Genomic DNA, 54,795 nt, shown 5'->3' on the forward strand with positions numbered 1-54,795 from the left:
GAGGAATAGGTTGAGAGCGTATATAGTTAGCAAAGGTAATGACTCATGCTAACGAACCAAGCCAAGAGCGACGCCGCGAACCTGCGCAGCGACGCCGGCCTGGCGTCCGCGCTCCGCGTGTCGCTGGCCCGGTTGAATCGCCGGTTGCGGCGGCAGGCCACCGTAAACTCACTGACCCCCAGCCAGTTCGCGGCCCTGGCGGCCATCGAGTACCACTCCGGGATAACCCCCGGCGAACTCGCCGAACTGGAGAAGATGCAGCCGCCCTCAATGACACGGGTGATCGCCGCGCTGGACGAGCGCGGCCTGGTCGTCCGAACCGCGCACCCGACCGACCGGCGTCAGGTCACGGTGAACGTGACCGAGGCCGGATCGGCGTTGCTGAAGGAGGAACGCCGCCGCAAGGAGGCGTGGCTGACCCAGCGCCTGAAAGAACTGACCGCGGAGGAGCGGTCGGTGCTGCGGGCGGCGGCGCCGATTCTGGAGAAGCTCAGCAGGATCTGACCTCCTCCGGTGCCGTTGCGGACTCCGCCTCGGGCACCGTGGACTCCGCCGAGCCGGCGGAGGACGAACCGGAGGAACCCGGCGCGGCGGCATCCGTGCGCGAGGCCGCCGCGGGCAAGGCACGTCGCTGGTCGCGCCGGAGGGCGGTGGCGAAGCAAGCCGCCAAGGAAGCCGCCGCGCGTGAGGTGCAGGCGATCGAGTCGGGCACGGCGCAGGCCGTACCGGCCGCCAAGAGCCGCAACGGCGGGATGTTCCGCTCGCTGCGCGGCCACAACTTCCGCCTGTACGCGTCCGGCGGCATCGTCTCCAACGTCGGCACCTGGATGCAGCGCACCGCCCAGGACTGGCTGGTACTCGAACTCACCAACGGCAGCGCGGCGGCCCTCGGCGTCGCCACGGCCCTCCAGTTCGCCCCGCAACTGGTGCTGGGCATGTGGGGCGGCATGCTCGCCGACCGCTACGCCAAGCGGCCGATCCTGATCACCGCGCAGTCCCTGATGGGTCTGCTCGCGCTGACCCTCGGCCTGCTCACCGTCACCGGCACCGCCCAGGTCTGGCACGTCTACACGATGGCCCTGCTGGTCGGCGTGATCTCCTGCCTGGACATCCCGACCCGGCAGGCGTTCGTCGCCGAGATGGTCGGCAGGGACAACCTGGCCAACGCGCTCGCGCTGAACAGCTCGATCTTCAACCTGGCCCGCGTGGTGGGCCCGGCGCTGGCCGGTCTGCTGATCTACGCGCTCGGCGGCACCGGACCGATCTTCCTGCTCAACTCCCTGACGTTCGCCGGAGTGATCGCCAGCCTGCTGCTGATGCGCCGCGCCGAACTGCGCACCGCCGAACCGGTGCCGCGCGCCAAGGGCCAGTTGCGCGCCGGGCTGCGCTACGTGCTCGACCGCAGGGAACTGCTGACGCCCATTCTGCTGATCGCGTTCCTGTCGATGTTCGCGCAGAGTTTCATGATGTCCATCGCGCTGATGGCCAAGGAGGTCTACCACGCGGGCGCGTCGTCGTTCGGCCTGGCCTCCAGCGGCTTCGCGGTGGGCGCGCTGGGCGGCGCGCTGCTCGCCGCCCGCCGCGTACGCCCTGGCCGGCGCCTGCTCATCGGCGGCGCCCTGGCCTTCGGGGTGACCCAGATCGTGGCCGGGCTCGCCCCCTGGTACACCTCCTACGTCGTCCTGCTGGTGCCCGCCGGGATCGCCCTGATCACCGTCAACACCGCCGCGAACGCCATCGTCCAGCTCGGCACCTCCAGCGAGATGCGCGGCCGGGTCATGGGCATCTACTTCCTGGTGTTCACCGGCGGCGCCCCGATCGGCGCGCCGCTGATCGGCTGGGTCTCCGAGCTGGGCGGTCCGCGCATCGGCGTGGTCATCGGTGGCATCATGACCCTGGTCGGCACCGGGCTCGCCGTGCTGCTGGCCAACGCGATCATGCGCCGGAGGGGTTCGCATGCGGTTGTTCGCGGCGCTGCTGCCACCGCCGGAAGCACTCGATGAGCTGGCCGGCGCCCTCGCCCCGCACCGGGACGACTGGCCCGAGCTGCGCTGGCTGGCCAGGGACAACTGGCACCTCACCCTGTCCTTCTTCGGTGAGGTGCCGGACCGCGCGCTGCCTGACCTCTCGGTACGGCTGGCCCGCGCCGCCTCGCGCCACCCGCCGGTGACGCTGTCGTTCACCGGGGCGGGCGCGTTCCCGTCCGCCAGGCGCGGGCGGGTGCTCTGGTACGGCCTGAGCGGGCCGGTCGCACGGCTCACCAAGCTGGCCGCCTCGCTCGCCGCCGGGGCCCGCAGGGCGGGCGCGACGCAGGTGGACGAGAAGCCGTTCCGCCCGCACCTGAGCGTGGCCAGGGCACGGGCGGAGGTCGACGTACGTCCTCTGGTCAGCGCGCTCGCGGCGTTCGAGGGCATGCGCTGGGACGCGCCGGACGTCCACCTGGTGCGCAGCCACCTGGGCGCGCGGGTGCGGTACGAGACCGTGGAGTCGTGGCCACTTGGCGGGACCACCCGGGGCGGGGGCTAGGCTCACGTAACGTGGATCGTCCCAGAAGGTGGTTGTTGCCCACGGTGCTCGCCGTGCTGGTGCTCATCGTGGTGCTCGGCGCGCTGCTGACCTGACCGCGTGCGGCCTGCCTACCAGGCCCAGTCCTCCGGTGCCGTCCGGTAGCCGGGGAAGATCTCGTCGAGGCGGGCGAGCGCCTTGTCGTTCAGCTCGACGGAGAGGGCCTTGACCGAGTCGGTCAGCTGCTCCTCGGTGCGCGGCCCGACGATCGGCCCCGTCACGGCGGGCTGCTTGAGCAGCCAGGCCAGCGCGACGTGCGCGGGCTCGTGGCCGATCTCATCACAGAACGCCTCATAGCGCTCGATCTTCTCGCGGTGCTTGTCCAGCTCCGTGGTGACCCGCTCGTTGGCCGTGCGGCCCTTGTCGGTCTTCCGCAGTACGCCGCTGAGCAGGCCGCCCGCGAGCGGGCTCCACGGGATGACGCCGAGCCCGTAGTCCTCACAGACCGGCAGCACCTCAAGCTCGGCCTTGCGGTGCACGAGGTTGTAGTGCGTCTGCTCGGACACCAGCCCGAAGAAGCCCCGCCGCTCGGCCCGCTCCTGGGCCTTGGCGATGTGCCAGCCCGCGAAGTTCGAGGACGCGGCGTACAGGATCTTGCCCTGCTGCCGCAGCACCTCCATGGCCTCCCAGAACTCCTCGAACGGGGTGTCCCGGTCGATGTGGTGGGCCTGGTAGATGTCGATGTGGTCGGTCTGCAACCGCTTCAGCGAGGCGTCACAGGCCAGCCGGATGCGCCGCGCCGACAGTCTGCCGTCGTTGGGCCACTCGCTCTCCGGCTGGTACACCTTGGTCGCCACCACCGTCTTCTCCCGGCGGCCACCGCCCTGCGCGAACCAGTCACCGATGATCTCCTCGGTGCGGCCCCAGCCGGCCTGCCAGCCGTAGGTGTCGGCGGTGTCGAAGAAGTTGATGCCCAGGTCGTGGGCGCGGTCCATGATGGCGAAGGACGCGGCCTCCTCCGTCACCGGGCCGAAGTTCATCGTGCCGAGGCAGAGCCTGCTGACGGAAAGACCGCTGCGGCCGAGATTCACATATTGCATGAGGCAAGCCTAGGGACCTGGAGTGCACTCCAGGCGATGGGCTCCGGCCACGTCACGAGCGGAGCGGGGTTGTGCGGGGCATGATGGGCGGCATGGGGGTATTGATCCGCGTGGCCCGGGCCGCGCTCGCAGTGCTCTTCGTGGTGCTGGGCGTGTCGGCGCCGGGGCTCGCCTGGGCCGCCGACGATGACGACCGGGAACGGCTGATGTTCCGCATCAAGGACCCGCGGATCACCGAGTCCAGCGGGCTGGCCACCTCGCCGACCCACCGCGGCATCGTCTACACCCACAACGACAGCGACGCGGGCCCCGTCTTCTACGCCATCGGCCCGCGCGGCACCACGCGCGCGACGTTCCGGCTGAGCGGCGCGGAGGCCCGCGACTGGGAGGGCATGGCCGCCACCGTCGATCCGGAGAGCGGGCGCGGGGTGCTGTGGTTCGCCGACATCGGCGACAACATGGACGGCGCCTGGTCCGACATATCCGTCTATCGCGTCCTCGAACCCACCCGGATGCGCAACGCCACCCTCCCCGCCACCCGCTACCGCTTCCGGTACAAGGACGGCGCGCGCAACGCCGAAGGCGTGATGGTCAACCCGCGTACGGGCCGCCTCTACATCGTCAGCAAGGAGTTCGGCGGGTCGGTGTACGCGGCGCCGCGCCGGCTCAGCACCACCAAGCCCAACGTCCTGCGCCGGATCGGCACCGCGCCACTGATGGCCACGGACGCGGCCTACGCCCCTGACGGGTCCGGCTACGTCATCCGCACCTACTTCTCGGCGAACCTCTACGACGCGTCGGGCAACTCCCTCGGCAGGCTCACCATGCCGGCGGCGGACCAGGCGGAGTCCATCACGTACACGCGCGACGGCACCGCCGTACTGACCGGCTCCGAGGGCCCCAACAGCCCGGTCCACCGCGTCCCCCTCCCCGCCCACCTCCGCCCCACCCCGACCCCCACCCCGGCCCCGGCCCGCCGCTCCACCCCCTCGACCTCCCCGGCAGCGGCGGCATCCCCCGCGGAAGGCATCTCCCCAGCCCAGCTCACCCTGGGCGTCGTCCTCACCCTCGGCGCCATCGCCATCATCACCTTCATAGCCCGCCAAGCCCGCTGACCCGATCCCCCACCCCCAGCAGGGCCACACGCTTCGCGCGCTCAATCGCCTTCGCTTCGCGCGCCCAATGGCCTTCGCTTCGCTCAGCCGTGCTCCCTTGTCGGGCTCCGCCCGACGCTCGCGCCACCGGCTTGATCAAGGAACCCGGTGCACGGTCACCAAAGCACCACGGATGACATCCAGGACTTCACTTCCAGGTCGGCTCCTGAGCGGCAATCCGAGCCCGCCGTGCTCGCTCCCACCAGGTCGGAAAGCTCATGCCGCCGATGCCGCCGATGCCGCCGATGCCGCCGCAGGGGTGGTGCTGAGTTGAACGTTCGCCACACGGCCGGCGGGCGGGATATGACTTCGTTGATCATCACTACTCGCGAGAACAAGCCCAGGAAGGCAGACCATCCTCAGGATCCCGCCAGCGCTAGACCGCACAAGCTCCTGGTGAGCGGCCCTCCACGATCAGCGTGCCGACGTGATCCGCATCCGGTGCCGGTTCGACCCGGGCGTGTACGTCCTCGTACCCTTCGTCCTCCAGCATGCGGGCCCATACCTCCGGCTCGTACGCCCAGCGGTACACCCACACCCGCCGCCCCGTGAACCCCGCTCCGTACATCCCCTGAAGGCCGTAGCTGCCAGGTACCGGAGGGGCATGCGAGAACACCACCTTGCCGCCAGGCGTGAGCCGTAGCCGTACCAGCGGCAGCCATTGCGCCGGTTCGATGAACCACAGGCCACCGAAGATCGAGTAGATCGCGTCCCAACGGCGAGTCGTCGCGGCCAGGAAGGCGAGGGCGTCCCCTTCCTCGAAACGCGCGCCAGGCAGATGCCCCCACCGCTCCTTCGCCGACACGACCTGCCGTGGCGACATGTCCACCCCCGTCGCCTCCACGCCTTTGACGGCCAGCGCGGCCACCGCATTCCCCCGGCCGAACCCGATCTCCAGAGCGGAGGCCGGATCGCCGAGCAGTTCGCCGCCAGGTCCATGCTCGGGGTATTGAGTCCACCCAAAGGCGTCTTTCAACGCATCCTGCGGCATCTCGCGACGCATGCCGGCGGCGTAGTGATCCCAGTATGCGACGCGGTCGGTGATGACGGGCTTGTCGGGCATCGTGGACGGCCTCGGGAGCGTGGCGGGACATGACGCGCGCCACCGTATCGACCCCGGCTGCCCGGCCGCCGGATAACGATGACGAGCAGCATGCCGAAAGGCCGGGCACGTCAGATGCCCGGCCCTATCGCGCGATGCCGATCAATGGCATTCGGTACCCGGCGCGCACGGCGTGCACTTCGCGTAGTCCGCCTCCCACAGCGGCCAGTCCACCTCGAAGCCGTTGTCGGCGATCACCTGCGCGGTTCGTGCGACCGACCCGTCGTACTTGAACTCGATCTCCGGAATGTGCTCCAGGAATCGTCCACCGAAGTGCTCGCGACAGAACTCCCGGTAGTTGCGGGTGTCGAGGATGAAGCCGTGGACGCCTCGGTCCACGAGTGGGCCGCAGCCGATCTCCAGATGGCGGCCGTGCTTCTCCATGGCAGTGATCAGATACGCGACGGCCTGCCCGAACACCCGGGTCGCCATGACTGTGTCCCACGGCCAGTCACGGACCAGGAGCGCGATCTGACGCTCCCACACCTTCGGTCTGACGAAGGACTTCGGGTCGCGCCACCCGCTGGCCGGGGGGCGGACGGGGGCGATGGCGGTGGTCATTGAGGCTCCCTCCCTCGAAGCGGTCATCTCGCCTCTAGGGAATGTCGCTGAGCAGGCACGGAACAATGCCGCCGGCTGCCCCCAACATTGCCACCGCGGCGATGTTCAGGGCGTGATCGCGGCTGTACGCTGCGACGAGCGCTCCCGGGAGGTGGTGCGCCAATGGCAAGGATCACTCGAGCCCGACGCGCCGAATTGCTCCGCCAAGCCAACCACATCCGCCAGGCCCGGCAACGTGCGGGTGACGATGTACCGCATATCGCCGACGCCATCAACGGCGCGCTCCCGGACGTGCGGCCACTGGAAGCGTGGCGGCTGGCCTACGGTTGGTCGCGCAGCCAGGCCATCGCCGTCATCGCGACGATCTACATCGAGGACCGGCTCGCCCCTCCGCCGCTCACAAGCAGCATGCTGTGCCGCTGGGAGCATGGGACCGTTGAGGTCGGCCTGGAGTACGGCTACGCGCTGTGCCGTGCCTACCAGGCCAGCCCGGCGCAACTCGGGGTCCGCGGTATCCCGCAAAACCCGGCCGTCACAAGATTCACCGGGTACGGTCACCCGAGGACCCCACCGCCGACGAACGGGTATCGCATGGCCTTCGCCAACCCCGACAGCACGATCCTGGCGGCGCTGCGTCAGTCGATCGAGCTGGCTCTTGAGACGGAAGGGCCGACCGGAGGCCCGCTCACTCGTGAGCACCTGGCGTCGGCCGTGGATTATTACGCGTTGCGCTACAGCAGGTTCCCGCCTGCGCTCCTGGCCACCGAAGTGCACCAGACGCGAAGCCTCGTGGCGGCGATGCTGCGCCGACACCAGTCCGATATCGTCCGTGGGGAACTACGCTTGGCCGCTGGCTGGCTTTCCGCGCTGGTCGGGAACCTGGCCTTCCATCTCGCCGACCACGAAGCGGCTTTGATCCACTTCGCCACAGCCGCCCGGCTGGGGACCGCCGTCGGTCATCCGGCTTTGATCTGCTGGACGCTGGGTGCGCAGGCGATGACCGCCTACACCCGTGGACACCCTCGCGAGGCGGTGGAATTGGCGCAGCAGGCCCTGGAGTACGCCGACACCCCGCTACGGCGTGCGCAGATCTTGGCCTGGGGCGAGCTGCGGGCCACCGCCGCCCTGGGGCCCGCGTACCGTGCGGAGGCGGCACGCCTGGCCGGTGACGCACAGGACGCGATGGCCGCCGACTCAGACGGCGACCGGCCGGGCCGGTTCGGTTTCGATGCCGCGGAACTGTTCCTGCATCTGGCCGAGGCGAGCCTGTTGCTCGGAGATCACGCCGAGGCCGCCGCCCATGCGGCAGCATCGCAGGAGTACGTCGAGAACGGCCGCCCTGGCTGGGGCGCGGCGGTTCTCGTTCACGCGCGCGCCGAGGCGTCGGGCGGACGGCCGACGGACGCAGCGGAACTGGGCCACCACGTCCTCGACACGATCCCCCCAGAACGTCTGCGCGGAACGCTTCGGATACGGCTGGGGGCCTTGGACGCCGACCTGCAAACGGCCGGGGCCTCATCAACGGACACCTCCGGCCTCCGGGACCGCCTCCGTGCGTTGCCGGCACTGGAGGCGACGGGCAGCAGTCCGGAGCCCAATGGCAGGTGAGCCCTCCTGCGATCAAAGACAGACCGGACTCGTCGAAACGATCCTTGCTCGCGTCCTCGGGAAGCGTCCGGCGAGCTGGTGCGAATTCCTCAATGGCTTGGCGTCGGCACTTTGCGCGGCCGAACGGCCTTGGAGTTCCTTATTGCCTGGTAGGAGGACCTGCCGAGAGTGGATGACGGCCGGCACGCGCGAGGGTTCGCGACCGCCTCATTATGTGCTGCTCCGATGGCGATCACAATTGATCTGTCTGGGATAGGACACGCTGCCGCATCCCTGTTTTCGCGGCCACTTTCTTGGAATGTTGCGTAGGTTGGGGCCATGTTCTTCGAACCCGAACCCGCAACGCGAGAAGAAGCGGATTATCCGCCCCGGCCGGGGTGGCCAGGATGGTTCGCGCCGCCCAAAGAAGAGATGGGCGCGGTGTTGGTCAGCGATGTGGCTCTGGCCCGCTCTCCGAATGTCGTGATCACCGTGCCGACGATCCGGGCCTTCAGCACCGGGTGCCTGATCGAGGCGAATGTCGTCATGAGGCAGCACACATTGTCGGCGGAAGATTACGAGGCCCTTGGGATGTCGGTGTACCCGCACATGATCCCCAAAGCGGAGGCCGGTCAATTACCTGAGCGGTTATTGCGCTTCGGGGTGCGGTTCGGCGACGGTACGAAGGCGACCACGGTCGGGCAGCGTTTCGACGGTGTGCGGCTCCGGCAGGATCCGCCGTCTCCGCCGCGGCTTTCGCTACTGTTCGGCGGGGTGTCGATGCGCAGCGGTGGCGAAGACGCGGCTGTCTCTCTGGTGGGGCTGTGGCTCTGGCCATTGCCTCCGGCCGAGACATTCGAACTCGCCGCGGAATGGCCGGCAGGGGGAGTGGAGTTGAGCATCGTGAGTGTGGACGGCGCGGCGATCGTGGCGGCGGCCCGCCGGTCGGTTCCGTACTGGCCGGAGGACGCGGAAAGCGGATGACCGGGGCACGCCGTTCAAAGCAATGTGGACGCGACCTGAGGAGAAGGCGTGAGTGACCAAAGGGCGATCATCAATCTCGACCCGATGGACCCTGTGGTCCTGGCCGGCGGCAAGAGGCGGACGGTGATCCTGGGCCTCAAGGACCCCGGCGAGGCCGTCAGGGCAGTGCCCAGCCTGCTGGCCGATGGGGTCGGGTCGATTGAGTTGTGCGGTGGTTTCGGGCCGCTGGCCGCCGCTCCGGTGGTGGAGGCGGTCGCGGGCCGGGTGCCGGTCGGGCTGGCGATGTTCGGTATGGAGTCGCTGACCAGCGTGGCCGCGTACAAGGCCCGGGCGGAGGCGGGGGAGGCGATGACGGCCGCGTTCATCGTCATCGTGCCCGGGACCGACCCGCGGACCGACCGTGTGGTGCGCGAGCACGAGGGCGGGCGAGCGCTTTTTGTGGCCGTGCCGGAGGAGTCGGCCGCCCCTGAGGTCGCCGCCGACCTGCTGGCCTCCGAAGGCGTCGAGCTCATCGAGCTGTACGGGGGCTTCAGCCCCACCGGGGCGGCCCGGGTGATCGAGGCCGTGGACGCCGCGATCCCGATCGGCCTCGCCGCCAGGGCCTGATCATCCGCCGACCGGGCGGGGCCGTTCGGCGCCGAACATGGCCAGGCACGGATCCAGGCCGGCGATCGTGATCTGCGGACGGTCGGTGGCCTCCCACTGGGCGCGGGACATCCGGAAGCGCTGCGACGGCCGGGCGTGGCCGTCCACGGCGTAACGGGTGATGCCGTCCGTGCGGTAGCCGAGTTTGCGGGAGATCGCCAGCGCGGCCGGGTTGTCGGCGAAGGTCTCGGAGAGCGCGTACGCGGCTCCGAGGCCCGCGAAGGCCAGGTGGAGTACGGCGGAGCGCATCTCGGTACCGATGCCGCGCCCCTGGAACTCCCGCCCCAGCCACGACCCGGTCAGTACCTCGCCCAGCACCGCGAACTCCTTGCCGTGCATGTGCTGCATGCCCACCGGCCGGCCGGACTCGAAGACGGCCAGGCCGAGCGCCCAGTCGGACGGGCTCCAGGCCCCCAGGTGCCGCCAGTGGCGGCGCAGGATCTCCTGGGCCCGCTCGGCGGGGGGCCGGTCGGCCCAGGAACTGAGGAACGGGTTGCGGCCCGGCTCATGGATGCCCCGGGCGGCCACGTCGGCCACCATGGCCAGGTCGTTCTCGGTGGGCGGGCGCAGCTCAAGACGCGGGGTGCGGACGCGCAGCCCCAGCAGTGGCCAGTGGTCGGAGAGCATGCACCATTCTCCGACCTGCCCAGGCCACGCCGCACCCGCTTTTCCCGCGACCTGGGAGCGCGGGACAGTATGGGAGGTATGAGCATCCGCAGAGCCGTGCCCGACATCACCACCGAGACGATGGACGAGAGCCGCGAGTTCTACCGCCGGCTGGGGTTCACCGAGGTGATGAACCTGGGCTGGGTGGTGACCCTCGCCTCCCCGGACAACCCCACGGCTCAGGTGATCCTCATGACCCGTGACGAGAGCGCGCCCGTGTCGCCGGACATGAGCGTCGAGGTCGATGACGTGGACGCCGTCTACGCGGACGTGCTCGCGTCCGGCGCGGAGATCGTCCACTCGCTGCGGGACGAGCCCTGGGGGGTGCGCCGGTTCTTCGTCCGTGACCCGAACGGCCGCGTCGTCAATGTCGTCGGCCACCGCTGAACCACAGGGTCGTCAGTTCACCGTCGAGTCCCGCAGCTCGTGGCTCACGTCGTTGGCGAGCTTGACCAGCAGCCGCTGTAGCTCGGCCCGGTCGGATTCGGGCCACCCGGCGACCGCCGCGCCGATCCATTTGGCGGTGAACCGCCGGCACTCTTCGGCGGTGTGCCTGCCGTCCGAGGTCAGGTTGATGCGCCAGGCCCGGCCGTCGTCGGGGTCGCGGACGCGTTCCAGCAGGCCACGCCGTTCCATGGCGCAGACGTGCCGGGTGACGTGGGGGCTTTCCACTCGGAGGGCGTCCGCGATGGCGCCGATCCTACGGGGTTCGGCCACTTCGAGCAGGTGAACGAGGATCTCCACGTCCGGGCGGTCGATCCGGGCCCCGCTGGCATCGGACAACTGCTCGGTCTTGGCGCGCTTGAGCATGGTCACCAGGCGACGGAAGGCCGCCACGGTGGTGAACAGATCGTAGCCCACTATTGCTTACCTAACTTAGGTATGTATCATCGTCGCTTGTTACTTACCTAAGTTACCTAAAAGGAGCCTTCGTGGCGACACTCACCGTGCCCGAGCGCCGCGCCACGACCAGCGGCAACCCATGGGCCGCCATGGTCACCCTGGCCTTCGCGACGTCCATCATCGCGGTGCAGAGCACCGCGATCCTGCCTCTCCTGCCGGTGCTGCAACGTGAACTCCACACCAGCCTGCCCGCCGTCACCTGGACGCTCACCCTTGGCCTGCTGGTCAGCGCGGTCGCCATGCCGCTGCTGTCCAAGCTCGGCGACATGTACGGCAGGCGCAGGATCATCCTGGGCGCGCTCACCCTTTTGGTGATCGGTTCGGTGGTGGCCGCGCTGGCCACGTCCCTGCCCTGGCTGCTCGCGGGGCGGATGCTCCAGGGTTTCGTCTCCCCGCTGTTGCCACTGTCGATCGGGCTGGCGAGGTCCCTGCTGCCGCGCCACCAACTGGCCACCGGCATCGGCGTACTGAGCGCCACCATGGGATTCGGCAGCGGCGGCGGGATGATCCTCGCCGGCCTGGTCTCCGGCGACTACCAGACGCTGTTCTGGATCGTCGGCGCCAGCGGGGCCGTCGCCGGGGTCCTGGTCGTGTTCCTGGTCAAGGACACCGCCCCGGCGCGCCGCGGCCGTCCCGACCTGCCCGGCGCGCTGGTACTGACCATCGCGCTGGTGACGCTGCTGCTGGCGATCAGCCAGGGCGCCTCCTGGGGCTGGACCTCGCCCGGCGTGCTCGGGCTGTTCGCGGTCGCCGTGGTGGCCGCGGTGGTCTGGGTGGCCATCGAACGCCGCGTCGCCGAACCCCTGGTCGAACTCGCGATGCTGACCCACCGCGGCACGGTCGGCGCGACGGTGGCCTCGCTCCTGCTCGGCTTCTCCTTCTTCATGGTCGTGACCGGGGTCTCCAACTTCACCCAGGCCCCCGCCGCCACCGGCTACGGCTTCGGCGCCACCACCCTCGAAGTCGGCTTCTTCCTGCTGCCGAGCACGCTGTTCATGCTGGTCATCTCGCTGTTCTCGGGGCGGCTGATGCGCCGCTTCGCGGCGTCCATGATGGTCGGCGTCGGGTCGGTGATCGTCGCGGTGGGCGCGCTGTGGCTGGCGCTCTCGCACGGCAGCGGCACCGACTTCTACGTGGCCTCCTCGCTGCTCGGCATCGGCCTCGGCATCGGGTACGCGGCCCTCGGCACGATGGCGGTCGAGCACGTGGACCCGGCCAGTACGGCGCTCGCCGCGGGCGTCAACGCGCTGGTCCGCCTGATGGGCGGCAGCATGGCGGGCGCGGCCATCGCGGCGATCCTCGCCGCGCTGCCGGGCGAGCCGGGCTTCCAGTGGGTGTTCGGGGTCGCGGTGATCGGCGCGGTGGTCGCCGCGGTGTTCGCGTTCGTGTTCGGACTGCTCAACCGCAACCTGGTCCCGGCCGCCTGAACCCGGATTATTTGATCCCTCCCGCAGGCCCGGTGTTGACGGCATGATCGGGGCATGGCGGGCGTGGAAGCGGTCGTGGCGAGCGCGGGCAAAGCGGTGGCGGAGCGGGCGGTCCGGGAGTGGCTGGCGGTGCGGGCCGGGCGTACCGAACGCGAATCCGACCTCACCGAACTCGTCCAGGTCACCTTCCGGGACCGGATGCTGCGGCGGAAGTTCGACAACCAGGTCCAGGGCATCGCCCTGGCGGTGGAGGACCGGCTGCGGCCGTTGATCGAGCAGGAGTACCGGGGGCTGGACGAGGGCACGCGTGCCGCCGTACTGGCCGAGGTCACCGACGCCCTGCGCGCCGCCGATCTGTCCGACGCGGCGCTGCTCGCCGCCGACGGCGACGCCGTCAGGCTGGCCGAACGCGTGGCCGAAACCCTTCCCGCGCCGAATCTGGGCGAGGCCGAGGACCGCCTGTTCGCGGTGCTGCTGGTCGAGTCGCTGGAGTGCGTGGTGCGGATGGTCCAGCAGTTGCCGCAGTACCTCCCGCGGGTGGCCACCGAGTCGCTGGGCCGGCTGGGCGGCCTGGCCGAGCAGATGGAACGCCTGCTCGCCCGCATGCCGGCGCGCTCGCTGGACGCCCCCGAGGGCCGCCAGGACGACGCGGCCTTCGAACGCCGCTACCTGGACCACGTCAGCCGGGTGCTGGACGAGGTGGAGCTGTTCGGGGTGCGGGTGGAGACCTACCGCCCGCGTACCTCGCTCAGCGTCGCCTACATCAGCCTGAGCGTGTCGTCCGGCGACCCGGTACGCCGGGCGCCGCTGGACCGGATGCCGATCGCGTCGCTGCGTGAGAACGGCGAGCGGGAGCCGGGCAATGTGCGCATCGAGGAGGCTTTGCGGCGTTCCCGGCTGACCTTGCTGCGGGGGGAGGCGGGCTCGGGCAAGAGCACGCTGCTGCGCTGGCTCGCGGTGACGGCGGCACGCGGCGGCTTCACCGGCGACCTGGGGGAGTGGAACGGCTGCGTGCCCTTCATGATCAAGCTGCGCAGCCATGCCGGCGGGCGGTTCCCGGCCCCGGAGAGCTTCCTGGACGACGTGGCGCGGGAGGTCGCGGGGCGGATGCCACGCGGGTGGGTGCAGAGGGTGCTCGAACTCGGGCGGGGTCTGTTGCTCGTGGACGGCGTTGACGAGCTGGTACTGAAGCACCGGCCCGCCGTACGGCAGTGGCTCGGTGGACTGCTGGCCGCCTACCCGGGGCTCCGCATCGTGGTCACCTCCCGCCCGGCCGCCGCCGAGTCCAGGTGGCTGGCCGACGACGGCTTCTCCAGCGCGCTGCTCGAACCGATGACGCCTGAGGATTTGCGCGAGCTGATCCGTCAATGGCACATCGCCATCCGCGACTCCCCGAGCCTGCCGTGCGCCCCGGACGAGCTGGAGGCCCATGAAGGGCGGTTGCTGTCCCGGCTGGAGAGCAACCCGCATCTGCGGTTGCTGGCGGCGACTCCGTTGCTCGCCGCCATGCTCTGTGCGTTGAACCTGGACCGCCGGGGGCAACTGCCGCACCGCCGGATGGCGCTGTATGAGGCGGTACTGGCGATGCTGCTGGAACGGCGGGACGCGGAGCGGGGGATCGATGATGTCGTCTCGCTGGACCAAGGGCAGAAGGAATGGGTTCTGCGGCAACTGGCTTGGCGGCTGGTGTCCATGGGGCGGTCGGAGCTGTCGAAGGCGACGGCGTTGAAGCTGGTGGGGCAGAAGCTCGCGGCGATGACCCGGATGCCGTACTCGGCGCATGAGGTGCTGGATCACCTGTTGCGCAGGAGCGGCGTGATCCGGGAGCCGGTACCGGGGCGGATCGACTTCGTACACAAGACCGTGCAGGAATACTTGGCGGCGAAGCAGGTCGTCGAGGACGAGGACATCGAGGCAGTCGTCGAAAAGGCACACCTGGACCAGTGGCGCGAGGTCGTCATCATGACGGCGGGCCACGCCACCGGCCGCCTGCGCCGCGACCTGCTCGCCGGACTCTTGGACCGTCCCGACGCGGAGCCAGGGCACACGCGGCGGCTCAGGCTGGTGGTCACCGGATGCCTGGAGACGATCCAGGAGTACCCGATGGACCTGCGCGAGCGGATCGACGCGTGCGTCGCGGCGGTGATCCCTCCGAAGAGCGAGGAGGAAGCGGCGCTGCTGGCGGTCGTGGGGGAGGAGGTGCTGCGGCGGCTGCCCGACGATCTTTCCGGGCTGTCGGCGAAGAAGGCGGCACTGGTGGTGCGCACGGCGTGGTTGATCAATGGCGAAGGAGGGATGGAAAAGCTGGCGGGCTATGCCACGGATGGCCGCGTCCAAGAAGAACTGGTGGCCGGATGGGACTACTTCGACTCTGCGGCATATGCAAAGAGGGTGCTGGTAAAGGCGCCGCTGAAAGAGCGGTTCATCGTCCGGGAGCAGCGGCATTGCCGCAACCTCCGCCATCTGCGCCACCTCACGACCGTCAACGTAAGAGAGTGCGCTGATCTGGGCTTTCTCGCCGAGCTGCCATGGCTGCGGGCGCTGGGCCTGTACGGTCTCCGGACCGAGGACATCGGCCCGATCGGTGGCCTCAGGGAGCTGGAGAGGCTGTCGATCGGCTATCTGGAATCACCTGCGATCGACATCGCGCCATTGGCTTCGCTGGCCCGGCTCAGACAGCTCGACGCCCTGTACTTCAAGATCCGCGACCTTACGGCTCTGGACCGGCTCCCGCGACTGGAATTGCTCGGCCTCAGCCTGCGGCACGGCCAGGACATCGGGCCACTTGCCCGGCAGGTCGAACTGCAGACACTGATCCTTGACGGCGGCCATACACGGGTCGATGTATCGGCACTGGCCGGCATGACCAGACTGGAAGAGCTCAACCTGATGGATGCGGAGATCGAGGACTTCGCGGCTATCGCGGAGGTCTGTCCCTCCGTGGATGATCTGGTGTTGACCCGCCTGAACGGCGTGAATCTCGCGGCGCTCGCTGGGTTGGGCCTCGGTTATCTGTCGATCTCGCATTGCGAAGGTGTCGAGGACATCGAAGCACTACGCAGCCAGTCGCGGCTGCGATTGTTGGATCTCGATCAACCAGGTGTGCGGGACCTATCCCCGCTCGCCGAGCTTCCCATGCTGTCGCACCTGCGACTGCGCGAGGTGGCGGACAACATCGATCTTGCTCCACTCGCCGGCATGCTCGACCTGCACGTCGAGCTGAGGAGAGGTCAGCGGGTGGTCAATGCGCATCTGCTGGGTGGGCGGGTCAGGACCGAACGTCTGTAGGGTCGGGAGGGATGCGAGACGCACCTCATCTCCCTAGTGAGACCATCCGCGAGGCCCTGGACGCGCACTTCGGTCTCAAGCCCGCCATCCTCGAATTCCTCCCCCTCGGCAACGACTCTGCCTCCTGGTCCTTCCGGGCCGACGACCACTTCCTCAAGGTCCGCGCTGGAGACGGCCGCATGCCCGGTGCCGCCGTACCCGCCCTCCTCCGGGACCTCCCGCACGTACTCGCCCCCCTCCCCACCACCAGCGGCGCCCCCTACGCCACCGTCAACGGCTTCGCGCTCGCCCTCTACCCCCTCCTCGACGCCGCCCCCGCCGTCGAGGTCGGCATGTCGGCGGAGCACTGGCGGACGATCGGGAAGGCCATCAGCACCCTTCACACCACCCCCCTCACCCCCGCGCTGATCCAGGCCGCCGACCGCGAGACGTACCGTCCCGGCAGGCGGGAACTGATCCCCGCCATCGAAGCCGCCTTGCGCGCCCCCCAGGACGACATCGCCAAGGAACTCGCCGACCACTGGACCGCCCGCAAGGAGATCATCGATGACCTCCTCCAGCGCACCGACACCATGGGCCCGAGGCTGGCCGCCGAGGAGCCGCCCCTCGTACTCACCCATGGTGACCTGCACACCTGGAACATCCTGATCGACAAAGAGAACAACCTCTGGATCATCGACTGGGACGAGGCCGCCGTCGCCCCCAGGGAACGCGATCTCATGCTGGTCATCCGGGGCATCGGCCCCGGTCTGGTGAGCGAGGACGACACCGCCGCCTTCTTCCAGGGATATGGCGACTCGACCGTGCCCGACGAACGTCTGCTCTCCTTCTACCGCGCGGCCTGGGCGGTCAGGGACATCGCCGAGTTCGGTGAACGCGTCCTCCTCGACCCCCGCCTCAGCGAAGAGGCCCGGCAGGACGCGGTGGAGGGGTTCCTCAGCCTGTTCGAGCCGGGGGACATCGTGGAGATCGCGACCTGAGTACGAAAACCCAGGTGATACTTAGGTAGATCTTCGCATGTGAACTGCAAGCGGGACGCGGCATGCTCCCTCCTATGCAGCAGGCGAACGGCGCCAAATGTCCTGATTGCGGTGGCCCGCTGGAGCATCCGGCCGAGGCGTGCCCGCGCTGCGGGCTGCCGCTGCGCGGGCCGGTCGCGCACGAGTTGTGGCAGGTGGACGTGGCCATCGCCGGGCTCGACGGGGAACGCGCCCGGCTGAACGCCCGTCGTACGGAACTGCTGGCCGCACTCCGCCGGTCACCCGCAGCACCTATACCGCCCCAACCGCCCAGGCGGGAGCTTTCCGCCCAGGCCACGCAGAACCTGCTGCTGGTGCTGGGCGGCCTGCTGCTCGTCGTGGCGGCCTTCGTCTTCACCGTCGTGAGCTGGGGCTATCTGAGCGTCGGCGGACGGGCCGCGGTACTCGCCGGAGTGACCGCGCTGGTGCTGGCCGCCCCGGCGGTACTGCTGCGGCGCGGGCTGACCGCGACCGCCGAGACGATGGCCGCGTTCGGCGTCGCGCTGATGGTCCTGGACGGCTACGCGGCCCGCATGGTCGGCCTGGCCGGTTCGGACGCGCTGCCCGCCCCCTACTACACCGCGCTGGTCTGCGGCCTGATCGCGGCGGTGCTGGCCGGTTACGCTCGGGTGGTCAAGGTACGGCAGGCGGCCCCGGCCGCCGTGGTGTTCGCGCAGGGCGCGCTCATCGCGCCCGCGCTGGAGCCCGGGGGCGACTGGATCGCCGCCGCCTTCCTGGTGGCCGCCGCGCTCGACGTACTCGCCTGGATGTACCTGCACAGAGCGGCCGTGCTCAGAGCGACGGCGGCGGTCTGCGCCGCGCTGACGGGCGGTACCGGCATCCTGCTGGCCGTCTACAGCGAAGCGGCCATCGCGCAGAACGTGCCGCGCGCGCTGCCCCCGGCGGCCCTCCTGATCGCCGCCGCCATCGGCATCCTGGTCCTCGCGTCCGTCCTCGCCCGCCGGGAGCAGGCGCCGGACGCCGTACGGGTGCTGACCGTCGTCGCCGTGATCGCGTTCACCGTGGCCGTAACGGCGCTGCTGGGGCACGCCACCAACGGCGGGCCGGTCGGCTGGCGGCTCGTCGCCTGCATGGTCGTGTCGCTGGCGCTGTGCGGCGCGGCGTTCGCCCTGCCCGATCCCCTCGTACGCCGGGCGGCCACGGTCACCTCCGGGGTGATCGTCCCGTTGTGGTTCCTGCCGATGGCCTTCGAGGTGATCGCCACCCTGGCCGCGCCGATGCGCCGGGCCGTCGAGTCGCCCTGGCGGCACGCCGAACTGATCTGGGGCATCGACTGGCCGCCCGCCTCCACCGCCGCGCCCGCCGCGCTGCTCCTGCTCACCGCCGCCGCCCTCATCATGCGGGCCCGCCACCGCAAGGCCGAACCGGTCGCGCTGATCACGGCGGCGGTGGCGTTCGCGGTGGTCCCGGTGGCCTTCGGGCTGCCGGAACCGGTGATCGTGGTGGCGACGGTCGCGCTCACCGCCGTCCTCGCGGTGCCCGCCGCGCGGGTGGCGGGCCGCCGGGCCCCGCTCTACGGCGCGGTGGCGCTGCTCGCCGCCTGCCACGCGGCGGCCTGGGCGCTGGACGACGAGACCGCCACGCACGCCGCGCTGCCGGTGCTGGCCGTCGTGGCGGCGGCGGTCGCGGTGACCGGGCGGGTGGCGGGCGTACGGGCGTACGCGGCCGGGGCCGCCGTCGTACTGCTCGGCGGCGAGGCGCTGGCCGTTCCGGTGTCGGCGGGGCTGGCGCGTGGGCAGGCGGCGTTCGCCGTACTGGCCGTGGCGGCGCTGGCCGCCATCACCGCCGCCCGCACCAGCACCTTGGGGACCGAGAGCGGGGGATATGTCCTCGCCGGGGCCGGGATCCTGCTGACCGCTCCCGATCCCCGGCTGATGAGCCTGTCGTGCGCGGCGGCCGGGGTACTGGCCGCAGGTACCGCGCTGCGCCCCGACCGCCGCCACCGCACGACGTTCCAGATCGCCGCCGCCCTGCTGCTCGCCGCCACCTGGTTGCGGCTGTGGGCCGAGGACGTGGACGCGGTCGAGGCGTATACCGCGCCCTTCTCGCTGGTGCTGCTCGCCTTCGGGTGGTGGCGGTTCAGGCAGGCCGGGGAGGGCTCCCGCCCGTCGTCGTGGTCGCTCTACGGCACCGGCCTGGCGTTCACGCTGCTGCCCAGCCTGCTCGCCGCGCTGTCCGACCCCGGCTGGGTGCGTCCGCTGCTGCTGGGCTGCGCGTCGCTGGCCGTACTGCTGGCGGGGGCCCGGTGGCGGATGCAGGCCCCGGTGGTGCAGGGCGGGTTCACGCTGGCCGTGCTGGGGGGCAACGAGCTGATGCCGTGGATCTCCGACCTGGTGCTGCTGCTGCCCCGCTGGGTGCCGATCGCGGTCGGCGGCGCGCTGCTGGTGGCGATCGGCGCGACGTACGAGGCGCGCAAGCGCGACGTGCGCAAGCTCCGCGACGCCCTCGCCAAACTGGGATAAAGACGGCTAGAGCCGGGGCACGAACGGCTCGCCGCGCAACGCCCGATCGACCAGGTCGATGGCGGCGGCCAGGCGGACCAGGCGCGGCCCCTCCTGACGGTAGGTCTCCAGCACGGCTTCGACGGCGTGCGGCGGCAGGTGGTCCTTCAACTCGACCGCCGCGCCGCGATAACCTGCCCTGGCCGCCTCGATGGCCGCGCCCACATGGTGGGCGGCCATCCGGGACAGCGCGACCGGGTGGCGGCGCAGCACGCCGTAGGAGCGGTAGTCGGGCGGCACGGCGTCGAGCAGCCACGCGACCGCCGAGGTCTCCCAGTCGGGACTGCCGGGCGGGCGGACCTCCTCCGGCCAGTCAGGTGGCACATACACCCCACCATATTAATCGAATCCCTGTTCGATCGCGTTCAAGCTCCCATGGCGCTAGCTTTCGTGACGTGAGCGAACGCATCGGAGTGGTCGGAGCGGGCATTCTGGGGTTGGCGGTTGCCCGTGAGCTGGCGAGATCGCGCGGGGCCGAGGTCACCGTGCTCGACAAGGAGCCCGGGGTCGCCGTGCACCAGACGGGCCGCAACAGCGGCGTCGTCCACGCGGGCATCTACTACCCGCCGGGCTCGCTCAAGGCCCGGCTGTGCCGGGAGGGCGTGGGCCTGCTGCGGGAGTACTGCGCCGAGCACGCCCTGCCGTACGACGAGGTGGGCAAGCTGGTGATCGCCTCCAACCGGGGCGAGCGCGCGGCGCTGCGCGGGCTGGCCGAGCGGGCCAGGGCCAACGGCGTCCCGGACGTCACCGAGGTCGACGCGCTCGGTCTGCGCGAGATCGAGCCGCACGCGGTGGGGGTGGGCGCGGTCCACTCCCCGCACACCGCGATAGCCGACTTCGCCGCCGTTGCCCGCCGGCTCGCCGCCGATGTGGCCGAACTGGGCGGTTCGGTCAAACTACGGCATCCGGTCACGGCGCTGCGCGAGTCCGGTGACACGGTACGCGTGCAGGCCGGGGGCGAGCGGTTCGCCTTCGACCGGCTGGTGTCGTGCGCGGGCCTGGGCACCGACGCGGTCGCCCGGATGGCCGGGCGGGCGGGCGACGTACGGATCGTGCCGTTCCGCGGTGAGTACTTCGCGCTGTCCGGGTCCGCCAAGGGCCTGGTACGCGGCCTGATCTACCCCGTCCCCGACCCCCGCTACCCGTTCCTCGGGGTCCACCTGACCCGCCGCATCGACGGCGAGGTCCTGGTCGGGCCGAACGCGGTGATGGCGCTGGCCTACGAGGGCTACTCCTGGCGGCAGGTCCGCCCGGCCGACCTGCGCCGCATCCTGACCTTCCCCGGCACCGCGCGCCTGGCGGCCGAGCACTGGCGCACGGGGGTGCGCGAGGTGTACGGGTCGCTGGTCAAGCGGGCGTTCCTGGGCGCGGCCCGCCGGTACGTGCCCGAGCTGACCGGCGGCGACCTCGTACGGACCAGCGGCGGCGTACGCGCCCAGGCGGTGCGCAGGGACGGCTCGCTGGTGGACGACTTCGTCATCGACGTGCACAGCCGGGTGGTACTGATCCGCAACGCGCCCTCGCCCGCCGCGACGTCCAGCCTGGCCATCGCCCGGCACATCGCCAAGGCCGTGCCCTGACCCAGCGCTTCCGGGGACCCGTAGTCTGGGGTTTTAACAGGAATCTCACCCGACCGGGCAAAGATAGTGCAGTGACCGATTCGCCGGAAGCGCGACTTCTGATCGTCGAGGACGAGCCGAACATCCTCGAACTGCTGGCCGCCAGCCTGCGGTTCGCGGGTTTCGAGGTGGCCACGGCCAAGGCCGGGCTGGAGGCGGTGTCCGCCGTGCAGCGGCACCGCCCCGACCTGATCGTGCTCGACATCATGCTCCCCGACATGGACGGCTTCGACGTCGTGCGCCGGTTGCGCGGCGGCGGGACGCACACGCCCGTGGTGTTCCTGACCGCCAGAGACGCCGTGGAGGACAAGATCCGCGGTCTCACGCTGGGCGGCGACGACTACGTGACCAAGCCGTTCAGCCTGGAGGAGGTCATCGCGCGCATCCGGGCGGTGCTCCGCCGCGCCGGGGGCGACCCGGCCGGGCCGCCGCCGCGGCTCACCTTCGCCGACATCGAACTCGACGAGGAGAGCCACGAGGTCTGGCGCGGCGGCAGGCCGGTGCCGCTGTCGCCGACCGAGTTCAAGCTGCTGCACTACTTCATGTCCAACGCCGGGCGGGTGCTGTCCAAGGCGCAGATCCTCGACCACGTCTGGAACTACGACTTCCGCGGCGACGCCGCCATCGTCGAGTCCTACGTCTCGGTGCTGCGCCGCAAGGTGGACAACGTCGAACCGCGGCTCATCCACACCCTGCGCGGTGTCGGTTACGTGCTGCGAGTACCCCCGCTGCCCTGATGGTCCGGAACCTCTTCCGGCGGACCCCGCTGCGGATCAAGCTGATCGCGGCCATGCTCGCGCTGCTGGCGTTCGGGCTGACGCTGATCGGCGTGGTCAGCGTGTCGGTGCTGCAGAGCTACCTGATGGACCGGGTGGACGGCCAGCTCCACCTGATCGGCGCCGAGGGCGAACGCCGGATGGAACGCGGCCTTTCCGCCCTGGCCAACATCCGCCTGCCCGCCGACGTGACGGCCGTGCTGCGCCGCCCCGACGGCAGCCCGATGCTGACCGTCAACGGCATGGAGGCCGGTGGGGTGCCACCGCCCGATCTGTCCGGCCTGTCCGGCGTGTCCGGCCCCTACACCGCCGGCGCGACCTCGGGCGACGGCCGGTGGCGGGTCCAGTCGTTCGCGGTGGGCCACGAGGAGCGCCGCACGCTCGTGGTGGCCATGGACCTCAGCGAGGTCGCCCAGATCACCGGCCGGCTCGCCATGATCGAGGTGCTCGGCGGCTGCGGCGTCATGCTCACCCTGGCCGGGGTCGGCGTCACCATCGTGCGGCGCAGCCTGCGCCCGCTCGTCGCGATCGAGCGCACCGCCGCCGAGTTCGCGGCCGGTGAACTGGGCCGCCGGGTGCCCGACGTCGAACCGGGCACCGAGGTCGGCCGCCTGGCCGGCGCCCTCAACGGGATGCTCTCCCAGATCGAGGCCGCCATGCAGGCCCGGTCGGCGTCGGAGGCGGCGGCCCGGCGTTCGGAGGAGAAGATGCGCAGATTCGTCGCCGACGCCTCGCACGAACTGCGCACCCCGCTGACCTCCATCCGCGGCTTCGCCGAGTTCTACCGGCAAAACCCCGAGGGCGACCCCGCCGTACTGCTGCGTCGCGTCGAGGACGAGGCCGCCCGGATGGGCCTGCTGGTGAACGACCTGCTGCTGCTCGCCCGGCTGGACCGGCAGCGCCCCCTGGCCGCCGACCCGGTGGACCTGCTGGCCCTGGCCGCCGACGCCGTGCACGACGCCCGCATCCTGGCCCCCGACCGCGAACTCACCCTGTCCGTGGACGGCGCGGCGCTGATCGTCAGCGGCGACGAAGTACGGCTGCGTCAGGTGATCGCCAACCTGGTCACCAACGCGCTGACCCACACCCCCGACGGCACCCCGATCACCGTCCGGCTCAGCGCCGCCCGCGGCTCGGCCGTACTGGAGGTGGCCGACGAGGGGCCGGGTCTCGCGCCCGAGCAGATCGAGCGGGTCTTCGAGCGCTTCTACCGCGCCGACACCGCCCGCACCCGGGCCGCCAAGAACGACGGCGGCACCGGCCTGGGCCTCGCCATCGTGGCCGCCCTGGTCGAGGCGCACGGCGGCACGGTGTCGGTCACCTCCCCGCCGGGCCGCGGCGCGACCTTCCGCGTGGAACTTCCGCTGGAACCCCTCGCCTCCGGGTGACGGTCACGCGGGTGCGCGACTGTCAGCAAACGCTCAGCGGCGGCTGAGCCAGGGTCCAGCGGGCGTCGGCACAGTAGGGCCTTGTGCGAGTAGATGAAGCGGGCGATTCCGGTGGCTGAGCAGGAGCCGGGCGCCGGTCGTTCGCCTGAGGCGCGGTTGCTGGTCGTGGACGACGAGCCGAACATCAGAGAACTGCTGTCGGCCAGCCTGCGCTACTCCGGTTTCGAGGTGATCGCCGCCTCCGACGGCCACGAGGCCGTGGCGCTCGCCGAACGCGTCCGGCCCGACCTGGTCGTGCTCGACGTGATGCTGCCCGACCTGGACGGCTTCGCCGTCGCCAAACGGCTGCGCGCGGGCGGGCGGCGGATGCCGGTGGTGTTCCTGACCGCCCGCGACGGCACCGACGACAAGGTCCACGGGCTGGGCGTCGGCGACGACTACGTGACCAAGCCGTTCAGCCTGGAAGAGGTCGTGGCGCGCATCCGCGCGGTGCTCCGCCGTACGCGGGGCGACCTGGACCTGCCCTCCCGCCTCCAGGTCGCCGACCTGGTACTGGACGAGGAGGCCCACCACGTCGAACGCGCCGGGCAGCCGGTACGGCTGTCGCCGACCGAGTTCAAGCTGCTGCACTACTTCATGTCCAACGCCGGGCGCGTGGTGTCCAAGGCCCAGATCCTCGACCATGTGTGGAACTACGACTTCGGCGGCGACGCCGGGGTGGTCGAGTCGTACGTCTCCTACCTGCGCCGGAAGATCGACAACGTGGAGCCGCGGCTGATCCACACCCTGCGAGGGGTCGGATATGTCCTTCGCGCGCCCCGGCACTGAGCTGAAAAGACGCCTGGCCCGGACCCCTCTGTGGGCCCGGCTGGTGGCCGGCACGCTGGTCCTGGTCGCCGCCGCCATCGCGCTGACCGGCCTGTTCGCGGTGCAGTCGCTGCGCACGTACCTGATGGAACGGGTGGACCACCAGCTCAGGGCCGCCACCAAGCCGCTGGACCGGGGCGACGACGAACCGCCCGAGCCCCCCAAGCTGCGCCCGCAGCGGCTCTACGGGCTGTTCCACATGGTCGTCATGGACGCCGCGGGCAACGTGGCGCGGACCCTCGCCGAGTCCACCGACGGGTCCCGGCCCGCGCTGCCGCACCTCACTCCCGGCGAGTTCGCCCGGCGCGAGGGCAGGCCGTTCAGCGTCGGGTCGGTCGAGCCGGGCGGGCCGCAGTGGCGGGCGGTGGCCGTGGTGGACCGGTACCGGCAGAGCAAGGTCATCGCGGTCAGCCTGGCCGACATCGACCGGACCGTCTCCCGGCTCGTCGTCATCGTCGCCGGGGCGGGCACCGCCGTACTGCTGATCCTCGGGGTGGCCTGCCACTGGCTGGTACGGCGCAGCCTGCGCCCGCTCGGCGAGATCGAACGCACCGCCGAGGCCATCGCCGGGGGCGACCTGTCGCGGCGGGTGCCGTCACGGCATCGGCGTACCGAGATGGGGCGGCTGGGCAGAGCGGTCAACGGCATGCTCGCGCAGATCGAGAAGGCGCTGCGGGACCGTTCGGCGTCGGAGGCCGCGGCCCGGCGGGCCGCTTCGGCGGCGCGGAGTTCGGAGGAACGGATGCGGCGGTTCGTCGCGGACGCCTCGCACGAGCTTCGTACGCCGCTCACCTCGATCAGGGGCTTCGCCGAGTTCTACCGGCACAACCCGGCGGGCGACGTGGGGTCACTGCTGCGCCGCATCGAGGACGAGGCGGCCCGGATGGGCGTACTGGTGGACGACCTGCTGCTGCTCGCCCGGCTGGACCAGCGGCGTCCGCTGGAACGGCGTCCGGTGGACCTGCTCAGCCTGGCGGCGGGCGCGGTGCTGGACGCCCAGACGCTCGCGCCGGGGCGGCCGGTGGAGCTGGTACGGCTGGACGAGGGGGACGGGCCCGTGGTGGTGGCGGGGGATGAGGCCGGGCTGCGGCAGGTGCTGGGCAACCTGGTGGGGAACGCGCTCAGGCACACCCCGGCGGACGTGCCGGTGGTGGTGCGGGTGGGGGTCTCGGCGTCGGGGGAGGCGGTGGTGGAGGTCGCGGACGAAGGGCCGGGGCTGGCCGCGCCGGATGTCGAACGGATCTTCGAGCGGTTCTACCGGGCGGATCCGTCGCGGAGCCGGGTGGGGGGCGAGGGTGGTACGGGGCTGGGGCTGTCGATCGCGGCGGCCCTGGTGGAGGCCCACGGGGGGAGCATCGGGGTGGACAGCGCGCCGGGACGGGGGGCGGTGTTCCACTTCCGCATCCCCACCCTCCCGGATGCCCTGTAACGATCTAGGTGGTGACCGCCAGGAGGCGGCGGAACAGGCCGGACGCGGTGATCGCGCCGACGTACCGGTCGCCGTCGAGGACCGCCACCAGCGGGGTGTGCGACTGGCTCATCAGCGCGGCGATCTCCATCGCGGTGGCGTCGGGCTCCACGACGGCGAGGCCGATCTTCTCGTCCGGCAGGACGTCACGGACGCGTTTGCCGGCCAGCCTGGCGCACATCAGGTCGGCGTGCCGCTCGTCCACCACCCTGGCCAGCGCGGGGTCGGCCTGAATGTAGGGCGGCACCACCATCCGCAGCAGCTGCGACCCGGGGAGGACGGCATGCGGACGCCCGTCCGGGTCCATCACGATCACCCCGACCAGCCGCTGCTCGGCCATCAGCCGTGCCGCGTCCATAGCGTCATCATCGATCCCGACGGTGGGGAACGGCTCCACCAGATCAGCAGCGCGCACATTGCGAAGGTAGCACCGACCCTGGGCGGTCGGGGGTGGTGCGTACGCCTTGGGCATCGTCCGGGAGATGGAATCGGCTCTGTGCGGGTTCGTTCCGTGTGCGGACGTATCGGGCGTTGGCCGCTGGAAGGGTTGCACGTACCGAGACGCCACCGAAAGGCCCTTCGACGTGCTCAGACGCCTCACAGCATCCGCTCTCCTGCTCGCCGCCCTCGCGGTCCCGGCATCCGCCACGGCATCGGCCTCCCCCATCGAGTGGGGGCCGTGCAAGGGGCTGCCGCAGCCGGTCACCGGCATGGAGTGCGGAAAGCTGACCGTTCCGCTCGACCACGCCGACCCCCGAGCCGGGACCATCGAACTCCCCGTCGCCCGCGTCAAGGCCACCGGCAGGCGCCTGGGCTCCCTGGTGATGCACTTCGGCGGCGGCGGCGCGAACGGAGTGGCCTCACTGGCCGCGCAGCACACCCGGTTCCAGGCCCTGCGCGCCGGGTACGACCTGGTCGCCTTCGACCCGCGCGGTACCGGCACGGCCGCCCCCCTGCGCTGCGCCGACGGCCGCTCGATCGGCCGCCTGCTCGACCTCGACCCCGGTTACGACAAGACCTTCCTCCGCGAGACCGCCGCCTTCGTCCGCGGGTGTGTGAAGGGCGCTCGGATCGTGGGGCACGCGGGGAGCGGCGACACCGCCCGTGACATGGACCGCCTGCGTGCCGCCCTCGGCGAGGACCGACTCGACTACTACGGCGTCTCCTACGGAAGCGTGGTCGGCGGCGTCTACGCCACCCTCTTCCCCGGACGGGTCGGCAGGGTCGTACTGGACGCCGGGCTGGACCCCGGCCTTGACTCCCTCCGCACGGAGTCGCAGGTCGCGACCTCGATGCAACGCTCCTACGAACGCTTCCTGGCCGATTGCGTGCGGCGCGGCTGCGCGCTCGGCAAGGACGTGAAGGCCGCGAACGGGGCCGTCGAGCGGCTGCTGAAGCGGCTGGAGCGGGCGCCGCTGCCGGTCGGCGACCGGCGTCTCGGCCGTGGGCAGGCGACCAACGCCCTGATGCTGACCAGTTCCCTTCCCCTGTGGCCCGAGCTGGAGGCCCGGCTGGCCCGCGCGGTGCAGGGCGACGGCAAGCCGCTGCTGGAGGCGGCCGACCTCCTGACCCAGGCGCGTCCCGACGGCACGTACGGGATGGAGGAGATCACCGCGTCGAGCATGCTCGCGTACTGCCACGACAAGCGGCGCTCCTCCTGGCGGGAGATCCGCCGTGACGAGGTGCGCATGAAGCGGACCTCGCCGATCTTCGGACCGTCCGCCGTCGCCGGTCGCTTCCTGGGGCCCGCCTGCAACTTCTGGCCGGTGCCCGACCGGCCGGAGGGGCGTACGGTGGCGCACACCGGGAAGACCCCCATCGTCGTCGTCGGCTCCAAGAACGACCTCGCGGCGCCGCTCACCGGTGCCGCCGCGCTGGCCGGGAAGCTGCGCACCGGCGTTCTGATCTCCTACCAGGGTGATCTGCACGGCGCCTACCCCGACGGCGGGTCCTGCGTCGCCGGTCCCGTCGAGGGATACCTGCTGCGCGGTATCGTGCCTGGCCAGGGGATCACCTGCCCTGCCGTACCGTGATGTCATGAACGAGCGGCCTCTCCTCCTGGTGGGACGCCTGCGCCGCGGGCACTGGGTCGCACTGGACGTCGTGATGGCCGTCGCGCTCTGCTCGCTGCTGGTGGGAGGCGCGCTCGTCACCGGGCGCCCGATGTCCGTGCCGTACCTGCTGGGCATGTACGCGCCGCTGGCGGCGCGGCGGCTGTGGCCGGTGCCGGTGCTGGTGGCCGTCTGTGCGGTGGCCGCGTCGTCGGTGGCGATGGGCGTCGTGCCCACCGAACCGTTCCCGGTCGGTGACATCCCGGACGCGATACGGTCACTGGCCTGGCCGCAGCCGATGGCGGTGACCATCGCCCTCTACACCGTGGCCACCAGCGTCCGCCGGGGACCGGCCGTGCTGTACCTGCTGGGGGCGGGGACGGCGCTCAGCGTGGCCGCTCTGCTCGCCAGGCCGGCGGAGGAGGCGGCGGGCGCGGTGGTGATCTGCTGGCTCCTGTTCGTCACCCAGTGGGTGACCGGCCTGGTCGTACGCGAACGGCGGCTGTTCATGACCCGGCTGGCGGTCAGGACCGCACGACAGGCCGTGCTGGAGGAACGCCTGCGCATCGCCAGGGACCTGCACGACAGTGTCGCGCACAGCATGAGCGTGATCACCGTGCAGGCCACGGTCGCGGGCCACCTGGCGGAGGAACGGCCGGAGGAGGCCAGGAGCGCGCTCGCGCAGATCGAGCAGACGGGACGGGCCGCGCAGGCCGAGATGCGGCGCATGCTCGGCCTGCTGCGCCACGACGAGACCGATGCCGATGCCGGTGCTCCACGGGACGCGCCCGGGCTGGCGGCCCTGCCCGATCTGGCCGCTGACGCCGCCGCGGCCGGTGTGGAGGTCGCCCTGGAGGTGGATCCGGGGCTGCGGCTGGACAACGGAGCCGGGCTGACCGTGTACCGGCTGGTCCAGGAAGGGCTCACCAACGTCGCCAAGCACGCGGCCCCCACTCGCTGTCTGGTCGCGGTCACCTCCGCGGCGGACGGGATCCGGGTGCGGATAGCCGATGAAGGGCCACCCCCGGGGCAGCGGCGCGCGGAGCCTACCTCCGCAGGTGGCCATGGGATCGCCGGGATGCGTGAACGCGTGGGCCTGTACGGCGGAACACTGACCGCGGGGCCGACACCGGCCGGTTTCGAAGTGCTCGCCCGGCTGCCGTTGGAAGGCCGGTGAACCGCCGCAGGATCGTGGTGGCCGACGACGAGCGGCTGTTGCGGGCCGCCTTCCGGCTGCTCATCGACAGCAGCCCCGACCTGGTCACGGTGGGCGAGGCGGGTACCGGGGAGGAGGCGGTGGCGCTGGCCGCCGAGCTGCGGCCCGACGTCGTGCTCATGGACGTACGCATGCCCGGCATGACCGGCATCGAGGCCACCCGGCGCATCTGCGAGCTGCCCGGGGCCGAGCAGGTGCGAATACTGGTGCTCACCACCTTCGACCTCGACGAGTACGTCTACGGGGCGCTGCGCGCGGGGGCCGGCGGATTCCTGCTCAAGGACACCCCGGCCGCCGACCTGCTGGCGGCGCTGCGCGTGGTCGCCGACGGCCAGGCGCTCATCGCGCCCAGCGTCACCACCCGGTTGATCGCCGAGCTGGCCCGCCGTCCCTCGCCCGGTCCGGCCGCCCTGACGGCGCCGGACCTGCTGGGGATCAGCGAACGCGAGCGGGAGGTGCTGCTCCTGGTCGGCCGGGGCCGGACCAACGACGAGATCGCGCAGGCACTCGGCATCTCCCGGGTCACCGTCAAGACCCACATCCGCCGCCTGCTGGCCAAACTCGACGCCCACGACCGCGCCCAGCTGGTCGTCATCGCGTACGAGTCCGGCTTGATCACCCCGGGCCGCTGACCCACCACGTCGACGGTGGCACCACCGACCGTGTGCCACGCGACCTGGGTGAACGTTACTCAGTTACCACCGGGGCATCCGGCCATGCTCTTCTTCATATTCGCCTTCTCCTCGGGGGTGAACCGCGGCGGGTCCGGCTGTGCCCAGGCGAGTACCTGACCCGGGAGCGATGGCACCGCGCTCTCGACGTACCACCCCCCCGGCACCTCCCGAGCCCTGTCCGACCTCTCGCCCACCCTGAACTCCTCAATAGAGCCGCCCCGCTCAGCCAGCGCCCCCCGCACCTCATCCACCGTCATGCCGCGAAACGGCACACAATGCAGCAACTCGCCCGCCGCATCCACCCTCCCCGCGAACTCGTACCGCTCACCAGCCTGAGCCGGACGGGCGAAGCCGAGCCGCATACTCCCCTTGAAGTCCGCCGGAATCCGGAACGAGACCGTGCACCCCCCGCCAGGCGAGTCGCACCCCACCGACTCCTCCTTCACCGGCGTCGTACCCTCCGCCGTCTCACTCATCGCGAGCTGCCCCACCACGCTCGGCGAGCCCGGCCCGGTCATCAGTTCGATGTCGAACCCACGGGCCTTGAAGTCCGCCGCGAAGCGCTCAGGTTCGGCATAAAGGTCCTTGATGGTGACGACCCAGTCGTCCCCCACACGCTGGAACGCCAGTGCCGCGCTCGGCGCGATGCCGCCAGGCGCGTCCGCCGGAACGAACGCCAGCCCGACGACGACAGCCACCGCCCCCAGTACCGCCGCGAGCGGGATCACCACCGCCCGTCGTACCCGCCGCCGTCCGCCCTTGACCGGCGTCGCGACGATCGTCTCGAACAGCGCCGACGCCTCCGCCCCAGGCTCCGCCGCCTGCGGTGCGGGATCGATGGCCGCCACCATACGGTCGAGCTTGCTCACAGATTCTCTCCCCTCAGCTCCACGATCGCCTGCTCCTCCTCGACGGTGGCCGGCCCCAGCGCACTGGCCAGCCGCTTACGCGCGCGGTGCAACCGGATGCGGGCCGCCGTCCCGGTACAGCCGAGCACCTTGCCGATCTCCGGACCGCTCAGGCCCTCCCAGCAGGCCAGCGCCAGCACTTCGCGGTCATGCACGGAAAGGCCGTCGAACGCCTCCCGCACATGGTCGAGCCCAGCGGCCCCGGAGTCGGACCGCGTGGCCCACGCGTCCTTGAGCCGTTCGGTCAGCCCGGCCCGCCGCGACTGCGCGCGCCGCTGGTTGGCCAGTACGTGGCGGGCCACGCCGTACAGCCACAGGCGCGCGTGCTCGCCCTCGGGTACGTCGGCGATGCGCCGCCACGCCGTGAGGAACGTCTCGGACAGCACGTCCGCGGTGTCCTCGGGTGAGCCGGTACGACGGGCGGCGTACTGGTGGATGACCGGGTAGTACGCGTGATAGATCGCCTCAAAGCGATCTCGCGCTCCCGGAGGATGGGTCACAGATGACGCTCCTTGTATCAAGATGTCTGGACACCTCGATACATGTCCGGCACCTTCGCCGAGCGTTTCGCCCCCGGTGAGAACCAATCGTCACCACGGGTACGAGCCGCGAACGCGCGGCCCGGTCGCCGCTAGCGGTGCCGGGTTATCGTGGTCCGGCGCCGCCGACGGGCCCAGATCCACGGGTAGGCCATGCCCCCGGTGAAGATCAGCGCGAGGATCTGCCCCACCGTCCACGCCGGCGCCGTGACGGACTTGCCGACCTGCCGGATGTACAGCGGCTGCTGAGGAGTGCCCTGGTGCTGGCCGGGCAGTGGCGGGGGCCGGCGCACTGTGCGACTCCATGACAAGTAGAGGTACCTCGTCTGGACGTGTCGGCACACCGGCTGGTTCGCGCCATGTCCGGATATGGACACGACAAACGAGCGGGGACAGCCGGCAGCCAGAGACGCGAAAGCCCGGGTGCCGCGCCACAGCCCGGCCGGACAACGCACCTCAGCCCCTACCCGTCAAGGGCAGGGGCTGTCTTCAGATTCGGTTACTAGCTACGCGCGTACGCCACCCTGGGAGACCTTCGCCAACGCCTCGACGACCGCCTCGGCCACGCCCTGCGCGGAGGCCGGGTTCTGGCCGGTGACCAGGCGGTCGTCGGCCACCACCTGGGCCGCGAAGTCCGGGCCCGGTACGTGGGTCGCGCCTTCGGAGACCAGCCGGTCGGCCAGCAGGAAGGGCACCACCTCGGTGAGGCCGACGGCCTTCTCCTCCGCGTTGGTGAAGGCGGCCACCCGCTTGCCGGACACGAGCGGCGTACCGTCCGACAGGGTGACGCCGGCCAGCGCGGACGGGCCGTGGCAGACCGCGCCCACCACGCCGTCGCGCTCGTAGATGTCCCGCGTCAGCCCCGCGAGGACCGGATTGTCAGGGAAGTCCCACATGGTGCCGTGGCCACCGGCGAAGAAGATCGCGTCGTACGCCGAGGCGTCCGCGTCCGCCGCCGCGGGCGTGACACCGAGCGTGTCGAGGAAGCGGCGCTGAATCGGGTCGGCCGCGTCCTCGCCGTCGCGCGGCGGCGTGCCGCCCGCCACGCTCACGACGTCCACGTCGTGCCCGGCCGCCGTGAAGATCTCCCACGGGTGCGCGGCCTCGGACACGTAGAAGCCGGTCTTGCGTCCGGTGGACCCCAGGGTGTCGTGGCTGGTCAGAACCATCAGAATTCTCATGCCTTCGACAATGCCGCACGCGACCCATAACACGCCAATAGTGCATCACAGTAGGTATCATCAGGATTCTGATGAGTCTGTCCTATGACCTGCTCCGTACGTTCCTCACGGTCTACCGGGCCCGCTCGGTGACCCGCGCCGCCGAGCTGCTGCAACTCTCCCAACCGGCCGTCACCGCGCAGATCAAGTCCCTGGAGCAGGCGGTGCGCCGCCCACTGTTCGAGCGGGTGGCACGCGGCATGGCCCCGACCCCCGCCGCCGACGAACTGGCCGGGCGCGTCGCCGCGCCGCTCGACGCGCTCGAAGAACTCGTCACAGGTGACCTCGGCGAGCCCGCCGAAGTGTTCGCCCGCGCCGTACACCTGGGCGGGCCCGCCGAGCTGGTCTGCGCGCGGGTGCTGCCGTCGCTGGCCCCGATGGTGCGCGACGGGCTGCGGCTGCGGGTCGCGCTCGGGCTCCCCGAGGACCTGTTGTCCGCGCTCGCCGACGGCAGCCTCGACCTGGTGATCTCCAGCGTCCGGCCGCGCAGGGCCGGCCTGCGGGTGGAACCGCTGTGCGACGAGGAGTTCGTCCTGGTGGCCGCCCCGGGATGGACGTTCGAGCAGTTGGAACACGCCCCGCTGCTCGCCTACGCGGAGAACCTGCCGATCCTGCGCCGCTACTGGCGTACCGTCTTCGACACCCGCCTCACCCGCAGCCCGGCGGTCGTGGTCCCCGATCTGCGCGGCGTGCTGGCCGCCGTCATGGCGGGCGCGGGGGCCACGGTGCTGCCCCGGTACCTCTGTGCGGCCGAACTGGCGGACGGCAGGCTCATCGCGCTGCTGGAGCCGGAACTGCCCCCGATCAACACGCTCTTCCTGGCCTCACGAGCGGGTACGCAGCACCCGGCGGCGCGCGCCGTCCACGGGCACCTGCTCCTCCAGGGGCACGCCTGGTCATAGCGGGCTGCCGCCGCGTGAGCCGCGTTCGTTGAGCAGGGCGGTGGTCCCGGGCACGACCTTCCTGCGCGTCATTGCCGGCTCGGGCGGCAGCGTGTCCGTCTCGCCCGCCGTGAAACTGATGATGGGACGCGGGTACCCGATGGTGACCGCCCGCCATCTGGACCGATCAACCTCAGCATGGACGTCGAGGTGACCGGATCGTCCGACATGTTCACCCAGATGTGGGCGGCCTACAGGCGGGCCGGTGGGCGGAGCACGGTACGGCGCGGGAGCCCGCGCACCGGCCTGGACGACCGCACGGGCTCCCTGACCGTCGGCAAGCAGGCCGACCTGCCCCTGCTCCGCGCCGACCGCCCCGACGTCGCGCCCGTCCACGACCCTGCGGGCACGGTGGTGCTGCAGATGGACCGGGCACACATGGACACGGTGCTCGTCGCCGGACGTACGATGCTCCGCGACGGCCGTCCACTCGCATTGCTCACCGAGGCGGCCAAGGCTTCCGCCCGCCCCACGCCTCTGCTGCGAAACGCCGCTGTTACTTAACTCTTAACCACTCTGTTTCTGCTTGTCGCGGTCGAACAGCGCCGCCGCGCCCATCAGGAAGAGCTGTGTGATGACACGGTCGAGCCTTCTCTGTTTCCATGCGGTGGCCATAAGGCCCCGGTGGGCGGCCAGGTGGTGGGCCAGGACGTCGTGGCCGATGTTGTGGGCTCGGCCGAAGTGACGGTACGCCGTGCGGAAATCTCGCACGGCCAGCGCGGCTCGGCCGTTCTCCATCTCTAATTCGTACGTGGTGTCGGTCATAATTGCCTCCCCGTAGGTTCACAGGCCCCGTATCAGGACCTCGAATGCTTCGTCGATGAGTTCGTCCAGAGGCCGCGGGTCGACGCGACCTCGATTCTCGGCCGCCTGGAGGGCGGCGAAAGCGGCGCCGACCAGCACGCTTGGATATATCCCTTCGGACAGCGGCGGGCCGATCCGCTCGGCGATCTCGGTGGTGAGAGCCGCCATGGTGATGTCCACTTGGTCGAAGCGCAGCCGGGAGAACAGCTCGGGATGCCGCCGGTACAACTCCTGGAGCAGTTCCCATTCCTCGGCCAGATGCGCGAAGTCGGCCGCGTGCGCCATGGCCTTGATGACCTCGCGCATCGCCACGGCGGCAGGTTCGCCTTCCGGCCTGGCACGCAATTCGGCCACGATCTCCTCGGTCGTCCACTGGTGCGGTTCGATCGAGAACGCGGCGTCCTTGGTCGGGAAGTGGTTGAAGAAGGTACGCGGTGAGATGTCGGCCGCCTTGCTGATCTCCTCCACCGTCACCGCATCGGGCCCACCCCGCTCCAGCGCCAGCCGCACGGCCACCCCCCGAATCGCCACCCGCCGAGCGATCCGCCGCCTCTCCCGCCGCCCTTCTCCTGCATCCACTGTTGCAGTCTATGCAAAATCTGCAGAGACTGCAGGGTTTGTGGAGAAGTTGTTACGCAGAGCGTGGATGTATGCAGGTCACTCGACGCAACTGGACGGCAAGTGCGCCTCATCGGGCCACTCGAAGTCGCGAACTGCGAAGAGGGCCCTCCCCGCGCGACCTCAACGCAGTTGTCGCTTGTGTGCTGGTCGACTACGCCCGGCCTCCCGCGTTCATCAAAAGGCGGGGCAGCGACTGCACTGCCGCCACTAGGCTCCCTCCAGTCACTGTGGGGCGGGGGAAGGGGCGGTATGGCTGGGGAAACCCAGGAAGTAGAGGTCAAATACCTGGTTACCGACCTTCGTGTCCTGGAGGAATCCCTGGCTCGCCAAGGGGCGATCTTGTCGGCTCCGGTACGACAGGACGATCAGGCGTACGCCGAACCCGGGTGGGCCTACGGGCAGAGCAAGATCGGGGTGGCGTTCGCGCGGCTGCGTACTCAGGGCGGCCGGCACTACTTCACGGTCAAGAAGCCGCTCGCGAACGAGATGGCGTGCCTGGAACGGGAGACCGAGGTCGCCGATCGCGAGCAGATGCACGAGGCCGTCATCGCGATGGGCTTCCAGCCGACCGTACGGATCGTGAAGACCCGCCGGACCGCTCGCCTGGACGGGATGACGATCTGCGTGGACGAGGTGGAACACGCCGGGGTGTTCGTGGAGATCGAGCGTACGGTGGACGCTACGGAGTCCGGCACCGCCGTACAAGAGCAGTTGGACGCCTTCGCATGCTCCCTCGGCGTACGGTTGCAGCGCACCACCGACACCTACGACTCACTCGTTCGCGCCGCCCTGACGCCTGCCTAGAACAGCGCGATCTCCTCCGGCTCAGCGAGATTTCGGTACGGCAGGCGCACAGCGTCGAGGCCCAGTTCGAGTCGCACCGCAGCGTGGTCGGTCAGCCCCAGGTCGCGGGTCTGATGCAGGTAGGCACAGCCACTGATGTGGCCCGCCAGGGCCGCGCCTACATGGAAGTAGTCGTAGCGGTAGCCCGCCCCGGTCCGGCCGATCCAGCTATGCGGGTGTGGCCCGGCCGGATAACAGTGATCATAAGTGTCGATGAACCCCTGAGCGCTCAGAGTGTCCAGCAGGCCGTACTCGAACGGCAGGAACCCCGGGTGAGGCGGGGTATGCCCGGCGGCGATCACGTTGTAGTCGCCGCCGATCACCAGGTGGCCGCGCTGCTCGGCGGGCAGTTCGGCCACGGCTTTGAGTAGTGAGGCGATGAACAGCTCCTTGCGAGCGGTCTTGTCGGCGCTGCGGTCCCGGCTGGGTACGTACACGCTGAGAAACCAAGTGCGCGGGGTGGTGTCCAGGCCCGCGGCGGCCACCCGGCCGGGGATACTGACCTCGGGAAGTAGCAGCGGTGGCCCGGCCAGGGAGATCCGGCTGACCAGCGCCGCTCCCCGTTCGCCGTCGTCCGGGGTCTTGATGACCGCGTACCCCGCTCGACGAAACGCTTCCAGTATGTAGGCCGTACCAGAACCTGCGCTGGTCTCGGTCAGCAGGAAGATATCTTCAGGCCGGCCGGCCAGCCAGCGCAGCAGCATTTCGGCGCGCGTCATGGACGCGGCCCCGATGTTGACCGTCAACGCCGCGACCATATAACCCGCCGACCCTTCGTCTCACGTTCCGAGCTGCTCCAGATGCCGCAGGAGCCGCGTGGCCACACCATCCGGATCCAGGCCGCGGCAGTTGATCAGCGCCTGCCGCCAACCGCGGGCGGCCAGAAAGGCGAACGCTTCCTCATACAGGGCGATCTCCTGCTCGGGGGAACCGGCGGCCTCCAGCCGCGAACGCCTGGCGCGCAGGTCCAGCCGCTGCCGCAGCACCTGTGGGGTGTGGTACAGGTAGAAGGATAGAGACGCAGGTGGCACATGAGCGTTGTAATGCCAGATCTCTCTCACTGGTAAACCATCGAGCCGCTGAAGCACCAGTGAGGACTGGACGTAACGGTCACTGATCACGGTCATGCCCGCAGCCAGTGCAGGGGCGATCTCGGTTTCGATGTGGGCATACCGGTCGGCGGCCACCGCCAAGGCCAGCGCGCGGCCGGTCAGGGAGCTCTCAGTGGCGCGGATCAATTTTCCCAGCGCGGTGCCGGACGGTTCGGTGGTCACATGCACGGCGCTCCCGGATGCGCGGAGCCGGTCGGCCAGCCGTGCGGCGGTGGTGGTCTTGCCGACGCCGTTCGGGCCTTCCACTGCGATGAACAGGCCGTTGGTCATGAGCGGCGCGGGGTGATCTGCAACAGGGGCTGTTCGGTGATGGGGCACTGCTCGGTGTCCACCTCGCCGATGCGCTGTCGCTGGGAGATGACGGCGGCCGGGCAGCCCTTGCCGCAGGAATCGTTCAGCGAGCATGAGGGGCAGGTTGGGTTCGTGCCCATGCGCAGCTTGCCGGCCAGATCGTAGTCGTCGAGGGCCGGGGCGACCTCCTCGTGCAGGATGTTTCCCACGAGGAAGTCGCTGTCGGGGTACTGCGAGTGGGGGGTTCGGGCGGCGAACACCAGATAAGGGCAGACCGCCGTGGCGCCGTCGGCGAAGACGTAGATCAGCCGTCCCGCGTCACAGCCGGACAGCGGTTTGCCGTCGTCGTTGGGGAACCGGATATGTACCACGTCGATGCCTTGGGCGCGATATCGCTCTGTGAGGTCATAGATGGCGCGCATGGTGGTGGTACCGGCGGCTAGGCGCCCCTGGCTCTTCACTCCGCGCCCGAACGCCGAAAGCGGGTTCATCAGCACGTACTCAGCACCGACTTCGACGGCGAAGACACACAAGGCGGCGAACTCTTCGGCGTCGGTGAGGGCGTTGGGAGTGGACAGCAGTCCTTGCAGCAGACCGGCTTCGGCGAAAGCGCGGGCGGTGGCCAAGGTGGTGTCGAAGGAGGCGAGGTTGCCACGGAACTTGCCGTGCGATTCGCGGCGGAATCCGTCGAAGGACACATTGACGTGTACGTTGCCGAGGTCGGCGAGGGTGGTGATCTGCTCAGTGGTGGTCTGCGTGGCATTGGTGCAGATCCCCAATGGCAGACCGAGGTCGGCGACGGCGCGGCAGATGTCCATGATGTGCGGGTGGGCGAACGGCTCCCCGCCGGTCAAGGTGAGGCGCTGTACGCGAGCCCGCTGCAGTCGGGGGAACACGGTCTGGACCAGGTCGTCCAAGCGCATGTGCTGTCCCCAGTCGCCGGAGGAGACGAAGCAGTGCGCGCAATGCAGGTTGCACCGCTCGGTGATCTGAACGAGCGCCTTGCGGCCCTCACCTGCTACTGAAGTGCGGAAGTAACAGGAAGCGGCATGAGTATCGAGGACGAGACGCTTCACGAATGATCCTCCTCGCGGCGAGAGAACCGGGGGCGGTGCTGAAGGGACGGCCCGCTCAGCGTTCTCATAGGGTTGTTCCCATGGAACGTGGGGCACGCTCAGACCTCGCCGTACTCGGGGCGTGAGAGAGTTCTGATGAGCTGTGAGGTAGGGGGGCTCGATCACCTTGCCGGTTGGCATGTGAAAACGCCCGGCCGGGGTGCGGCCGGGCGCGTTACACCATCAGGTGTTGTTGAGTTGATCGTTTTTCACGGCGTGGATGAACGCTTGCCACTCGTCGCGACTGAATAACAGGTGGGCCTCATCAGGTCGTTTGGAGTCGCGCACCGCGAAGGCGGCTCCTACTCGCGCGACCTCAACGCAGTTTTCGCCTGCTGGCATACTCCACGTGCTCTTCACCCAGACGGCACTGGAGATGTCTACGTCGTTTCGGTTGATCACACCCAACCTCCCTTCATTCGCTAAACAGATTACTCCTGATGGTCTCCAGGTACCGGACCGATTCATCTGGCCCGAGAGCGATGGCCCGAAGGTGATCGAACATCAGCGTGTACTGCGCGATCTGCTCCTCGTCTTCCAGATATAGACTGCTGATCGCACTCTCCAGGTAGACGAGTGGTGCGAAGAACTCGGGGCTGGGAAAGTCCATGAGGACGAAGGCTCCGCACATCCCCGGGTGCGCGCCCACCGAGGTGCGGACCACCTGAAGTGTGATGTTCTCCAGCTCCTGAGCCTCGATCAAGTGGTCGATCTGGGCGCGCATGATCGCCGGGCCGCCCACCGGACGTGTGAGGGTGGACTCGTCAATGATCGCCCACAGCCGCGGGCGCTCACCGGCACGAACGAGGAGCTTTTGACGTTCCATCCGAGCCGAGACTCGACGGTCGATATCGCGGGTTACCAGGCTTCCGCGCATGAGCGCTCGCGCGTAGCTTTCGGTCTGCAGAAGGCCGGGGACGAACATTGCCTCGAAGCTGCGGATCGCGGTGGCTTCGGCTTCCAGCTCCAGATACGACCCTGGGAATATGTCCTGGTGCTTCGTCCACCAGCTCTTCTCCCTCGCGTTCCGGGCGAGTTGAAGGAGCGCTGCGCGTTGCCGGTCGTCGGAGACCTTGTACATGTCGAGCAGGTGCAGCATGTCAGCGGACGTGACGCCGGACCGCGCGTTTTCGATCCGGTACATCTTCGTGGAATGCCAGTCGAATTGCTGTACGACGTCCTCGCGGCTCACTCCTGCCGCTTCGCGGAGGCGTTGAAGCTCTGCGGCAAGACGGCGTTGCCGGATGGTCGGACGTGAGCGCAGCGCCACGGTATTTCCTCCTTGGGGGCGGATCTTCGGTGCGCCTCGCCGACGCATCGGGTCATAGAAGGGCCGAAGATCAGGTAATTGGGATGTAAGTGCGCATCCTGCACGGCTTTCAGTACATGCCTTGCATGCGTCTCGATGGGGGGTGCATGCTGAGTACAGCATGCCACCGAGTGGTAACTCAGCGCAGCCGAACGGTGAGACCTTGCATGCCTGCTACATCCAGGGACGGCGGTGGTGATCGAGTGAACGTGACGGCTCCATCCGAGGCTCAACAGCAGTACCTGCACCTGACGCGGCTCGCATGGGGCCTGCGCATGCTGGGTGCGGATGTCGTACTTGACCTGGCCCCGACGGCCGAACCCGTCGTGGCGGTCCGCAGGGCGGCGGGCGATCGCCTGCGGGTCACCGCGATGATCCGATCCGGCCGCTGGATGTACGTGTGGGGGCGTGGCCGCACACAGTGCGCCGGCGTCGGCGAGGACGACGCGGCCAGAGTGATCCGCAAGGCCGCACGATGACGGCGGCCACCGCCATTGCGGCGGAGGTTCCGCTGATGGTGTCGATGCCGGGGACACCGAGGTCGGTGCCGGTCGTACGTCACTGGCTCGCAGAGGTCATGGCGGCGCACGGCTGTTCGGGCGTGGATGACGCACTGCTGGTGGCGAGCGAACTGGCAGGGAACGCGGTACGGCACACCCGTTCCGGCGAGCCCGGCGGGCGGCTGGTCGTCGTGATCGCCTTCCCGGACGAGGTGACGCTGCGCCTGGAGGTGATCGACGAGGGCGCGGAGACGGTACCTCGGCCGCGTGACGCGGACTGGGACATGGAATCCGGCCGGGGGCTGTGGCTGGTGGAACAGGTGTCGCGGTCCTGGGGGGAAGCAGCCCTGCGGGACGGTCGGCACGCCGTATGGGCCGACCTGGAATCCAAGCGGGTCGCGTGAGCTGCGTGCGTGACGTTGCGCGCCTGGAGGCGACCCGGGCCGAGCCGGACCGCGCGGCCTCGGTCCGGTTGTGGGACACGTCCGGACGCGGGTCGGTGTGGGTTAGCCGGGGACACTGGACGGCCTTCCTGGCTGCGGTACGTGCGGGCGAACTCCTGCCAGAGCGTGGCACGGTCCCGGGTTCGGTACGCCTCCCGCTCGGGGATCTGTTCTCGGGGTACGTCGTGTCCGTCCTGATCACCAGCGAGCAGGCGTGGGAAGCCTTCCAACTCGCGGTGATCAACGGCGACTTCGACGACATCTGACCCCTTGCAGCCCGTGCTCGAATGACGTACGCCGCTATCGTTCTGTGGTGCAAGCACATCCTTCACACACCGTGGAGGGCTGGGCTTTCGTAGGCACCCCTGGAGAGGAGGGCGAAATGCCCGTTCCTCTCAAAGTGCTCCAAATCAGCGCCCTCGCCCCGAAAACCCGCAGGTCATCGAGAGTGCTCCCCCGCGCCCACGGGGATGGTCCCAGTTTCAGCTCGTAGATGTGCCTGACGCCTTTGTGCTCCCCGCGCACGCGGGGATGGTCCCACGCTTGGGCCTGCGGTGACGTGGCTGTGGAAGTGCTCCCCGCGAAGCGGGGATGGGTAGTCCGGTGTGGGGCCGCCAGGGCCGGGGTGGTTGGTCAGAGGGTGGCGATGCGGGTGGACAGGTGGGTGGTGGGGAGGTCATGGGGGTCTCGCCAGGCGAAGGTGATGATCTCTTCGGGCTGGATGGAGATCTGGGACGGCTTGGTCCAGAAGGCGAAGCGGAAGTCGGCATGCCAGTGGGCGGGTTCGCCCTTGGCTGGGTTTGCCGGGATCTCGTGGATGTCGATGTCTATGGGGCTGATGTCCTGGGCAGGTGGGGAAACGGCATGCTGCCAGGGAATGCCGGTTTCCTCTTCAAGCTCGCGTAGGGCCGCGCTGTACAGGCTGTGGTCCTCGGGCTCGACGTGCCCCCCAGGCAGTAGCCAGCGGTCCAGGGCGCGGTGGTGGATCAGCAGTACGCGGCCGGTGGTGTCGATGGCGGCGGCGCTGCATGTGACGTGCAGCGGGAAGGTTGTGCGGGCGGTCAGGTCCGTACTGTCGGGGGCGTCGGCCAGGCGGGCGAGGTCGTGGCCGGGGTGGGTGGCGAGGTACCGGGCCAGTGTGGCGCGGATCTCCGTACGGGAGACGGTCATGGCACCTCATGGAAGTAGGTCGGCCACGTGACCGCAATCGACTGCCGAACTTGTGCAGGAACTTCGCTTATGGCCTTGGCGGTCAAGATCTCGGGCTCGTCGATGCTTGGGGGCATGGCTCAACCTCGTCCGGCCGAAAGAGGTAATGTAATTAGGGGCGAAGTTAGATTACGTTAGGCGTATGGCGAGAACTCGTCCTGCCGAGGTGACCGGTTATCGGAACGATGGTGTCGGTACCGCCGTGGCGCTCATCAATGCCGTGACCACCGCCGAGTCCCCAGCGGAGACGTTGGGGCCACTGCTGGCCTCGTTCAACTTCAAGGTGGACGTACCGCTGACCTCCGACGAGGTGGAGGCTCTAGCCACCTGGGCGCGGGGGTTGCGGCCGGTGTTCGTTGAGGATGATCAGGAGCGGGCCATCGGCCTCCTCAATGAGGTGATGGTCGATGTGCCCATGCAGCCGCACATCTCCGACCATGGCCTCGGGCCGCACCTCCACTACGGCCGCCCAGGGGCCGGGCTGGTCGATCGGGTCAGGGCGAATACGGCGGTGGCGCTGGCGTTCGTGCTCTGTGAGTACGGTGGCGGCAGGCTTGGCGTGTGCGCGGACGCCGGGTGTGAGCGGGTCTATGCCGACATCTCGCGCGGCCCGCGCCGCCGGTACTGCTCCAAGACGTGCCTGAACCGCAACACCGTCGCCGCCTACCGCGCCCGCCGGTCCGTACCCCAGGGCGAAGGCCCGGCCTGATGCGACGGGTGGAGGCTCGCCGCAGCCTGCTGGTCCTGGCCGGGGCGCTGTTACTCATGAAGTCCACCTGGTTCTCCGCGACCGCCGTGATCCCCCAGGTCAGGGAGGTGTGGCAGGTCGCGCCGGACGCCGTGCCGTGGCTGACCATCGCGGTGCAGTGGGGGTTCATGGCGGGGGCGGTGCTGTCGGCGGTGTTCGTGGTGTCCGACGTGCTGCCGCCGATCCGCCTCATCATCCTGAGTTCGGCCGGGGCCGCCGCCGCGAACCTGGCGCTGCTCATGGCCGGCGACGCGCTGAGCGGCGGGCTGGCCCGGTTCGCGACGGGGTTCTTCATCGCGGGCGTGTACCCGCCCTCGCTCAAGCTCATCTCCACCTGGTACCGCGACGGGCGCGGGGCCGCGATGGGGCTGCTGGTGGGTGCGCTGACGGTGAGTACGGGCGTACCGCACCTGGTCAACGGCCTGGGCGGGCTGAACTGGCGTACCGTCATCGTGGCCACGTCCGCGCTGACCCTGGCGGGTGGGTTGGTCACGCTGACCCTCATCAAGGAGGGCCCGTACCCGTTCCCGGTCGCGGTGCTGAACCTCCGCCAGGTCGGGCTGATCCTGCGCGACCGGGGCACCCGATTAGCGGTTATCGGCTACCTGTGCCACATGTGGGAGCTTTACGCGATGTGGACCTGGTTCCTGCTGTTCTTCTCCGAGGCGCTGCGGGCGCGGGGGATGGCGGGGTCGGTGCTGGCCGTGTACGTCACCTTCGGGGTGTTCATCGCGGGCGGGCTGGGCAACTACACGGGCGGGCTGCTCGGCGACCGGATCGGGCGGGAGCGGGCCGCGATCGTGATGATGGGCGTGTCGGCGTGCTGTGCGGCGTTCATCGGCCTGCTGATGGGGGCGCCGCTGTGGGTGCTGGTGCTCGTGGCGCTGGTGTGGGGGTACAGCGTGGTGGGGGACTCGTCGCAGTTCTCCACATTGGTCACTGAACTCGCCGACCAGAGCTACGTGGGGACGGCGCTGACGTTGCAGATGGCGGCCGGGTTCCTGCTCACGGGCGCGACGATCTGGCTCGTCCCGGCGATGGAACAGGCGGTGGGCTGGCGCTGGGCGTTCGCCGTACTCGCGCTCGGCCCGCTGGCGGGCATCGTGGCCATGACCCGCCTGATCCGCCACCGCCGCCACACCGCCAACGGCACGACGGCTATGGGTCGTTCGACGCGTGGTGGCGGCACCGTTGGGTGAGCGGCCCGCCCGGCCATGGCCGCAGAGGTCGAAAAGCGCGTTAAGAGCGCCCGGCGTACGTGACCGGCCAGGGAACGGCGCGGCAGCCCTCCCCCTCTCCCCCTGATCAAAGGTCATATCTGTATGACGGCCGGGGCGGCCAATGGCTCGGGCAAACGCCGTGTGACCTGGGCGGATGCGCCCACCAGGTGGCCGCTCTCACGTGGCCGCGCACTGGCCGGGGCGTGAGCGGGCCGATTCTGACGCCTTTCTGAGCCGGGCGGCCCGGCCGAGGAACGCCGCCGCGGCGGCGGGGCACGGGCCCCACGGAAGGCCCGTGGTCCCGTGCCCGTCTGCCTGGGGCCGTCACTACGGCGGCATGAACTCCCGCCCGCATGGCTCGCCCGATGACCCCCGGCTAAGCGAAGGTGTCCGGCCCGGCCAGGCCCCCGCAGTCCAGGATCATCCAGGCCCCCTCGCCGCTCGCATAGGCCCGGCCACGATCTTGGGGCAGTGAGGACGCTGGGCTTCAAGCCCTGGAGGACAGTCGGCGTCCTGGTGGTCGCGCTCGCGGCCCGGCGTCCGACGACGCCCCGCTCATCTGACGGCCCTCCCGATTCGTCCCGGGAGGGCCGTTGTCCTTTCCAGAGTTCGGACAACCCGAGATGTGCACCAGATCCTTCTCCCGAACCCGAGGGGCCGCTGGTATCAACCGCTGATGGAGCGCTGCTGCGCTACGCGACGGATGGATGGACGGCCGGCCGGCACCATCTCGCAGCGGCACGATCGGGGCCAGGCTACGCATCGGCCCTACGACCTTCTGAGAGATGCCCGGACTCAGGCGTCGGCGAAGTCCACGTGGCGAACCGGCGGGAGTGGGTCATCGGCGGGTTCGTAACGCGGCCACTCCTCTGTGCCACATTCGGCAGCATGGAGCGCACAGCGCACGTTCGCCAGGAAGAGCCTGATCGCATCCCGCGAGGTAGATGCTTCGATCCCAAGCAAGATCGACATCTTTCGCTCTGCGACGTTCGCGGTGACGTCGGGCTCTACTATCCCAGTGTCGATGGCCTGGAGCTTGAGCAGCTCGTCGAAGACGCGGTCAGTGAAGTCGTCGAACGCCTCGTCGCTGTCTGCCGAGTCAGTGCAGACGAAGACCGCATCCAGTCTCAGGTAGTGCGCCATCTCTGCTCCTCACCAACAAGTCACTCGCTTCAACTGCCCGAGCAGGTGCCTCAGGCAGTTGGGATCTGACGGTGTGCTCGGCATCGTCTTCTTGCACTTGCGGGCGCACGGGCAGTACATCTTGTAGTGACCGTTGCCGCCTAGTGTGACGGTCCAGCCCCTACTCTCCGCTTCTCTGAGGACAGCCTCAAACTCCTTGATCTTGTGTCGAGGTCTGCCCACACGCCACCTTCAAACCTAGAGTCTACGTTTTGGTCAGCCCCCTGGAACAGACCGTCTCACCAGCACTTTGCCATGGGAGCCATCGCTTGATGTGGGCTTTACCTAGGTTGGCCGGTTGACGGTCCGGCTTTGCGGTGTCATGCGAAGATTGCGACTTGGCCCGATGGTGGCGGTGGGCGAGTGGTGTGGTGCTCGCCTAGAACGGTGCATGCGAATCGGGCTCAGCGCCGTGTTCGGGCGGCTGAGCAGACGGCTGAAGGCTGGATTTCCGGTATAGACCTTATTGTCCCTGTGGATGGTTACTTTTTGGGCCTTATAGCGAATGGTGGGGATTAAGGGACAGGTGGGTGGGGCGGCGTTAGCATCGGCGGCATGCGTCTGGTGTGGAGTGCTCCTGTCGTGATGGTGGTCGTCGCGGGTGCCGTGGTGGGGGTGCCTGGGGCTCAGGCGGCCTCGGGCGGGCGGGTCGTCGGGGATGGGACGGCGGGGAGTTGTACGTCGGAGGCCGTGGTGGCGGCGGTGGCGCGGGGTGGGCGTATCACGTTCTCCTGTGGGCCCCGGCCGGTGACGATCGTGATGAAACAGACTGCCAAAGTACGGAACACCAGCTCACGAGTCGTGATCGACGGCGGGGGTAAGGTGACGCTCAGCGGAGCGGGTGTGCGGCGGATTCTGTACATGAACACCTGCGACAAATCCCTCACCTGGACCACCTCGCACTGCAATGACCAGGCCACCCCGCACCTCACCGTGCAGAACATCGCCTTCACCCGTGGAAACGCCACCGGCCAGCGCAAGGACGGCGGCGGTGGGGGAGCGATCTTCGTGCGCGGCGGGCGGTTCAATGTGGTCAATTCGCGTTTCACGAACAATCGCTGTGACCCGACCGGCCCGGACCTCGGTGGCGCGGCCATCCGCGTCCTGGATCAATACCGCGACCGCCCGGTGAGCATCGTGAAGGGCGTCTTCTCCGGCGGCGTCTGTGCCAACGGCGGGGCGCTGAGCGGCCTGCACGTCTCGTTCCTGATCCAGAACAGTGTCATGACCGGGAACCGGGCGATCGGGTACGGCGCGAACCCGGCGCAACGCGGCACACCCGGCGGCGGCAGCGGCGGGGCCATCTACACCGATGGCGATCGGTTCACCGTGCGACTGGTGAACACGCGCGTCGAGAACAACTCCGCCAAGGAGGGCGGCGGGGCGATCTTCTTCGTCAGCAACGACCGCACCGGCACGCTCAGCATCGAACGCTCGACACTACGGCGCAACCGAAGCGCCAGGTTCGAGACGACCGGATATCCGGGGATCTTCTTCCTGGGTGCGGGCAAGCCGAAAGTGATCTCCTCGACCATCCGCTGAGGAATTGCGCGTATCACGGGTACCAGGCGACGAAGAGCAAAGCCAGTATTTCGTCGTCCGCGTCGCGGGCCTCGAAACCGCGTATGGTGCTCTCCCACACCGGGAATGACAGCACATTCGCTCCGGAAACCGGGTCCACGAGATCGTCGGTCCAGTTGCCCCGCCGGGAAAGGGCCTCCTCGGAAAGCAGCGACCGTTCGATCCTGAGTATGGTCTCGCTCTTGTCCCCCGAGTGCGGGAGCGTTGCGCGCTCGGCGCCCACGCTCCACAGGCAGGCGTAGTCGCGGAAGTGCGGGCCGTTGTCGTAGCCCTCGTCGTCCCACTGCGCGTCGGCGAGCCGGTCCGGCGGGACGAGCGGCATGAACAGCGTGTTCACGTAGTAGCGGGTGGGTCCGTCCGCGCCGAAGAGGTCGTACCGGTCGGTGCCCGCATAGACCGGATATCTGCCCGGTGGCACTCCGTGATAGAACGTGCCGTCTTTGGTTAATTCGGGAGTGGACCAATTGACGTCTCCGTCGGTGACGAGGTCGCCGGCCCGGTCGATCCATTGCGGCGGCGACCCGAACATCTCCTCCAGCTCCAGCTCTACCCAGGTCCTTCTGACGAATTCGGGAGCGAAAGCGTCCATATCCACGACGAGGACTCTCGCACATCGGCACGGCCGCCATCAACACCACATCGAACTTTAATATGCCAGTAAAACGCGCTAATGGCCGATACGGTCAATGGCCGACCGGCCGCACGCTGGGTTTCGGCGGCCTTGGCCGCCTGTCGTGGCCGATGTCGGCATCCGGGCAGGTACAGGTGATTTGGGGCGTGTCGTGAAGGTTGCTGTGGCTTACGATCGGTTTGCGAGTCTCGCCGTGGCGCCTGGGGGGGAATGCCGACGGGCCCGATGGTGTTGCCTGGAGTGTAGTTGAAAGTTCAACTGTAGGGAGGGGCCATGCCCGCCATCACCGCCGATACGTTGACGCTGCCGCGCGTCGCCCAGGCCGGACCCGCTGAGCAGCGGGCGGTGCTGTCGGTGACCACGGCCCCGAGCGGGTTCGAGGGCGAGGGGTTCCCGGTACGCCGGGCGTTCGCCGGTGTGCCCATGTCCTCCCTCGACCCCTTCCTCCACATGGACCAGATGGGCGAGGTCGAGTACGCGCCCGGCGAGCCCAAGGGAACGCCCTGGCACCCGCACCGCGGGTTCGAGACCGTCACCTACATCATCGACGGCGTCTTCGAGCACCAGGACTCCAACGGCGGCGGCGGGACGATCACCAACGGCGACACCCAGTGGATGACCGCGGGCGCGGGCATCCTGCACATCGAGAAGCCGCCGGAGCACCTGGTGGTGTCCGGCGGGCTGTTCCACGGCATCCAGCTATGGGTCAACCTGCCGCGCGCCAACAAGTTCAACCCGCCGCGCTACCAGGACATCCGCGGCGGCGAGACGGCACTGCTGTCCTCGTCGGACGGCGGCGCGCTGCTCCGGGTGATCGCCGGTGATCTGGCGGGGCACAGCGGCCCCGGCGCGACGTTCACGCCGATCACGCTGGTCCACGCGACCGTCAGCCCGGGGGCGGTGCTCGACCTGCCGTGGAACCGGGAGTTCAACGCCCTCGCGTACATCCTGGCCGGTCAGGGCACCGTCGGCGGTGAGCGGCGGCCGGTGCGCAAGGGGCAGCTGGCCGTGTTCGGGCAGGGCCGGGGGCTGACCGTGGCGGCCGACACCCAGCAGCCCACGGCCGAGCCCAACCTGGAGGTCCTGCTGCTCGGCGGCCGGCCGATCAAGGAGCCGGTGGCGCACTACGGCCCGTTCGTGATGAACACCAGGGCCGAACTCGTCCAGGCCATGGAGGACTACCAGGCCGGCCGGCTCGGCGTCATCCCGGCCCAGCACATGCCGCACACCGGCCGCTGACCACCGGGGCGGCGCCCCGGTCGTCGGGTCAGGGTGACGGCGCCGGAGCAATGCTCGGGAAGGGGTGTCCTGCCGACAGTCGTTCGATGAGGGCCGGCAGGGCCTCCTTCCCGCCGTTCGCCGCCGCCCAGCGACTCACCTGGCAGGCGGCCTCGGCGTACACGCGGGCATCCGCCGACGCCGCGCGCAGCCAGTCGCCGAGCGTGGCGGGCAGGGAGCGGCGGGGGGCGATCAGGCAGCGGTCGCCGCCCGGGGCGAGGTACCGGGGATCATCGCTGACCAGGACGGCCAGGCCCTCGTCGAACCACTGCGGGACCTCGGCGCCGCCCAAGCGGGCGTGCAGCTCCACATGGGTCAGCTCGTGCGAGGCGATCACGGGATCGATGCCGCGCGGGGACAGCATCACCGACCGGTTGAGCACGGCGATGCCGCGCTCCCGGCCACCGCCGATCCTGCGGTAGCAGTCGTCCGACCGGCACACGAGGACGTCGGCCGTGCTCGCCCGCCCGCTGAAGAAGTCGCGTACCCGCTGGTTCGCCCGCTCGACGACCTCGGCCACGTGCCGGTGGTCGGCCGGTGCCAGGCCGGGTTCGGCGTACAGGCCGGGCCGGATCCGCTCAAGGCCGTAGCAGCCGGGACAGGTGGTGGCCGCGACGGACGGGAAGGCGATGGCGGTCAGCGCCACGGCCGCGACGAGGAGGACCGCGGTGACCGCGCCCGCGATCCGCCAGGACTTCCGGCGGCGGCTCGTCCCCCGGCGGATCAAGGGCATGTGGACCTCCTTGGAGACCGGCTGTCCGGCACTGGGCACTTTTACTACCCTGTGATACTTTATAGTGGTACTCAACGACACTGAGTACTGAAGGAGGGCGGGGTATGAACCTCTGGGAGACCATGACAGGGAGCGATCTCACCAGGGAATGGAAGGCGTTCGAGGCTCGGGCGGCGGTATTGCCGGCCGACTACCAGGCGGCGTGGGAGAAGATCAAGCTTCACCTTTATCCCTACTCGAACTTCACCGGCCGCAACCTGATGCCGATTCTCGACGGCGTTCTCGGGCTGCTCGAAGAGACGGCATCCGACGGGCAGAGCATTCACGAGGTGCTGGATGACGACATCGAGGGCTTCTGCGCGGCGCTGGCCGGCGGAGAAGGCGCCCGGACCCATCGCGATCGGTGGCGCGAGCAGTTGAACAGGAACGTCGCCAGGAAACTGGGCCGGCTGGGAGGTTGACGTGGGAATCCAGGACATGATCGAGGGCAAGCGGCAGTGGCGGGCGCACATGGCCCGGGTCAAGGCCCTCCCGCCGGATTACGAGATCGTCTACAAGGAGATCCAGCGCTACTTCTTCAAGGTCGGGCCGGTCGGACTGGACGACGGGACCCTCCTCTCGGGGATTCTCGACTTCTTCGAGCAGGGCGCGGCGACCGGCAAGGGGGTCCTGGAGCTGATCGGCGACGACGTCGCGGCCTTCTGTGACGACCTGGTGAAAGACTCGCCCACCTACGCGGACCTCTTTCAGGAATCCATCGCCGGGGAATCCGGCGAGGCCGGGAATTGACACCTGCCGGGTCATTTGCCCGGCGGCCGGGATCGCAGGCCGAGACCGGCGTACACGGTCTCGGGAGGCGTGGCGGCCGTCCGTGCCGCGAGATCCTCGAAATAGATCCAGAAGTGCAGCGGCGCGTGGTTGTGCCGCTCCGTGTAGACGTACGGGGCCAGGGCGTCCCACAGGCGCACGATGTTCGTGCCGTAGGAGCCGATGACCAGGCGCTGGTCGATCATTCCGTGCGCCACGAGCTTTCCCAGGTCGTCGTAGAAAAGCCCGATGGTGTTCACCTGTGCGCGGGCCTGCTCGGGCAGGCCGCGCCAGCCCCTTTCCGCCTGGTATTCATGGGCCAGCATGGTCAGGACGTACTCCTGCGCCTTGAACCACGCCGGGTTCCGCGAATGGAGGAATGTCTCCAGCACCACCGGGAGGTGAAGGCCCCCACTGGCCAGGCGGATCTGCCGGAGGGTCAGAAATACGGAGATCGCGAGCGCGGTGAGGGAGACCGCCAGTGTGGCGAGGTTCAACACGAGGGTCGCGTCCACCAGCCGAATCTACAGGCCGCCGTACGATTCGTCCCGCCGCGTTCCAGCCGATGGCCGTTTAGCATTCTGGGTGTCGATCACCGGCCTTCGGGAGTGAAAACGTGGCACAGTCCATCCCCCATGACCGGCCCGAGCAGCTCAAGCAGATTCAGAGCGGGCTCATGCCCGGCGAGCAGATCATCGCCGTCTACGACGCGATCGGCGCGGGGACGGGGTTCCTCGGGCTCACCAATCAGCGGGTCATCGTCCAGGACAAGTCGTTCATAGGCAAGAAGATCGCGATCACCAGCATTCCGTACTCGAAGATCACGAGTGTGAGCGTGGTCAGCAACAAGTCGTGGGCGGGGTCGTTCTTCTCCTCCGGCTCGATCGCGCTCAACGTGGGCACGCACGTGTACGAGGTCGAGTTCCGTGGCGATGAGAAGAGCCATCATGTGCACAACGTGATCCTGCACTTCATCGCCAAGTCCTGACGCCCTGCGGGTCAGCCGCCGAGGGCTTGGGCGGGCGGCGGGAGTACGGGCCGCCCATGAGGAACGGTACGGCTGAGCGGGCGTGCCGGAGGGAGAAGCGGGTAGGCGTCCACCTTCAGGGCTTTTCGGCGATGCGCACGAGGCACGAGGACTGAGGAGGAGCCGATGCTCGATCACCTGGTGTACGCCACACCGGATCTCGACGCGACGGTCGCCGAACTCGCCGACCGGCTCGGAGTACGCGCCGCCGAGGGCGGCAGGCACCTCGGGTACGGCACCCGCAACCGGCTGATCGGCCTGGGCGGGCGGCGGTACCTGGAGATCGTCGGGCCGGACCCGGAACAACCGGCTCCGGCCGGGGGCCGGTGGTTCGGTGTGGACGCGCTGGCCGGGCCGTCCCTGACCACCTGGGCCGCGCTCGCGACCGACATCGAGGAGCAGGCGGGCAAGGCCCGGGCCGAGGGCTACGACCTGGGCGAGGTGCTGGAGATGAGCCGCGCGTCCGCGAACGGCGGCGCGATCCTCGAATGGCGGCTCACCCCGCCGCGCGCCGGAAGCCTCGTGCCGTTCCTGATCCAGTGGGGGAGCACCGCTCACCCGGGCGCGTCGGGACTCCCCCCGGTACGGCTGGTGTCGTTCGCCGCCGGGCATCCCAGCCCGGCGTCCGTCCGCGACGACCTCGCCATGGTCGGCGTCACCCTGGACGTCTTCCCCAGCGCCCGCCCCATGCTGGTCGCCGTCATCGAGGGCCGCCACGGCCCCGTCCGCCTGGTGACGGCCTGAGCCCCGTCAGGGGCGGTGTTCGGGGTGGTGTTCCTGCCGGTAGTCCTGCAAGGGGTCGGTGACCGGGGCGGGTGGGGCGTCGAGCTGGCGGGGGCCGGCAGTGGCGGGCTCGGGGGCGGCGGCGTCGGCCACGGCCTCCTCGGCGGCCCGGGCCGCGCGGGCGGCTTCGGCCGCCGCGGCTGAGGCGGCCTCGGAGGCGCCGCTGGTGACGCTCTCGCGGGTGGCCTCCGACGGCGGGAGCGCCTGGGTGAACGCCTTGGAGACGCCCTGCAACGCCGAGGTCACCTCGCTCGGGATGACCCAGAACGTGTTGTTCTCGCCCTGCGCGAGCTGTGGCAGCACCTGGAGGTACTGGTACGCGAGCAGCTTGGGGTCGGGGTCGTTGCGGTGGACCGCCTGGAAGACCTGGTCGATCGCCTGGGACTGGCCCTCGGCCTTCAGGATGGCGGCGGTGCGCTCACCCTCGGCCCGCAGGATGTTGCTCTGCTTCTCACCTTCGGCGGTGAGGATCTGGGACTGCCGCTGGCCTTCGGCGTTGAGGATGGCGGCGCGCTTGTCCCGCTCGGCGCGCATCTGCTTCTCCATCGCGTCCTTGATCGTCTTGGGCGGGTCGATCGCCTTGATCTCGACGCGGTTGACGCGGATGCCCCACTTGCCGGTGGCCTCGTCCAGCACCCCGCGGAGCTGGCTGTTGATGGTGTCGCGGGAGGTGAGCGTGCTCTCCAGGTCCATCGAGCCGATGACGTTACGCAGCGTCGTCACCGTGAGCTGCTCGATCGCCTGGATGTAGTTGGCGATCTCGTAGGCCGCCGCCCTCGGGTCGGTGACCTGGAAGTACAGCACGGTGTCGATCTCGACGACCAGGTTGTCCTCGGTGATCACCGGCTGCGGGCGGAAGGAGACCACCTGCTCGCGCAGGTCGATCATCGGATAGACCCGGTCGATGTACGGGATCACGAAGTTCATGCCGGGCTTCAGCGTGCGGCTGTAGCGGCCGAGCCGTTCGACGTTCCTCGCCCGGGCCTGCGGCACGATGCGCACCGACTTGAGCACCGTGATCACGACGAAGAAGACGATGACGGCACCGACTATGAGCAGGGGATCCATATGTTCACTCCCGCGGATATACGAGGGCCGTGGCGCCCTCGATCTTCAACACGTCTACGGTCGCGCCCTCCGGGATGACGAGTGTCTCGTCATAGGCGCGGGCCGACCATTCCTCTCCGCCGATCTGTACCCGTCCGGCACGCCCGGTGACCTCGGTGACGGCGTACGCGGTCTGCCCCACCAGGGCCTCGACCCCGAAACGCTGCGACGGGGGAGGCTGGCGCAGGTGGCGGACGACGACGGGGCGGATCAGCACCAGCCCGGCGGCGCTGGCCAGCGTGAACACCACGAGCTGCAGGGGAACGGGCAGGCCCAGCGCGGCGGCGATGGCGGTGATCACGGCGGCTCCCCCGAGCAGCCCCAGGGCGGCGGTCATCGTCAGGATCTCGGCGACGCCCAGGACCACGGCGAGGGTCAACCAGATGACCCAGTCGTCCATGCTTCGGCCCTCCTGTGAGGTTCAACGCACGTGGGCGCGCAAAGGTTCCCCAGGCGTCTACCGTAACGCCGGGGGCATGGACCACGGAATGTTTGTGATCAGCCCGTCATATGCCGTTCATCGGGCGTCTCGCGCAGGCAGGATCGTTCCGGACACTTCGCCCAGCGTGATGCGTCCGCCGTCCGCTCCGGGCGCGGTCGCGGTGATCGTCACGGTGTCGCCGTCCTCCAGGAAGGCGCGGGTCTCGCCGCTGGGGAGCTTGATCGGGTCGGTGCCGTTCCAGGTGAGTTCGAGCAGCGAGCCGCGCTGGCCGAACTCCGGGCCGGACACCGTGCCGCTGGCGAACAGGTCGCCGGTGCGCAGCGAGGCCCCGTTGACGGTCATGTGGGCGAGCATCTGGTCCGGGGTCCAGTACATCTCCCGGTACGGCGGGCGCGCGACCGGCTCGCCGTTCAGCTCCACGACCAGCGCGAGGTCCAGCCCCCAGGGCTCGGACCGGCGCAGGTAATCCACAGGCTGTGGATCCTGCTCCCGCCCCGGCACCCGTGCCGCCGCAAGGGCCGCCAGCGGCGTCACCCACGGCGAGATCGACGTGGCGAACGACTTGCCCAGGAACGGCCCCAGCGGCACGTACTCCCACGCCTGGATGTCCCTGGCGCTCCAGTCGTTGAGCAGCGTCACGCCGAAGACGTGGTCGGCGAACGCGCCCGCGGGCGACCCGAACGCGCTCGGCGTGCCCACCACGTAACCGACCTCGGCCTCGATGTCGAGCTTGGCGGTCGGGCCGACGTCACCCGGCCTGCGCTGGCCGCTCGGCCGGGTGACCGGGGTGCCGGACACCACGACCGTGCCCGCCCGCCCGTGGTAGCCGACCGGCAGGTGCCGCCAGTTCGGCTTCAGCGGCTCCTGGTCGGGCCGGAAGATCTGGCCGACGTTGGAGGCGTGCTCCAGCGAGCAGTAGAAGTCGACGTAGTCGGCGACCTCCACCGGCAGCAGCAGGGTGACCTGGTGCAACGGGATCAGGTGCCGGTCCTCGCCGGTGGCCAGCAGGTCGCGCACCCGTCCGCGGGTGTCGTCCCAGAAGGCCCGCCCGCGGGCCATGAACGGGTTGAGGCTGCCCGCGGCGAACACCTCGTCGCCCAGCGCCGCGGCCAGGTCCAGGACGTGATCGCCGAACCTGACGCCCGTCCGCGGCGGTTCGCCGTTGCGGGCGAACACCCCGTAGGGCAGGTTGTCCAGGCCGAAGCCGGGCGTCGCATTGGTCACCGGGGCTCCTTCGTGCGTGCGGTACCGGGGAGCAGGCCGAGTTCGGCCAGGTCGTCAAGAGGGGCGGAGGTGGAGCAGGAGCCGTAGGAGACGAGCAGCGATCGGGTCCGCTCGGCGGTCTCCTCCGAGGTCGCGTGGGCCAGGGCGACGAGTTCGGCGGGGTCGCAGATCTCCAGGACCGCCACCGGGTCACGGCCTTCGACGGCCGCGCTCACCGCGAGCACCAGGTTGAGGAACCCGTGCCGGTAGACGCCGAAGGACGGGTCGGGGTGGCGGACCGCGTGGTGCAGCCCGGCGGTCGCCTTGAACGGCACGCCGTCGCGTACGCAGTGCCGGATGAACCCGCCCAGCTCGCGCGTGCTCGGGAACGCCTCGGGCGTCAGGCCGCCGCAGCGGACCTTCAGCCCGACGCCCGGGGCCACCTGGGCGGGCGGCGAGCCCGCCGGTACCTCGACGAACAGCCGCCCCTGCGGCGGCAGCCAGGGCACCAGCCGCTCGCCGCGCGGGCCGGGCACCAGCGCGCCCGACGGCATCTTCAGCTCCACGAACTCCACCGTCAGCCCGTCGAGGTCGGGCGGCTGGTCGGTGTCCATGATCAGGCCGAGCCGGATGTCCCCGGGCTCGTGCCGCAGCAGGTCGGGCACCCGGCTGGCCG

The 54,795-nt window shown here is 69.7% G+C and carries 62 protein-coding genes (1 of these 62 cut by a window edge); 34 read left to right on the plus strand and 28 right to left on the minus strand.

The genetic code is table 11. From position 1 onward, the window contains the following. Positions 1 to 45: 45 nt before the first annotated feature. From DP939_RS34695 to thpR, 3 genes are read left to right on the plus strand one after another with little or no spacing between them, the layout of a single operon-like run. Positions 46 to 504: a MarR family transcriptional regulator gene (locus tag DP939_RS34695; protein ID WP_113985074.1), complete on the plus strand. Its 459-nt coding sequence runs from the start codon at positions 46 to 48 to the stop codon at positions 502 to 504. A 38-nt stretch (positions 505 to 542) separates the two neighbouring features. Further along, positions 543 to 2,003 (plus strand): MFS transporter, encoded by a 1,461-nt coding sequence (locus DP939_RS34700; RefSeq protein WP_225878685.1) that lies wholly within the window; start codon positions 543 to 545, stop codon positions 2,001 to 2,003. Next, entirely contained in the window at positions 1,957 to 2,526 is a 570-nt protein-coding gene (thpR, locus tag DP939_RS34705; protein WP_113985075.1) for an RNA 2',3'-cyclic phosphodiesterase, read from the plus strand. The genes DP939_RS34700 and thpR overlap by 47 nt, the downstream gene beginning before the upstream one ends. 110 nt (positions 2,527 to 2,636) lie before the next feature. On the opposite strand, the gene DP939_RS34710 is transcribed toward thpR, so the two are convergent. Then, on the minus strand, positions 2,637 to 3,605 hold the full coding sequence (locus DP939_RS34710) for an aldo/keto reductase (protein WP_113985076.1): 969 nt from the start codon (positions 3,603 to 3,605) through the stop codon (positions 2,637 to 2,639). Between the two features lie 92 nt (positions 3,606 to 3,697). Between DP939_RS34710 and DP939_RS34715 the strand changes: the two genes are divergently transcribed. Then, the gene (locus DP939_RS34715; protein WP_147268246.1) at positions 3,698 to 4,720 is read left to right on the plus strand and encodes a hypothetical protein; all 1,023 of its coding nucleotides are present in this window, start codon (positions 3,698 to 3,700) and stop codon (positions 4,718 to 4,720) included. 415 nt (positions 4,721 to 5,135) lie between these two features. Here DP939_RS34715 and DP939_RS34720 read toward each other — a convergent pair whose 3' ends face one another. After that, entirely contained in the window at positions 5,136 to 5,822 is a 687-nt protein-coding gene (locus DP939_RS34720) for a class I SAM-dependent methyltransferase (RefSeq protein ID WP_113985078.1), read from the minus strand. Positions 5,823 to 5,963: 141 nt separating this feature from the next. Further along, on the minus strand, positions 5,964 to 6,422 hold the full coding sequence (locus DP939_RS34725; RefSeq protein ID WP_113985079.1) for a glycine-rich domain-containing protein: 459 nt from the start codon (positions 6,420 to 6,422) through the stop codon (positions 5,964 to 5,966). A gap of 162 nt (positions 6,423 to 6,584) precedes the next feature. On the opposite strand from DP939_RS34725, the gene DP939_RS47240 reads away from it, so the two are divergent. The 3 genes from DP939_RS47240 (at position 6,585) to DP939_RS46435 (ending at position 9,599) form a co-directional block, all read left to right on the plus strand. Then, positions 6,585 to 8,030 (plus strand): tetratricopeptide repeat protein, encoded by a 1,446-nt coding sequence (locus DP939_RS47240; protein ID WP_199565615.1) that lies wholly within the window; start codon positions 6,585 to 6,587, stop codon positions 8,028 to 8,030. A 318-nt stretch (positions 8,031 to 8,348) separates the two neighbouring features. Continuing rightward, a complete protein-coding gene (locus DP939_RS34735) occupies positions 8,349 to 8,993 on the plus strand; it encodes a hypothetical protein (protein WP_147268247.1) in 645 nt (214 codons plus the stop codon). A gap of 48 nt (positions 8,994 to 9,041) precedes the next feature. Further along, positions 9,042 to 9,599, plus strand: a complete 558-nt coding sequence (locus tag DP939_RS46435; RefSeq protein WP_113985081.1) for a DUF6506 family protein — start codon at positions 9,042 to 9,044, stop codon at positions 9,597 to 9,599. On the opposite strand, the gene DP939_RS34745 is transcribed toward DP939_RS46435, so the two are convergent. Further along, on the minus strand, positions 9,600 to 10,265 hold the full coding sequence (locus tag DP939_RS34745; protein ID WP_113985082.1) for a GNAT family N-acetyltransferase: 666 nt from the start codon (positions 10,263 to 10,265) through the stop codon (positions 9,600 to 9,602). 78 nt (positions 10,266 to 10,343) lie between these two features. Here DP939_RS34745 and DP939_RS34750 point away from each other — a divergent pair, with 78 nt between their 5' ends. After that, positions 10,344 to 10,691, plus strand: a complete 348-nt coding sequence (locus tag DP939_RS34750) for a VOC family protein (protein ID WP_113985083.1) — start codon at positions 10,344 to 10,346, stop codon at positions 10,689 to 10,691. Positions 10,692 to 10,703: 12 nt separating this feature from the next. Here the strand turns inward: DP939_RS34750 and DP939_RS34755 are convergent, their stop codons facing one another. Next, complete coding sequence (locus DP939_RS34755) at positions 10,704 to 11,165, minus strand: MarR family winged helix-turn-helix transcriptional regulator (protein ID WP_113985084.1); 462 nt, start codon at positions 11,163 to 11,165, stop codon at positions 10,704 to 10,706. A gap of 71 nt (positions 11,166 to 11,236) precedes the next feature. Between DP939_RS34755 and DP939_RS34760 the strand changes: the two genes are divergently transcribed. The 4 genes from DP939_RS34760 to DP939_RS34775 all read left to right on the plus strand — a co-directional run bounded on the left by DP939_RS34760 (position 11,237) and on the right by DP939_RS34775 (position 19,424). After that, entirely contained in the window at positions 11,237 to 12,634 is a 1,398-nt protein-coding gene (locus tag DP939_RS34760; protein ID WP_225878686.1) for an MFS transporter, read from the plus strand. A 54-nt stretch (positions 12,635 to 12,688) separates the two neighbouring features. Beyond that, the gene (locus DP939_RS34765) at positions 12,689 to 15,922 is read left to right on the plus strand and encodes an NACHT domain-containing protein (protein ID WP_113985085.1); all 3,234 of its coding nucleotides are present in this window, start codon (positions 12,689 to 12,691) and stop codon (positions 15,920 to 15,922) included. Between the two features lie 11 nt (positions 15,923 to 15,933). Continuing rightward, entirely contained in the window at positions 15,934 to 16,902 is a 969-nt protein-coding gene (locus DP939_RS34770) for a phosphotransferase (RefSeq protein WP_113985086.1), read from the plus strand. 74 nt (positions 16,903 to 16,976) lie between these two features. Continuing rightward, a complete protein-coding gene (locus DP939_RS34775) occupies positions 16,977 to 19,424 on the plus strand; it encodes an SCO7613 C-terminal domain-containing membrane protein (protein ID WP_113985087.1) in 2,448 nt (815 codons plus the stop codon). A 6-nt stretch (positions 19,425 to 19,430) separates the two neighbouring features. Here the strand turns inward: DP939_RS34775 and DP939_RS34780 are convergent, their stop codons facing one another. Next, the gene (locus DP939_RS34780; protein WP_113985088.1) at positions 19,431 to 19,793 is read right to left on the minus strand and encodes a hypothetical protein; all 363 of its coding nucleotides are present in this window, start codon (positions 19,791 to 19,793) and stop codon (positions 19,431 to 19,433) included. 65 nt (positions 19,794 to 19,858) lie between these two features. On the opposite strand from DP939_RS34780, the gene lhgO reads away from it, so the two are divergent. From lhgO to DP939_RS34805, 5 genes are all read left to right on the plus strand, one after another. Continuing rightward, entirely contained in the window at positions 19,859 to 21,043 is a 1,185-nt protein-coding gene (gene lhgO / locus DP939_RS34785; RefSeq protein WP_113985089.1) for an L-2-hydroxyglutarate oxidase, read from the plus strand. Between the two features lie 71 nt (positions 21,044 to 21,114). Next, positions 21,115 to 21,819 (plus strand): response regulator transcription factor, encoded by a 705-nt coding sequence (locus tag DP939_RS34790; protein ID WP_113985090.1) that lies wholly within the window; start codon positions 21,115 to 21,117, stop codon positions 21,817 to 21,819. Continuing rightward, entirely contained in the window at positions 21,819 to 23,246 is a 1,428-nt protein-coding gene (locus tag DP939_RS34795) for a HAMP domain-containing sensor histidine kinase (protein ID WP_113985091.1), read from the plus strand. Before DP939_RS34790 ends, DP939_RS34795 begins: the two co-directional genes overlap by 1 nt. A gap of 111 nt (positions 23,247 to 23,357) precedes the next feature. Then, positions 23,358 to 24,074: a response regulator transcription factor gene (locus DP939_RS34800; protein ID WP_318656335.1), complete on the plus strand. Its 717-nt coding sequence runs from the start codon at positions 23,358 to 23,360 to the stop codon at positions 24,072 to 24,074. After that, positions 24,049 to 25,542, plus strand: coding sequence for a sensor histidine kinase (locus tag DP939_RS34805; protein ID WP_113985093.1), 1,494 nt, complete (start codon positions 24,049 to 24,051; stop codon positions 25,540 to 25,542). The genes DP939_RS34800 and DP939_RS34805 overlap by 26 nt, the downstream gene beginning before the upstream one ends. A 4-nt stretch (positions 25,543 to 25,546) precedes the next feature. Here DP939_RS34805 and DP939_RS34810 read toward each other — a convergent pair whose 3' ends face one another. Continuing rightward, entirely contained in the window at positions 25,547 to 25,996 is a 450-nt protein-coding gene (locus tag DP939_RS34810; protein ID WP_113985094.1) for a CBS domain-containing protein, read from the minus strand. Positions 25,997 to 26,165: 169 nt separating this feature from the next. On the opposite strand from DP939_RS34810, the gene DP939_RS34815 reads away from it, so the two are divergent. Genes DP939_RS34815 through DP939_RS34825 form a run of 3 tightly spaced genes read left to right on the plus strand, consistent with a single transcriptional unit; the run spans position 26,166 to position 29,480 of the window. Beyond that, positions 26,166 to 27,614, plus strand: coding sequence for an alpha/beta hydrolase (locus DP939_RS34815; RefSeq protein WP_158578861.1), 1,449 nt, complete (start codon positions 26,166 to 26,168; stop codon positions 27,612 to 27,614). A gap of 4 nt (positions 27,615 to 27,618) precedes the next feature. After that, positions 27,619 to 28,809 carry a sensor histidine kinase gene (locus DP939_RS34820; RefSeq protein WP_113985096.1) on the plus strand — a complete coding sequence of 397 codons (1,191 nt, stop codon included), beginning with the start codon at positions 27,619 to 27,621 and terminating at the stop codon, positions 28,807 to 28,809. Then, positions 28,806 to 29,480, plus strand: coding sequence for a response regulator (locus tag DP939_RS34825; protein ID WP_113985097.1), 675 nt, complete (start codon positions 28,806 to 28,808; stop codon positions 29,478 to 29,480). Before DP939_RS34820 ends, DP939_RS34825 begins: the two co-directional genes overlap by 4 nt. Before the next feature lie 59 nt (positions 29,481 to 29,539). On the opposite strand, the gene DP939_RS34830 is transcribed toward DP939_RS34825, so the two are convergent. The 4 genes from DP939_RS34830 to DP939_RS34845 form a co-directional block, all read right to left on the minus strand. Beyond that, positions 29,540 to 30,391 (minus strand): hypothetical protein, encoded by an 852-nt coding sequence (locus DP939_RS34830; protein WP_113985098.1) that lies wholly within the window; start codon positions 30,389 to 30,391, stop codon positions 29,540 to 29,542. Next, the gene (locus DP939_RS34835; RefSeq protein ID WP_113985099.1) at positions 30,388 to 30,930 is read right to left on the minus strand and encodes an RNA polymerase sigma factor; all 543 of its coding nucleotides are present in this window, start codon (positions 30,928 to 30,930) and stop codon (positions 30,388 to 30,390) included. The genes DP939_RS34830 and DP939_RS34835 overlap by 4 nt, the downstream gene beginning before the upstream one ends. Before the next feature lie 131 nt (positions 30,931 to 31,061). After that, positions 31,062 to 31,262 (minus strand): hypothetical protein, encoded by a 201-nt coding sequence (locus DP939_RS34840; RefSeq protein WP_113985100.1) that lies wholly within the window; start codon positions 31,260 to 31,262, stop codon positions 31,062 to 31,064. Positions 31,263 to 31,475: 213 nt separating this feature from the next. Continuing rightward, a complete protein-coding gene (locus tag DP939_RS34845; protein WP_113985101.1) occupies positions 31,476 to 32,150 on the minus strand; it encodes a type 1 glutamine amidotransferase domain-containing protein in 675 nt (224 codons plus the stop codon). A 71-nt stretch (positions 32,151 to 32,221) separates the two neighbouring features. Between DP939_RS34845 and DP939_RS34850 the strand changes: the two genes are divergently transcribed. Together DP939_RS34850 and DP939_RS34855 are read left to right on the plus strand one after the other, a co-directional pair. Continuing rightward, positions 32,222 to 33,091 carry a LysR family transcriptional regulator gene (locus tag DP939_RS34850; protein WP_113985102.1) on the plus strand — a complete coding sequence of 290 codons (870 nt, stop codon included), beginning with the start codon at positions 32,222 to 32,224 and terminating at the stop codon, positions 33,089 to 33,091. 177 nt (positions 33,092 to 33,268) lie between these two features. Continuing rightward, positions 33,269 to 33,634: an amidohydrolase family protein gene (locus DP939_RS34855; RefSeq protein WP_113985103.1), complete on the plus strand. Its 366-nt coding sequence runs from the start codon at positions 33,269 to 33,271 to the stop codon at positions 33,632 to 33,634. A gap of 3 nt (positions 33,635 to 33,637) precedes the next feature. On the opposite strand, the gene DP939_RS34860 is transcribed toward DP939_RS34855, so the two are convergent. Both DP939_RS34860 and DP939_RS34865 read right to left on the minus strand, forming a co-directional pair. Beyond that, positions 33,638 to 33,895, minus strand: a complete 258-nt coding sequence (locus DP939_RS34860) for a DUF3703 domain-containing protein (protein WP_113985104.1) — start codon at positions 33,893 to 33,895, stop codon at positions 33,638 to 33,640. Between the two features lie 18 nt (positions 33,896 to 33,913). Then, positions 33,914 to 34,513 (minus strand): TetR/AcrR family transcriptional regulator, encoded by a 600-nt coding sequence (locus tag DP939_RS34865; protein WP_113985105.1) that lies wholly within the window; start codon positions 34,511 to 34,513, stop codon positions 33,914 to 33,916. 291 nt (positions 34,514 to 34,804) lie between these two features. On the opposite strand from DP939_RS34865, the gene DP939_RS34870 reads away from it, so the two are divergent. Further along, positions 34,805 to 35,359: a class IV adenylate cyclase gene (locus tag DP939_RS34870; protein ID WP_113985106.1), complete on the plus strand. Its 555-nt coding sequence runs from the start codon at positions 34,805 to 34,807 to the stop codon at positions 35,357 to 35,359. On the opposite strand, the gene DP939_RS34875 is transcribed toward DP939_RS34870, so the two are convergent. The 5 genes from DP939_RS34875 to DP939_RS34895 form a co-directional block, all read right to left on the minus strand. Then, entirely contained in the window at positions 35,356 to 36,144 is a 789-nt protein-coding gene (locus tag DP939_RS34875; RefSeq protein ID WP_147268249.1) for an endonuclease/exonuclease/phosphatase family protein, read from the minus strand. The genes DP939_RS34870 and DP939_RS34875 overlap by 4 nt on opposite strands. A gap of 33 nt (positions 36,145 to 36,177) precedes the next feature. Further along, positions 36,178 to 36,780 (minus strand): dTMP kinase, encoded by a 603-nt coding sequence (gene tmk, locus DP939_RS34880; RefSeq protein WP_158578863.1) that lies wholly within the window; start codon positions 36,778 to 36,780, stop codon positions 36,178 to 36,180. Next, positions 36,777 to 37,877, minus strand: coding sequence for a radical SAM protein (locus tag DP939_RS34885; RefSeq protein WP_199565616.1), 1,101 nt, complete (start codon positions 37,875 to 37,877; stop codon positions 36,777 to 36,779). Before DP939_RS34885 ends, tmk begins: the two co-directional genes overlap by 4 nt. A 222-nt stretch (positions 37,878 to 38,099) precedes the next feature. Further along, a complete protein-coding gene (locus DP939_RS34890) occupies positions 38,100 to 38,318 on the minus strand; it encodes a DUF397 domain-containing protein (protein ID WP_225878687.1) in 219 nt (72 codons plus the stop codon). Positions 38,319 to 38,331: 13 nt separating this feature from the next. Then, a complete protein-coding gene (locus DP939_RS34895) occupies positions 38,332 to 39,186 on the minus strand; it encodes a helix-turn-helix domain-containing protein (protein ID WP_225878688.1) in 855 nt (284 codons plus the stop codon). A 248-nt stretch (positions 39,187 to 39,434) separates the two neighbouring features. On the opposite strand from DP939_RS34895, the gene DP939_RS34900 reads away from it, so the two are divergent. The 3 genes from DP939_RS34900 to DP939_RS34910 are packed head-to-tail and all read left to right on the plus strand — an operon-like array spanning position 39,435 to position 40,434. Beyond that, on the plus strand, positions 39,435 to 39,704 hold the full coding sequence (locus DP939_RS34900) for a hypothetical protein (RefSeq protein WP_147268250.1): 270 nt from the start codon (positions 39,435 to 39,437) through the stop codon (positions 39,702 to 39,704). Further along, entirely contained in the window at positions 39,701 to 40,129 is a 429-nt protein-coding gene (locus DP939_RS34905) for an ATP-binding protein (RefSeq protein WP_199565617.1), read from the plus strand. The genes DP939_RS34900 and DP939_RS34905 overlap by 4 nt, the downstream gene beginning before the upstream one ends. A 5-nt stretch (positions 40,130 to 40,134) precedes the next feature. Continuing rightward, complete coding sequence (locus tag DP939_RS34910; RefSeq protein WP_147268251.1) at positions 40,135 to 40,434, plus strand: hypothetical protein; 300 nt, start codon at positions 40,135 to 40,137, stop codon at positions 40,432 to 40,434. A gap of 367 nt (positions 40,435 to 40,801) precedes the next feature. Here DP939_RS34910 and DP939_RS34915 read toward each other — a convergent pair whose 3' ends face one another. Further along, positions 40,802 to 41,338, minus strand: coding sequence for an NUDIX hydrolase (locus DP939_RS34915; RefSeq protein ID WP_113985114.1), 537 nt, complete (start codon positions 41,336 to 41,338; stop codon positions 40,802 to 40,804). Between the two features lie 241 nt (positions 41,339 to 41,579). On the opposite strand from DP939_RS34915, the gene DP939_RS34920 reads away from it, so the two are divergent. Further along, the gene (locus DP939_RS34920) at positions 41,580 to 42,086 is read left to right on the plus strand and encodes a CGNR zinc finger domain-containing protein (protein ID WP_158578865.1); all 507 of its coding nucleotides are present in this window, start codon (positions 41,580 to 41,582) and stop codon (positions 42,084 to 42,086) included. Next, entirely contained in the window at positions 42,086 to 43,324 is a 1,239-nt protein-coding gene (locus DP939_RS34925) for an MFS transporter (RefSeq protein WP_199565618.1), read from the plus strand. The genes DP939_RS34920 and DP939_RS34925 overlap by 1 nt, the downstream gene beginning before the upstream one ends. Positions 43,325 to 44,140: 816 nt before the next feature. Here DP939_RS34925 and DP939_RS34930 read toward each other — a convergent pair. Together DP939_RS34930 and DP939_RS46440 are read right to left on the minus strand one after the other, a co-directional pair. Continuing rightward, entirely contained in the window at positions 44,141 to 44,488 is a 348-nt protein-coding gene (locus tag DP939_RS34930; protein ID WP_113985116.1) for a hypothetical protein, read from the minus strand. 665 nt (positions 44,489 to 45,153) lie between these two features. After that, on the minus strand, positions 45,154 to 45,390 hold the full coding sequence (locus DP939_RS46440) for a hypothetical protein (protein ID WP_158578867.1): 237 nt from the start codon (positions 45,388 to 45,390) through the stop codon (positions 45,154 to 45,156). Between DP939_RS46440 and DP939_RS34940 the strand changes: the two genes are divergently transcribed. Next, positions 45,389 to 46,069, plus strand: a complete 681-nt coding sequence (locus tag DP939_RS34940; protein WP_158578869.1) for a hypothetical protein — start codon at positions 45,389 to 45,391, stop codon at positions 46,067 to 46,069. The genes DP939_RS46440 and DP939_RS34940 overlap by 2 nt on opposite strands. A 13-nt stretch (positions 46,070 to 46,082) precedes the next feature. Here the strand turns inward: DP939_RS34940 and DP939_RS34945 are convergent, their stop codons facing one another. Next, positions 46,083 to 46,697, minus strand: coding sequence for a hypothetical protein (locus tag DP939_RS34945; protein WP_113985119.1), 615 nt, complete (start codon positions 46,695 to 46,697; stop codon positions 46,083 to 46,085). A 315-nt stretch (positions 46,698 to 47,012) separates the two neighbouring features. On the opposite strand from DP939_RS34945, the gene DP939_RS34950 reads away from it, so the two are divergent. Then, positions 47,013 to 47,978 (plus strand): pirin family protein, encoded by a 966-nt coding sequence (locus DP939_RS34950; RefSeq protein ID WP_113985120.1) that lies wholly within the window; start codon positions 47,013 to 47,015, stop codon positions 47,976 to 47,978. A gap of 28 nt (positions 47,979 to 48,006) precedes the next feature. Here DP939_RS34950 and DP939_RS34955 read toward each other — a convergent pair whose 3' ends face one another. Next, complete coding sequence (locus DP939_RS34955; RefSeq protein WP_113985121.1) at positions 48,007 to 48,750, minus strand: hypothetical protein; 744 nt, start codon at positions 48,748 to 48,750, stop codon at positions 48,007 to 48,009. 104 nt (positions 48,751 to 48,854) lie between these two features. Between DP939_RS34955 and DP939_RS34960 the strand changes: the two genes are divergently transcribed. Together DP939_RS34960 and DP939_RS34965 are read left to right on the plus strand one after the other, a co-directional pair. Further along, positions 48,855 to 49,211 carry a DUF1048 domain-containing protein gene (locus DP939_RS34960; RefSeq protein ID WP_113985122.1) on the plus strand — a complete coding sequence of 119 codons (357 nt, stop codon included), beginning with the start codon at positions 48,855 to 48,857 and terminating at the stop codon, positions 49,209 to 49,211. Position 49,212: 1 nt separating this feature from the next. Continuing rightward, the gene (locus tag DP939_RS34965) at positions 49,213 to 49,539 is read left to right on the plus strand and encodes a DUF1048 domain-containing protein (RefSeq protein ID WP_113985123.1); all 327 of its coding nucleotides are present in this window, start codon (positions 49,213 to 49,215) and stop codon (positions 49,537 to 49,539) included. Positions 49,540 to 49,550: 11 nt separating this feature from the next. Here the strand turns inward: DP939_RS34965 and DP939_RS34970 are convergent, their stop codons facing one another. After that, complete coding sequence (locus tag DP939_RS34970) at positions 49,551 to 50,072, minus strand: DUF4760 domain-containing protein (protein WP_113985124.1); 522 nt, start codon at positions 50,070 to 50,072, stop codon at positions 49,551 to 49,553. A 101-nt stretch (positions 50,073 to 50,173) separates the two neighbouring features. On the opposite strand from DP939_RS34970, the gene DP939_RS34975 reads away from it, so the two are divergent. After that, positions 50,174 to 50,545, plus strand: a complete 372-nt coding sequence (locus DP939_RS34975; protein ID WP_199565619.1) for a PH domain-containing protein — start codon at positions 50,174 to 50,176, stop codon at positions 50,543 to 50,545. Positions 50,546 to 50,710: 165 nt separating this feature from the next. After that, the gene (locus tag DP939_RS34980) at positions 50,711 to 51,328 is read left to right on the plus strand and encodes a VOC family protein (RefSeq protein WP_113985125.1); all 618 of its coding nucleotides are present in this window, start codon (positions 50,711 to 50,713) and stop codon (positions 51,326 to 51,328) included. Between the two features lie 6 nt (positions 51,329 to 51,334). Here DP939_RS34980 and DP939_RS34985 read toward each other — a convergent pair whose 3' ends face one another. The 4 genes from DP939_RS34985 to DP939_RS35000 all read right to left on the minus strand — a co-directional run. Continuing rightward, positions 51,335 to 52,435: an SPFH domain-containing protein gene (locus DP939_RS34985; RefSeq protein ID WP_113985126.1), complete on the minus strand. Its 1,101-nt coding sequence runs from the start codon at positions 52,433 to 52,435 to the stop codon at positions 51,335 to 51,337. A gap of 4 nt (positions 52,436 to 52,439) precedes the next feature. Further along, complete coding sequence (locus tag DP939_RS34990) at positions 52,440 to 52,874, minus strand: NfeD family protein (RefSeq protein ID WP_113985127.1); 435 nt, start codon at positions 52,872 to 52,874, stop codon at positions 52,440 to 52,442. 117 nt (positions 52,875 to 52,991) lie between these two features. Further along, the gene (gene fahA / locus DP939_RS34995; protein WP_113985128.1) at positions 52,992 to 54,140 is read right to left on the minus strand and encodes a fumarylacetoacetase; all 1,149 of its coding nucleotides are present in this window, start codon (positions 54,138 to 54,140) and stop codon (positions 52,992 to 52,994) included. Continuing rightward, positions 54,137 to 54,795, minus strand: partial view of a hypothetical protein gene (locus tag DP939_RS35000; protein WP_199565620.1) — the 3' portion only. Its footprint extends 139 nt past the window's final position; the window shows 659 of its 798 coding nt (coding positions 140–798); its start codon lies beyond the right edge, outside the window; its stop codon occupies positions 54,137 to 54,139. The genes fahA and DP939_RS35000 overlap by 4 nt, the downstream gene beginning before the upstream one ends.

The organism is Spongiactinospora rosea, assembly GCF_003315795.1.
GTDB lineage: Bacteria > Actinomycetota > Actinomycetes > Streptosporangiales > Streptosporangiaceae > Spongiactinospora > Spongiactinospora rosea.

Bases quoted from the DNA above. Each gene is read 5' to 3' on its own strand.
- DP939_RS34960 (WP_113985122.1), top strand. From the start codon at position 48,855: ATGAACCTCTGGGAGACCATGACAGGGAGCGATCTCACCAGGGAATGG.
- DP939_RS34940 (WP_158578869.1), top strand. From the start codon at position 45,389: ATGAACACCTGCGACAAATCCCTCACCTGGACCACCTCGCACTGCAAT.
- tmk (WP_158578863.1), bottom strand. From the start codon at position 36,780: ATGACCAACGGCCTGTTCATCGCAGTGGAAGGCCCGAACGGCGTCGGC.
- DP939_RS34710 (WP_113985076.1), bottom strand. From the start codon at position 3,605: ATGCAATATGTGAATCTCGGCCGCAGCGGTCTTTCCGTCAGCAGGCTC.
- DP939_RS34945 (WP_113985119.1), bottom strand. From the start codon at position 46,697: ATGGACGCTTTCGCTCCCGAATTCGTCAGAAGGACCTGGGTAGAGCTG.
- DP939_RS34715 (WP_147268246.1), top strand. From the start codon at position 3,698: ATGGGGGTATTGATCCGCGTGGCCCGGGCCGCGCTCGCAGTGCTCTTC.
- DP939_RS34845 (WP_113985101.1), bottom strand. From the start codon at position 32,150: ATGAGAATTCTGATGGTTCTGACCAGCCACGACACCCTGGGGTCCACC.
- DP939_RS34745 (WP_113985082.1), bottom strand. From the start codon at position 10,265: ATGCTCTCCGACCACTGGCCACTGCTGGGGCTGCGCGTCCGCACCCCG.
- DP939_RS34955 (WP_113985121.1), bottom strand. From the start codon at position 48,750: ATGCCCTTGATCCGCCGGGGGACGAGCCGCCGCCGGAAGTCCTGGCGG.
- DP939_RS34915 (WP_113985114.1), bottom strand. From the start codon at position 41,338: ATGACCGTCTCCCGTACGGAGATCCGCGCCACACTGGCCCGGTACCTC.
- DP939_RS46440 (WP_158578867.1), bottom strand. From the start codon at position 45,390: ATGTACAGAATCCGCCGCACACCCGCTCCGCTGAGCGTCACCTTACCC.
- DP939_RS34905 (WP_199565617.1), top strand. From the start codon at position 39,701: ATGACGGCGGCCACCGCCATTGCGGCGGAGGTTCCGCTGATGGTGTCG.
- DP939_RS34775 (WP_113985087.1), top strand. From the start codon at position 16,977: ATGCAGCAGGCGAACGGCGCCAAATGTCCTGATTGCGGTGGCCCGCTG.
- thpR (WP_113985075.1), top strand. From the start codon at position 1,957: ATGCGGTTGTTCGCGGCGCTGCTGCCACCGCCGGAAGCACTCGATGAG.
- DP939_RS34870 (WP_113985106.1), top strand. From the start codon at position 34,805: ATGGCTGGGGAAACCCAGGAAGTAGAGGTCAAATACCTGGTTACCGAC.
- DP939_RS34695 (WP_113985074.1), top strand. From the start codon at position 46: ATGCTAACGAACCAAGCCAAGAGCGACGCCGCGAACCTGCGCAGCGAC.
- DP939_RS34985 (WP_113985126.1), bottom strand. From the start codon at position 52,435: ATGGATCCCCTGCTCATAGTCGGTGCCGTCATCGTCTTCTTCGTCGTG.
- DP939_RS34860 (WP_113985104.1), bottom strand. From the start codon at position 33,895: ATGACCGACACCACGTACGAATTAGAGATGGAGAACGGCCGAGCCGCG.
- DP939_RS34930 (WP_113985116.1), bottom strand. From the start codon at position 44,488: ATGGCGCACTACCTGAGACTGGATGCGGTCTTCGTCTGCACTGACTCG.
- DP939_RS34855 (WP_113985103.1), top strand. From the start codon at position 33,269: ATGGACGTCGAGGTGACCGGATCGTCCGACATGTTCACCCAGATGTGG.
- DP939_RS34850 (WP_113985102.1), top strand. From the start codon at position 32,222: ATGAGTCTGTCCTATGACCTGCTCCGTACGTTCCTCACGGTCTACCGG.
- DP939_RS34735 (WP_147268247.1), top strand. From the start codon at position 8,349: ATGTTCTTCGAACCCGAACCCGCAACGCGAGAAGAAGCGGATTATCCG.
- DP939_RS34720 (WP_113985078.1), bottom strand. From the start codon at position 5,822: ATGCCCGACAAGCCCGTCATCACCGACCGCGTCGCATACTGGGATCAC.
- DP939_RS34770 (WP_113985086.1), top strand. From the start codon at position 15,934: ATGCGAGACGCACCTCATCTCCCTAGTGAGACCATCCGCGAGGCCCTG.
- DP939_RS34980 (WP_113985125.1), top strand. From the start codon at position 50,711: ATGCTCGATCACCTGGTGTACGCCACACCGGATCTCGACGCGACGGTC.
- DP939_RS47240 (WP_199565615.1), top strand. From the start codon at position 6,585: ATGGCAAGGATCACTCGAGCCCGACGCGCCGAATTGCTCCGCCAAGCC.
- DP939_RS34725 (WP_113985079.1), bottom strand. From the start codon at position 6,422: ATGACCACCGCCATCGCCCCCGTCCGCCCCCCGGCCAGCGGGTGGCGC.
- DP939_RS34805 (WP_113985093.1), top strand. From the start codon at position 24,049: ATGTCCTTCGCGCGCCCCGGCACTGAGCTGAAAAGACGCCTGGCCCGG.
- DP939_RS34750 (WP_113985083.1), top strand. From the start codon at position 10,344: ATGAGCATCCGCAGAGCCGTGCCCGACATCACCACCGAGACGATGGAC.
- DP939_RS34765 (WP_113985085.1), top strand. From the start codon at position 12,689: ATGGCGGGCGTGGAAGCGGTCGTGGCGAGCGCGGGCAAAGCGGTGGCG.
- DP939_RS34950 (WP_113985120.1), top strand. From the start codon at position 47,013: ATGCCCGCCATCACCGCCGATACGTTGACGCTGCCGCGCGTCGCCCAG.
- DP939_RS34925 (WP_199565618.1), top strand. From the start codon at position 42,086: ATGCGACGGGTGGAGGCTCGCCGCAGCCTGCTGGTCCTGGCCGGGGCG.
- DP939_RS34820 (WP_113985096.1), top strand. From the start codon at position 27,619: ATGAACGAGCGGCCTCTCCTCCTGGTGGGACGCCTGCGCCGCGGGCAC.
- DP939_RS34795 (WP_113985091.1), top strand. From the start codon at position 21,819: ATGGTCCGGAACCTCTTCCGGCGGACCCCGCTGCGGATCAAGCTGATC.
- DP939_RS34990 (WP_113985127.1), bottom strand. From the start codon at position 52,874: ATGGACGACTGGGTCATCTGGTTGACCCTCGCCGTGGTCCTGGGCGTC.